This window comes from Streptomyces sp. NPDC037242 (genome assembly GCF_055604165.1).
This window is the reverse complement of sequence record NZ_JBVJUY010000029.1, coordinates 51,949-106,999: the sequence shown is the minus strand read 5'-3', so window position 1 is coordinate 106,999 and position 55,051 is coordinate 51,949. Positions and strand designations below refer to the sequence as shown.

51 protein-coding genes and 3 pseudogenes are annotated in these 55,051 nt (G+C 71.6%); 31 read left to right on the top strand and 23 right to left on the bottom strand.

From position 1 onward, the window contains the following. The 8 genes and pseudogenes from ACZ7GJ_RS29090 to ACZ7GJ_RS29055 form a co-directional block, all read left to right on the top strand. Positions 1–318: pseudogene (locus tag ACZ7GJ_RS29090) on the top strand (ABC transporter); the annotation flags it as partial. Then, positions 315–1,106: an ABC transporter permease gene (locus ACZ7GJ_RS29085; protein WP_470755876.1), complete on the top strand. Its 792-nt coding sequence runs from the start codon at positions 315–317 to the stop codon at positions 1,104–1,106. The pseudogene ACZ7GJ_RS29090 and the gene ACZ7GJ_RS29085, both read left to right, overlap by 4 nt. A gap of 63 nt (positions 1,107–1,169) precedes the next feature. Continuing rightward, entirely contained in the window at positions 1,170–1,850 is a 681-nt protein-coding gene (locus tag ACZ7GJ_RS29080; protein WP_470755875.1) for a helix-turn-helix transcriptional regulator, read from the top strand. Positions 1,851–1,882: 32 nt separating this feature from the next. After that, the gene (locus tag ACZ7GJ_RS29075; RefSeq protein WP_470755874.1) at positions 1,883–2,398 is read left to right on the top strand and encodes a DUF3291 domain-containing protein; all 516 of its coding nucleotides are present in this window, start codon (positions 1,883–1,885) and stop codon (positions 2,396–2,398) included. Between the two features lie 432 nt (positions 2,399–2,830). After that, positions 2,831–3,409 (top strand): RNA polymerase sigma factor, encoded by a 579-nt coding sequence (locus ACZ7GJ_RS29070; RefSeq protein ID WP_470755873.1) that lies wholly within the window; start codon positions 2,831–2,833, stop codon positions 3,407–3,409. 863 nt (positions 3,410–4,272) lie between these two features. Next, positions 4,273–5,040: pseudogene (locus ACZ7GJ_RS29065) on the top strand (IclR family transcriptional regulator domain-containing protein); the annotation flags it as partial. Between the two features lie 346 nt (positions 5,041–5,386). Continuing rightward, on the top strand, positions 5,387–6,679 hold the full coding sequence (locus tag ACZ7GJ_RS29060; RefSeq protein ID WP_470755872.1) for an NAD(P)/FAD-dependent oxidoreductase: 1,293 nt from the start codon (positions 5,387–5,389) through the stop codon (positions 6,677–6,679). Next, a complete protein-coding gene (locus ACZ7GJ_RS29055) occupies positions 6,669–7,151 on the top strand; it encodes a GNAT family N-acetyltransferase (protein WP_470755871.1) in 483 nt (160 codons plus the stop codon). Before ACZ7GJ_RS29060 ends, ACZ7GJ_RS29055 begins: the two co-directional genes overlap by 11 nt. A gap of 16 nt (positions 7,152–7,167) precedes the next feature. Here ACZ7GJ_RS29055 and ACZ7GJ_RS29050 read toward each other — a convergent pair whose 3' ends face one another. Then, positions 7,168–7,743: a hypothetical protein gene (locus ACZ7GJ_RS29050; RefSeq protein ID WP_470755870.1), complete on the bottom strand. Its 576-nt coding sequence runs from the start codon at positions 7,741–7,743 to the stop codon at positions 7,168–7,170. A 329-nt stretch (positions 7,744–8,072) separates the two neighbouring features. Between ACZ7GJ_RS29050 and ACZ7GJ_RS29045 the strand changes: the two genes are divergently transcribed. After that, positions 8,073–8,729, top strand: a complete 657-nt coding sequence (locus tag ACZ7GJ_RS29045; RefSeq protein WP_470755869.1) for a DUF4232 domain-containing protein — start codon at positions 8,073–8,075, stop codon at positions 8,727–8,729. 292 nt (positions 8,730–9,021) lie between these two features. On the opposite strand, the gene ACZ7GJ_RS29040 is transcribed toward ACZ7GJ_RS29045, so the two are convergent. Beyond that, positions 9,022–9,633, bottom strand: coding sequence for a GOLPH3/VPS74 family protein (locus tag ACZ7GJ_RS29040; RefSeq protein WP_470755868.1), 612 nt, complete (start codon positions 9,631–9,633; stop codon positions 9,022–9,024). A 230-nt stretch (positions 9,634–9,863) separates the two neighbouring features. Here ACZ7GJ_RS29040 and ACZ7GJ_RS29035 point away from each other — a divergent pair, with 230 nt between their 5' ends. Then, entirely contained in the window at positions 9,864–10,271 is a 408-nt protein-coding gene (locus ACZ7GJ_RS29035) for a YciI family protein (protein WP_470755867.1), read from the top strand. 8 nt (positions 10,272–10,279) lie between these two features. Next, a complete protein-coding gene (locus tag ACZ7GJ_RS29030) occupies positions 10,280–11,425 on the top strand; it encodes an RNA polymerase sigma factor (protein WP_470755878.1) in 1,146 nt (381 codons plus the stop codon). Positions 11,426–11,465: 40 nt separating this feature from the next. On the opposite strand, the gene ACZ7GJ_RS29025 is transcribed toward ACZ7GJ_RS29030, so the two are convergent. From ACZ7GJ_RS29025 to ACZ7GJ_RS29010, 4 genes are all read right to left on the bottom strand, one after another. Further along, positions 11,466–12,833, bottom strand: a complete 1,368-nt coding sequence (locus tag ACZ7GJ_RS29025; protein ID WP_470755866.1) for a pyridoxal phosphate-dependent decarboxylase family protein — start codon at positions 12,831–12,833, stop codon at positions 11,466–11,468. A 130-nt stretch (positions 12,834–12,963) separates the two neighbouring features. Next, the gene (locus ACZ7GJ_RS29020; protein ID WP_470755865.1) at positions 12,964–13,356 is read right to left on the bottom strand and encodes a hypothetical protein; all 393 of its coding nucleotides are present in this window, start codon (positions 13,354–13,356) and stop codon (positions 12,964–12,966) included. Positions 13,357–13,399: 43 nt separating this feature from the next. Beyond that, complete coding sequence (locus ACZ7GJ_RS29015; RefSeq protein ID WP_470755864.1) at positions 13,400–14,338, bottom strand: amidohydrolase family protein; 939 nt, start codon at positions 14,336–14,338, stop codon at positions 13,400–13,402. A gap of 179 nt (positions 14,339–14,517) precedes the next feature. Beyond that, on the bottom strand, positions 14,518–15,549 hold the full coding sequence (locus ACZ7GJ_RS29010) for a sulfotransferase (RefSeq protein ID WP_470755863.1): 1,032 nt from the start codon (positions 15,547–15,549) through the stop codon (positions 14,518–14,520). 253 nt (positions 15,550–15,802) lie between these two features. Between ACZ7GJ_RS29010 and ACZ7GJ_RS29005 the strand changes: the two genes are divergently transcribed. Together ACZ7GJ_RS29005 and ACZ7GJ_RS29000 are read left to right on the top strand one after the other, a co-directional pair. Next, positions 15,803–17,506 carry an amidohydrolase gene (locus ACZ7GJ_RS29005; RefSeq protein ID WP_470755862.1) on the top strand — a complete coding sequence of 568 codons (1,704 nt, stop codon included), beginning with the start codon at positions 15,803–15,805 and terminating at the stop codon, positions 17,504–17,506. Positions 17,507–17,537: 31 nt separating this feature from the next. Then, on the top strand, positions 17,538–18,290 hold the full coding sequence (locus ACZ7GJ_RS29000) for a helix-turn-helix transcriptional regulator (protein ID WP_470755861.1): 753 nt from the start codon (positions 17,538–17,540) through the stop codon (positions 18,288–18,290). A 54-nt stretch (positions 18,291–18,344) separates the two neighbouring features. On the opposite strand, the gene ACZ7GJ_RS28995 is transcribed toward ACZ7GJ_RS29000, so the two are convergent. Further along, positions 18,345–19,385 (bottom strand): vWA domain-containing protein, encoded by a 1,041-nt coding sequence (locus ACZ7GJ_RS28995; protein ID WP_470755877.1) that lies wholly within the window; start codon positions 19,383–19,385, stop codon positions 18,345–18,347. Positions 19,386–19,709: 324 nt separating this feature from the next. Here ACZ7GJ_RS28995 and ACZ7GJ_RS28990 point away from each other — a divergent pair, with 324 nt between their 5' ends. Then, positions 19,710–20,780, top strand: coding sequence for a sodium:calcium antiporter (locus ACZ7GJ_RS28990; RefSeq protein WP_470755860.1), 1,071 nt, complete (start codon positions 19,710–19,712; stop codon positions 20,778–20,780). Between the two features lie 885 nt (positions 20,781–21,665). Continuing rightward, complete coding sequence (locus ACZ7GJ_RS28985; protein ID WP_470755859.1) at positions 21,666–22,259, top strand: NAD(P)/FAD-dependent oxidoreductase; 594 nt, start codon at positions 21,666–21,668, stop codon at positions 22,257–22,259. A 92-nt stretch (positions 22,260–22,351) separates the two neighbouring features. Here the strand turns inward: ACZ7GJ_RS28985 and ACZ7GJ_RS28980 are convergent, their stop codons facing one another. Together ACZ7GJ_RS28980 and ACZ7GJ_RS28975 are read right to left on the bottom strand one after the other, a co-directional pair. Then, positions 22,352–23,893 (bottom strand): FG-GAP-like repeat-containing protein, encoded by a 1,542-nt coding sequence (locus ACZ7GJ_RS28980; protein ID WP_470755858.1) that lies wholly within the window; start codon positions 23,891–23,893, stop codon positions 22,352–22,354. A 331-nt stretch (positions 23,894–24,224) separates the two neighbouring features. Beyond that, positions 24,225–25,082: a GntR family transcriptional regulator gene (locus ACZ7GJ_RS28975; protein WP_470755857.1), complete on the bottom strand. Its 858-nt coding sequence runs from the start codon at positions 25,080–25,082 to the stop codon at positions 24,225–24,227. A gap of 236 nt (positions 25,083–25,318) precedes the next feature. On the opposite strand from ACZ7GJ_RS28975, the gene ACZ7GJ_RS28970 reads away from it, so the two are divergent. Both ACZ7GJ_RS28970 and ACZ7GJ_RS28965 read left to right on the top strand, forming a co-directional pair. Further along, positions 25,319–26,926, top strand: a complete 1,608-nt coding sequence (locus ACZ7GJ_RS28970; RefSeq protein WP_470755856.1) for a beta-N-acetylhexosaminidase — start codon at positions 25,319–25,321, stop codon at positions 26,924–26,926. Further along, on the top strand, positions 26,896–28,338 hold the full coding sequence (locus ACZ7GJ_RS28965; protein ID WP_470755855.1) for a cellulose binding domain-containing protein: 1,443 nt from the start codon (positions 26,896–26,898) through the stop codon (positions 28,336–28,338). The genes ACZ7GJ_RS28970 and ACZ7GJ_RS28965 overlap by 31 nt, the downstream gene beginning before the upstream one ends. A 61-nt stretch (positions 28,339–28,399) precedes the next feature. Here ACZ7GJ_RS28965 and ACZ7GJ_RS28960 read toward each other — a convergent pair whose 3' ends face one another. Then, positions 28,400–28,774 carry a hypothetical protein gene (locus ACZ7GJ_RS28960; protein ID WP_470755854.1) on the bottom strand — a complete coding sequence of 125 codons (375 nt, stop codon included), beginning with the start codon at positions 28,772–28,774 and terminating at the stop codon, positions 28,400–28,402. An 82-nt stretch (positions 28,775–28,856) separates the two neighbouring features. Then, the gene (locus tag ACZ7GJ_RS28955; protein ID WP_470755853.1) at positions 28,857–29,810 is read right to left on the bottom strand and encodes an AraC family transcriptional regulator; all 954 of its coding nucleotides are present in this window, start codon (positions 29,808–29,810) and stop codon (positions 28,857–28,859) included. Between the two features lie 105 nt (positions 29,811–29,915). Here ACZ7GJ_RS28955 and ACZ7GJ_RS28950 point away from each other — a divergent pair, with 105 nt between their 5' ends. Continuing rightward, positions 29,916–30,830, top strand: coding sequence for an MBL fold metallo-hydrolase (locus tag ACZ7GJ_RS28950; RefSeq protein WP_470755852.1), 915 nt, complete (start codon positions 29,916–29,918; stop codon positions 30,828–30,830). Positions 30,831–30,876: 46 nt separating this feature from the next. After that, complete coding sequence (locus ACZ7GJ_RS28945; RefSeq protein ID WP_470755851.1) at positions 30,877–31,689, top strand: DUF817 domain-containing protein; 813 nt, start codon at positions 30,877–30,879, stop codon at positions 31,687–31,689. Between the two features lie 21 nt (positions 31,690–31,710). On the opposite strand, the gene ACZ7GJ_RS28940 is transcribed toward ACZ7GJ_RS28945, so the two are convergent. Next, on the bottom strand, positions 31,711–32,343 hold the full coding sequence (locus ACZ7GJ_RS28940; protein WP_470755850.1) for a pyridoxamine 5'-phosphate oxidase family protein: 633 nt from the start codon (positions 32,341–32,343) through the stop codon (positions 31,711–31,713). Between the two features lie 324 nt (positions 32,344–32,667). Between ACZ7GJ_RS28940 and ligA the strand changes: the two genes are divergently transcribed. Together ligA and ACZ7GJ_RS28930 are read left to right on the top strand one after the other, a co-directional pair. After that, a complete protein-coding gene (ligA, locus tag ACZ7GJ_RS28935; RefSeq protein WP_470755849.1) occupies positions 32,668–34,728 on the top strand; it encodes an NAD-dependent DNA ligase LigA in 2,061 nt (686 codons plus the stop codon). A gap of 125 nt (positions 34,729–34,853) precedes the next feature. After that, complete coding sequence (locus tag ACZ7GJ_RS28930; RefSeq protein WP_470755848.1) at positions 34,854–36,224, top strand: serine hydrolase domain-containing protein; 1,371 nt, start codon at positions 34,854–34,856, stop codon at positions 36,222–36,224. On the opposite strand, the pseudogene ACZ7GJ_RS28925 reads toward ACZ7GJ_RS28930, so the two are convergent. Beyond that, positions 36,145–36,351, bottom strand: a pseudogene (locus ACZ7GJ_RS28925) (hypothetical protein); the annotation flags it as partial. The gene ACZ7GJ_RS28930 and the pseudogene ACZ7GJ_RS28925 sit on opposite strands and share 80 nt — an antisense overlap. Before the next feature lie 100 nt (positions 36,352–36,451). Beyond that, positions 36,452–37,633, bottom strand: coding sequence for a M48 family metallopeptidase (locus ACZ7GJ_RS28920; protein ID WP_470755847.1), 1,182 nt, complete (start codon positions 37,631–37,633; stop codon positions 36,452–36,454). Positions 37,634–38,060: 427 nt separating this feature from the next. On the opposite strand from ACZ7GJ_RS28920, the gene ACZ7GJ_RS28915 reads away from it, so the two are divergent. The 4 genes from ACZ7GJ_RS28915 (at position 38,061) to ACZ7GJ_RS28900 (ending at position 41,095) form a co-directional block, all read left to right on the top strand. Then, positions 38,061–38,954 (top strand): RNA polymerase sigma-70 factor, encoded by an 894-nt coding sequence (locus ACZ7GJ_RS28915; protein ID WP_470755846.1) that lies wholly within the window; start codon positions 38,061–38,063, stop codon positions 38,952–38,954. A gap of 48 nt (positions 38,955–39,002) precedes the next feature. Further along, complete coding sequence (locus ACZ7GJ_RS28910) at positions 39,003–39,806, top strand: SDR family oxidoreductase (protein ID WP_470755845.1); 804 nt, start codon at positions 39,003–39,005, stop codon at positions 39,804–39,806. A 108-nt stretch (positions 39,807–39,914) separates the two neighbouring features. Beyond that, complete coding sequence (locus ACZ7GJ_RS28905; protein WP_470755844.1) at positions 39,915–40,502, top strand: matrixin family metalloprotease; 588 nt, start codon at positions 39,915–39,917, stop codon at positions 40,500–40,502. Between the two features lie 2 nt (positions 40,503–40,504). Then, complete coding sequence (locus ACZ7GJ_RS28900; RefSeq protein WP_470755843.1) at positions 40,505–41,095, top strand: hypothetical protein; 591 nt, start codon at positions 40,505–40,507, stop codon at positions 41,093–41,095. Here the strand turns inward: ACZ7GJ_RS28900 and ACZ7GJ_RS28895 are convergent. The 5 genes from ACZ7GJ_RS28895 to ACZ7GJ_RS28875 form a co-directional block, all read right to left on the bottom strand. After that, complete coding sequence (locus tag ACZ7GJ_RS28895; RefSeq protein ID WP_470755842.1) at positions 41,075–41,776, bottom strand: DUF4232 domain-containing protein; 702 nt, start codon at positions 41,774–41,776, stop codon at positions 41,075–41,077. The genes ACZ7GJ_RS28900 and ACZ7GJ_RS28895 overlap by 21 nt on opposite strands. A gap of 123 nt (positions 41,777–41,899) precedes the next feature. After that, positions 41,900–42,298 carry a hypothetical protein gene (locus tag ACZ7GJ_RS28890; RefSeq protein WP_470755841.1) on the bottom strand — a complete coding sequence of 133 codons (399 nt, stop codon included), beginning with the start codon at positions 42,296–42,298 and terminating at the stop codon, positions 41,900–41,902. 284 nt (positions 42,299–42,582) lie between these two features. Then, the gene (locus ACZ7GJ_RS28885; RefSeq protein ID WP_470755840.1) at positions 42,583–42,975 is read right to left on the bottom strand and encodes a VOC family protein; all 393 of its coding nucleotides are present in this window, start codon (positions 42,973–42,975) and stop codon (positions 42,583–42,585) included. Continuing rightward, a complete protein-coding gene (locus ACZ7GJ_RS28880) occupies positions 42,972–43,319 on the bottom strand; it encodes an ArsR/SmtB family transcription factor (protein ID WP_470755839.1) in 348 nt (115 codons plus the stop codon). Before ACZ7GJ_RS28880 ends, ACZ7GJ_RS28885 begins: the two co-directional genes overlap by 4 nt. Positions 43,320–43,351: 32 nt before the next feature. Beyond that, positions 43,352–43,855: an Lrp/AsnC family transcriptional regulator gene (locus tag ACZ7GJ_RS28875; protein ID WP_470755838.1), complete on the bottom strand. Its 504-nt coding sequence runs from the start codon at positions 43,853–43,855 to the stop codon at positions 43,352–43,354. A gap of 156 nt (positions 43,856–44,011) precedes the next feature. On the opposite strand from ACZ7GJ_RS28875, the gene ACZ7GJ_RS28870 reads away from it, so the two are divergent. Further along, complete coding sequence (locus ACZ7GJ_RS28870; protein WP_470755837.1) at positions 44,012–44,989, top strand: DMT family transporter; 978 nt, start codon at positions 44,012–44,014, stop codon at positions 44,987–44,989. After that, positions 44,982–46,187, top strand: a complete 1,206-nt coding sequence (locus tag ACZ7GJ_RS28865; RefSeq protein WP_470755836.1) for an amino acid aminotransferase — start codon at positions 44,982–44,984, stop codon at positions 46,185–46,187. The genes ACZ7GJ_RS28870 and ACZ7GJ_RS28865 overlap by 8 nt, the downstream gene beginning before the upstream one ends. Here ACZ7GJ_RS28865 and ACZ7GJ_RS28860 read toward each other — a convergent pair. After that, positions 46,177–46,809: a hypothetical protein gene (locus ACZ7GJ_RS28860; protein WP_470755835.1), complete on the bottom strand. Its 633-nt coding sequence runs from the start codon at positions 46,807–46,809 to the stop codon at positions 46,177–46,179. The two genes, ACZ7GJ_RS28865 and ACZ7GJ_RS28860, sit on opposite strands and share 11 nt — an antisense overlap. A gap of 213 nt (positions 46,810–47,022) precedes the next feature. On the opposite strand from ACZ7GJ_RS28860, the gene ACZ7GJ_RS28855 reads away from it, so the two are divergent. Both ACZ7GJ_RS28855 and ACZ7GJ_RS28850 read left to right on the top strand, forming a co-directional pair. Then, a complete protein-coding gene (locus ACZ7GJ_RS28855) occupies positions 47,023–49,596 on the top strand; it encodes a molybdopterin-dependent oxidoreductase (protein ID WP_470755834.1) in 2,574 nt (857 codons plus the stop codon). Continuing rightward, positions 49,593–50,555 (top strand): FAD binding domain-containing protein, encoded by a 963-nt coding sequence (locus tag ACZ7GJ_RS28850; protein WP_470755833.1) that lies wholly within the window; start codon positions 49,593–49,595, stop codon positions 50,553–50,555. Before ACZ7GJ_RS28855 ends, ACZ7GJ_RS28850 begins: the two co-directional genes overlap by 4 nt. Before the next feature lie 39 nt (positions 50,556–50,594). On the opposite strand, the gene ACZ7GJ_RS28845 is transcribed toward ACZ7GJ_RS28850, so the two are convergent. Further along, positions 50,595–50,912 (bottom strand): hypothetical protein, encoded by a 318-nt coding sequence (locus ACZ7GJ_RS28845; RefSeq protein ID WP_470755832.1) that lies wholly within the window; start codon positions 50,910–50,912, stop codon positions 50,595–50,597. Positions 50,913–51,107: 195 nt separating this feature from the next. Between ACZ7GJ_RS28845 and ACZ7GJ_RS28840 the strand changes: the two genes are divergently transcribed. Then, positions 51,108–52,727, top strand: a complete 1,620-nt coding sequence (locus ACZ7GJ_RS28840) for an ATP-binding cassette domain-containing protein (protein WP_470755831.1) — start codon at positions 51,108–51,110, stop codon at positions 52,725–52,727. An 18-nt stretch (positions 52,728–52,745) separates the two neighbouring features. Here ACZ7GJ_RS28840 and ACZ7GJ_RS28835 read toward each other — a convergent pair whose 3' ends face one another. Together ACZ7GJ_RS28835 and ACZ7GJ_RS28830 are read right to left on the bottom strand one after the other, a co-directional pair. Beyond that, the gene (locus ACZ7GJ_RS28835; RefSeq protein ID WP_470755830.1) at positions 52,746–52,994 is read right to left on the bottom strand and encodes a DUF6213 family protein; all 249 of its coding nucleotides are present in this window, start codon (positions 52,992–52,994) and stop codon (positions 52,746–52,748) included. Then, positions 52,994–53,470, bottom strand: coding sequence for a universal stress protein (locus tag ACZ7GJ_RS28830; RefSeq protein WP_470755829.1), 477 nt, complete (start codon positions 53,468–53,470; stop codon positions 52,994–52,996). The genes ACZ7GJ_RS28835 and ACZ7GJ_RS28830 overlap by 1 nt, the downstream gene beginning before the upstream one ends. 96 nt (positions 53,471–53,566) lie before the next feature. Here ACZ7GJ_RS28830 and ACZ7GJ_RS28825 point away from each other — a divergent pair, with 96 nt between their 5' ends. Then, the gene (locus tag ACZ7GJ_RS28825; RefSeq protein WP_470755828.1) at positions 53,567–54,799 is read left to right on the top strand and encodes a hypothetical protein; all 1,233 of its coding nucleotides are present in this window, start codon (positions 53,567–53,569) and stop codon (positions 54,797–54,799) included. Positions 54,800–55,051 lie beyond the last annotated feature (252 nt).

Genomic DNA, 55,051 nt, shown 5'->3' with positions numbered 1-55,051 from the left:
GACGGCCGGATCGCCGCCGAAGGCACCGCCGAGCAGCTCAAGCGCCTGATCCCCGGCGGCCACGTCCGGCTCCGCTTCACCGACCCCTCCGCCTATCGGTCCGCCGCCCTCGCCCTGCGCGAGGCCACCCGGGACGACGAGGCCCAGTCGCTGCAGATCCCCAGTGACGGCACTCAGCGAGAGCTGCGCTCCATCCTCGACTGGTTGGACTCGACAGGCGTCGAGGCGGACGAGCTGACCGTGCACACCCCCGACCTCGACGACGTGTTCTTCGCCCTCACCGGCGCCACCGACCAGCGCAAGGAGGAGCTCCGATGACTTCCCTCTCCCTCGCCGTACGCGACACGAACACGATGCTGCGCCGCAACCTCCTGCACGCGCGCCGCTACCCGTCCCTCACGCTGAACCTGCTGCTGACCCCGGTCATGCTGTTGTTGCTCTTCGTCTACATCTTCGGCGACGTGATGAGCGCCGGCATCGGCGGCGACGGTGCGGACCGCTCCGCGTACATCGCCTACCTCGTACCGGGTCTCCTGCTGATGACCGTAGGCAGCACCACGATCGGCACGGCGGTGTCCGTCTCCACCGACATGTCCGAGGGCATCATCGCCCGCTTCCGGACGATGGCGATCCACCGCGGCTCGGTCCTCATCGGGCACGTCATCGGCAGCGTCCTGCAATCCATCGCCAGCGTGGCCCTCGTCGGCGCCGTCGCCGTGGCCATCGGTTTCCGCTCCACCCATGCCACCGCCCTGGAGTGGCTGGCGGCGTTCGGGCTGCTCGCACTCTTCGCCCTGGCGCTCACCTGGATCGCCGTAGGGATGGGCATGGTGAGCCCGAACGCGGAGGCCGCCAGCAACAACGCGCTTCCGCTGATCTTCCTCCCGCTCATCTCCAGCACCTTCGTGCCGATCGGCGCGATGCCGGGCTGGTTCCAGCCGATCGCCCAGTACCAGCCCTTCACCCCCGCCATCGAGACCCTGCGCGGCCTCCTCCTCGGCACCGAGATCGGCCACAACGGCTGGCTCGCGGTCGCCTGGTGCCTGGCTCTCTCCGCACTCGGCTACTACTGGTCGAAGGCGACCTTCAACCGCGATCCGAAGTAACCGGTGCAACCGCACGGCTGCGGCCCTTCTATCTCCAACGCGGGTTGTTCATAGAATGGCCGTGTGAAGGACATCGATGTGATCGCACTGCTGCAGGATCCGGTGCGCCGCCGCCTGTACGAGTACGTGGCCGCGCAGGGCCGTGAGGTCGGCCGCAACGAGGCGGCCGAGGCGGCCGGGGTGGCGCGCACCCTCGCCGCGCACCACCTGGACAGGCTGGCCGAAGCCGGCCTGCTGGAGAGCGGGAGCCGCCGCCTGACGGGCCGCTCGGGGCCGGGAGCGGGCCGTCCCGCCAAGGTGTACACGCGGGCGCGGGTCGAGCGGTCGGTGTCGCTGCCCGCCCGCGACTACGGAACCGCCGCCGAGCTGCTCGCCGAAGTCGCCGAGCAGGCCGGGCTGGACGCCGGGCTCTGCGCGGCAGCGCGCCGCCGGGGTGAGGCCCTGCGCGGCGCGGCGGAGCCCTGCGGCGGCCTCGAGGAGGCCATGGAGGTGCTGGCCGCCCGCGGCTACGAACCGCACCTGGAGGACATCGGGGGCGAGGGCGGGGAGGCCGCAGCCGTCGTCCGTATGCGCAACTGCCCCTTCCATGCCGTCGCCGAACGCTTCCCGCCGCTCGTGTGCGGAATGAACCTCGCGCTGCTGGAGGGGCTGCTGGGCGCGGACGGTCCCGTTCGCGCCCGCATGGATGCCCGGCCGGGGGAGTGCTGTGTAGTGGTCGAGAGCTCTAAAAGCAATGAAGATTGACATAGAAAACCGGGCCGTGCTGGGATGAGGCCATGACCGCATCCGCATCCGCATCCGCGCACGCCGCCGCCCACCTCGCCCAGCTCAACGTCGCCACGCTCCGCTACCCGCTCGACGACCCGCGCGTGGCGCCGTTCGTCGAGATGCTTGATCCGGTCAACACCGCCGCCGACGGCGCGCCGGGCTTCGTATGGCGGCTCGTGGAGGAGGGGGCGCCCGATGCCACCGGCCTGCGGCCGGCGGGCGAGCACGTCATCGTCAACCTGTCCGTGTGGGAGAACCAGGAGGCCCTGTGGGACTTCGCCTACCGCAGCGGGCACCTGGAAGTGATGCGGCGGCGCCGCGAATGGTTCGAAAAGCACGTCGAGGCGCACCTGGTGCTCTGGTGGGTCCCCGCTGGCCACCTCCCGACCGTCAGCGAGGCCCTGGAGCGGCTGGCGGACCTGCGTGAACACGGGCCGTCCCCGCGCGCGTTCGCCTTCTCCCCCTCCTACACCGCCGCCGAGGCTGCCCGGCACCTCCAGGCGGGGGACCCGGCAGCGCTCTGAACGCCTCTACGGCGGACGCCGGTCAGCGCATGACGGCAGGCGGGCGCGGCTGACGAACGGCCCGCGACGAGGCGCCGGCAGTCCGGGCACGGGGCGTATGAGGACCTTGCGCCGGGGCGTGCGCGGGTGTGTGGGGGCGCGAAGGGAAGCGGATGCGACCTTTGCGAAAGATTTTTGGGTACCGGCGTGCACGATCGGGCGTGTTTTTCGATGGGGTGGTGTGTGGGAGCACTTGGTGCTCCCACGGCTGCCGGAGCCGGGGCGAGGCCCCGTCCGGTCCGTCCACGTCACTGGAAGGTTTCGCGTCGGCATGAATGTTGTTGAGTTGGTCGCCTCCGTCCTGATAGTCGCCACTGCGCTCCGTGTTTCCGCTTGTGACCGTTTGGTACGAGCCGTCCCTGCGGGTGGCGAATTGCAGCCATGGGGGAGTGTGTGAGCGAAGGAGATTTCGACCCATCGGGGGACCAGGCGGTCTCCAGCGAGCTGGCTGGTGTCCTGCCGGTGGAATTCACAGCGTTCCACTCCCAACAGCACCGCGCCTACCTGCGCTACGCGCACCTTCAACTGGGCTCGCGCCAGGACGCGGAGGACATCGTCGACGACGTGTTCACGTTCCTGCTGAAGGTGTGGCGCCAGGCGTTGAAGGAGGCGAGCCTCCACGGCTTCGCATGGGCCGTGCTGCGTGAGCACGTCGAGCGGCGGCTGGCGGTCCTGGGCAGGCCGCGGGCCATGGTGGAGACGGCCTGGTTCGCCGCCTTGCGCCGCTCCTCCAGAGAGCGGATGGAGCTGCTGGAGTCCAAACTCGGCCTGTACGCGGCCATCGCGGGTCTGCCCGAGCGGCACTACGACGTGGTCCTGCTCGCGTTCCTGCTCGGCTACGACTACGACTCGGTCGCCCGGATGATGGGGATCTCCCCGGCCACGGTGCGTTCGCACATCCGGGGAGCACGTCGAACGTTGTCCCAGAAACTCGGGGTGGCCTGGGCGCCTGGAGAGGAGAAGAACCAGTGAGCGACAAGACTCGCGACCGCGACGCCGTGATGTGGGAGCAGTTGGACGCCGCACTGGAGGAGGCGCAGGTTCTGGTGGAGGAGTACGCCGGCTACGACGAGGGCGCGGCCCGGCGCCGGATCGCCCGCAGGATCGCCGCCGACCGCACCCGCTCGGCGATCGGAGTCGCCGGCCGGGGGCTCGCGCCGGTGGCGGGACCGGTGGCGTCGGACGACCTCGTACTGGATGCGGCCTGCCACGTACGGGCCGCACGGTGCCTGGACGACCTGGCCTGGTCCCTGGTGGAGAGCAGGGCCTTCGCCGAACTGGCCCTGGATGCGGGCTCATGGCCCCACGGAGTGGACTCGGCGCTGCTGTTCGGATGCCTCCTGCACCTGGCCGATCAGATGGAGGGCGCGCAGTTCTGGTTCCAGTACGCGGCCGGGGCGGGATCGCAGACCGCGGCCCAGTGCCTCTACCTCCACCACCTCACCCGCGCCGAAGTCTCCACGGCCCGCCACTGGGGGTGCCAGGTCAAGGCGCTGTCCCCGGACGAGCACCTGCCGCCGCTGCCGCCGATGCCGGCGGACCTGGAGGACGCACTGGGCGCCTCGGTCATCTGGACCTCCCCGCCCATCACGACCCAGGACCTCACCTCCCTCGCCACCGGACCCGGGCGCGCGAGCCGGCCCCCGTACCGGCTGCCCGCGCGACTGCACCGCGCCGTCACCGCGCGCCTCTGGTCGGAGGATCCGGACTTCGGAGAGGTCCCCCTCCCCGCCCCGCAGATCGCGGTGGCCATCGCCCAGCACGCACGTCTCAACCCGCTGCACCTGACGACCGAGGCGAGCGTGTGGACGCTCGACGCGCTGAAGCAGCCACAGCTGACACACGCCGCCCGCACCTCACCCGAAGGGCGCCCGGCACCGGCCGCGCTGGAATCCGTCCACCAGGCGCTACGGGTCCTGGAGGTCATCAACCGCTACTCGGGCGGCGTGAGCCTGATCCAGATCGCCCGCGAAACCCAGCTGCCCCAGCTGATCCTGGCCCGGACCATGGAACAGCTGATCCGGGCGAACCTGGCCACCCCGATCGGACCCGACGCCTACGTCGCCGGTACGGCCCTGCTCCTGACCGAAGCGGTCAACGAGAACGGGCGCGGGCGCCTGCGGGAAACCCTCGCCTGGGTCCGGGACGCGGTCGGGGCCGCCGTCTACGTCGCCCGCTACACCGACGGCGAGGTCTCCATCACCCAGTACGCCGACGGCCCCGCCGCACCGGTGGTGGAGGAGTGGGTGGACTTCCGGGTCGCCGCGCACGCCTCCGCGGTCGGCAAGGCCCTGCTGACCCAGCTCGGCTACGACGGTCGCAAGGACCACCTGTCCCGGCACAAACCCGTCCGGTTCACCTCCCGCACCATCACGAGCCAGCAGGCCCTCTTCTACCAGCTCGACACGCGACAGCCCAACGCCCCGCTGCTCGACATGCAGGAGTACGCGCTCGGCACGGTGTGTGCGGCGGTCCCGATCACCGCGGGCCCCAACCCCGAGTGCGTGGCCCTGTCCATTCCCGCCACGGACCCGCGCCGCCTGAGGCAGGCCGCCCGGATCCTGCAAAGCGAAGCGGCCGCGGTCCTGCTCGCCCTCATCGTCACCGGCAGCGCCCAACTCGCACCGCGCAGGGCAGAGGACGCCGAGGGCGGCGGGGTACACCAGCTCCGGACGCCGCAGGCCGGTGCCGGTGAACCGGGGAGCAGCATCCTGACCTCGACCGCCTAGGAACACCGCTCGGCAACGACAACTCCGCCCCAAGGGACGGGCCTACCGCGCACCACACGGTGGGCCCGTCCTTCGCGCAGGCGGGCACCAACTGATCACACACGGCCCGATCCGAAGCTCTGCTCCCTACAATTGGTCATGTGCCTGACAGAGTTGGCACTGCGCCACCACTGCACCACTCCCATGAACGGCACCACACCCCAAAGGGAGCGACCAGTACATGACCAAGTCTGAGAGCACGGGATACGACTACGACGTCGTCATCAGCGGAGCCAGCCTCGCCGGCAGCGCCGCGGCGATCCTGCTCGCTCGCCGCGGTGTCCGCGTCGCCCTGCTGGAGCGCCGCTCGGACTCCGAAGCGTACAAAGTGCTCTGCACCCACTCCATCACGGCCAACGCCTACCCGGTGCTGGACGAACTCGGCCTCGTCCCCGCCCTCGAAGACGCGGGAGCCGTCCGCAACGAGGCGCGCTGGTACACCCGCTGGGGATGGATCGAGCCGAAGGCCGCCCCGACGGGCCCCGAGCTGCCGTACGCGTACAACGTCCGGCGCAGCACCCTCGACCCGCTGATCAGATCCCGTGCGGCGCAGACCCCTGGCGTCGACCTGCTCCTCGGTCACCACGTGACCGGACTGGTCCGCGAAGCCGGGCGCACCCTGGGCGTGCGCGCCTCGACACCGCAGGGCGGGCGCGAGATACGGGCCCGCCTGGTGGTCGGCGCCGACGGCAAGGACTCGGACGTGGCCAAGCTCGCCGAGGTGCCCACCCGGCAGCACGAGAACACGCGGTTCGGCTATATCGCGCACTTCCGGAATCTCCCGTTGCCCGGCGGGATCGGCCAGACCTGGTTCCTCGAGCCCGACATGGCGTACGCGTTTCCGAACGACGACGGGGTGACGGTCCTCGCGGTACTCCCGGACAAGAAGCGGCTGCCGGAGTTCCGGGAGGACCTGGAGGGCAGCTTCCTCAAGTTCGTACGCGCCCTGCCCGAGGCGCCGCCCGTCGACTCCGCCGAGCGCATCACCAAGATCATCGGTACCGTCAACTACCCGCTGATCAGCCGTGAACCGACCGCGCCGGGCGTCGCGCTGATCGGCGACGCCGCCATGACCGGAGACCCCCTGTGGGGCGTGGGATGCGGGTGGGCCCTGGAGTCCGCGCAGTGGCTGGCGGAGGCGGTCGCCTCGGCCGCAGCCGGTCGGGGTGACCTCGACCGCTCGCTCGCGGCGTACTCGCGCACCCACCGGCGCCGGTTGCGCGGCCACCAGAACCTGGCCGTCGACTTCGCCAAGGCGCGGCCGTTCAATCCCGGCGAGCGGCTGATGTTCTCGGCGGCGGCGCGCGACGAGTCGATGGCGCGGCACATGTACTTCTTCGGATCCCGCCTGATGGGTCCGCTGCGCTTCTTGAGTCCCCTGGCGCTGGCCAAGGCCTCGGCCGTCAACATCAAGCACCGCAGGACCGCTGTGCCACCTGCGGACCGTGTGCCAGACTCGGCACATGGCGCATGATCACACTGCCGCAGCGCTGCGCATCGGCCACGGTGACCCCGAACTCAACGAGAGCTTGTCCAGAGGGCTGGACGAGCTGAACTTTCCTGCCACCGGCACCACAGCCGCCGACCAGGGCGAGCTGTCGGTGAAGGCCGTCGACGAAGCGGGCGAGCTCATCGGGGGGCTGACCGCCTGGACGTGGGGCGGGCTGCTCGGCATCGAGATGCTCTGGGTCCGTGAGGACAGCCGCAAGGACGGCTGGGGAAGCAGACTCCTCCTCGCCGCGGAGGAGGAGGCGCGGCGGCGCGGCTGCGACCGCGCGAGCGTCTCGTCCTTCACCTTCCAGGCCCCCGCCTTCTACCAGCGGCACGGGTACGTCGAGACGGGCAGAACGCTGGGGATCCCCGGCGGCGCCGAGGACGTCCACATGTACAAGACGCTGGCCCAGCGAGCCGTCCGATCCAGCGCCGTCCGATCCAGCGCCGTCTGATCCAGTGCCGTCCGATTCAGTGCTGGCTGTTCAGGAAGCCGATGGCGACGGCGCCCCACCAGGCGACCTGCGATACCGACGCCGTCACCGCGCAGCGGATCATCAGCGGGCGGGGGACGGGGCCGTCGACGGCGGCCAGCCGGCGGTGCAGTGCGGAGGCCTGGACACCGTTGAGGGAGAGCACCAGGACGAGGCCGAGTTTGACGCACGTCAGCGGTGAGCCGAGATCGGGGTGGAGGAAGGCCCCGCTGAAGAGCAGACCGCCCAGGCCGGCCCACACGGGCAGGTGCAGGGGGGCGGTGAAGTCGAGGACCTCGCGCAGGGTTTTGCGGCCGGTGAGCCACAGGGCGCCGTAGTAGTCGATGGCGAGTACCGCGCCGAACCCCACGACCAGGGAGGCGAGGTGCACGAACAGCGCCGCAGTGTGCAGCGTGGCATCGGCACGCAGGTGCACGGCGATCCACGTCGTGACTGCCCACCCGAGGCATACGGCGAGGGATGCCGCCGCGGTCCCGCACCACGAGGGGAGCTGGAGGAGCTCTGCTTGCCCACCTGGTCTTCGGCGGGTCGAGGTGGCGTCGGCGGTGGACATCGGGCTGCTCCAGGGATCTTTTCGCGGGGGTGCGCCCACACCAGCCGGGAGCGAGCAAGGTAAGGCTGGCCTAAGCTCCGCAGGCCGTCAAGGTGACCGTCCGCACAGTGGACACGCCACTGCGTTGCCACGGGACGCACGCCCCGGAGGCGGCTCCCCTCTCCCGAAGGAGCATCGACGGTCACCGCCCGGCGCCGGTGATCGTGAGTGCGTCCCGGACGCGTCACGGAACCGCCACAGCGCCGCGGCCCGCAGAACCGGGCGCGACACGCCGCTGTGTTCTGCGATGCGTGCCGGTGCGGGATCGGTCGTGGACCTCGGGAGAGCTCATGAAGCACAAAGCAGGCATCGGCCGGACCGCGGCAGCACTGCTCGCAGCGGTGGCGGTCACCGTCCTGGCCGGGGGCTGCACCCCGTCGGGGGACGACGGCGCGCAGGCCCCGCCGGCGGCACCGCCCGCGGGTACGGCGTCAGCGCCGCCGTCGCCGTCCACGACGCCGACCGCCGGATCCTCCTCCGCAGGCGGCTCGGGCGGCGGCGCGAAGCCCTGCAAGGCCGACCAGGTCAAGGTATCCGAGGCCCACCAGGCCGAAGTCCGGCCGAAGGGCACGGGGACGGGCGCCGCCATCGTCTCGGTCACCAACTCCTCGGCGCACGCCTGCACCCTCAGCGGATTCCCGACGGTCGCCGGAGCCGGCAACGGTTCCCCCGACCGGAACGTCCCGCTCGCCACCACCCACACCGGCTCGGCCTCCACGGTGTCCCTGGCCCCAGGCGGCCGTGCCTGGACGAAGCTGACCTTCGTCAACGTCCAGGGTGAGGCCGACGGTTACTGCGTATCCGGCGCCACGCCCGTCACCTTCCCCACGCTCGTCCTCGGCGTCCCCGGGGCCGGCGCGCACCAGATCGCCATGGACGACGGGGTCTTCGCCGAGTGCGACAACAAGGTGACCGTCACCGCCTTCACGTCGGCCAAACCCTCCTGAGGCCGTTACCAGGAGCTCGAAGGAGCTACCGGCGACCCGGACTCGCCGGCGAGGCAGGCGTGACACAGGCACCGGTCCGGGTGGGGACGGGACGGCGCGATCTCGGCGCGGTACTGGCGCGCGTACCGCTCCAGTACCGCGGAAGCCTCCGCCGCCCCGTCCGCGCCGAGCCCGTCCCGGTGCCACCGTGTCTCACGCAGCCGCTCCAGGACGCGCGGGGTCCGTCTCGCCCAACCGCCCTGCCCCCCTTGTCAATTCGCCGCGCAGCCCGGAACGGTCATGCCAGGAGGACCTACCCGGCGCCGCCCCGCCAGATGTTGTCGAAGGCCGCCTCCTCGACGGCCTTGCGCTGCCGTACGGAGGCCAGTTCCACCACCGCGGCATTGACGGCGGCCAGCACCGCCGCGACGGCGTCGTCCGTCACGTCCGGCGAGTCCGCGGTCCGCTCGCCACGGACCCCCACGGCCTCCACGAGGTTGACGAGGACGGGTTCATCGGACGCCAAGCGGTCAGCCGCCCGGCTGCGCACGGGCGAATCGACCAGCACCAGCTGACCGGCCCGGAGGGAGATCCCGCGCCGGGGTTGGCGGACGAGCTGCCCTTCCGCCTCCAGGGCGGCCTGGTAGGCCGCCGACAGACCGCGGCCCCTGCGCCACAGCCAGTCACTGACCGTCTCGTAGGGCGCCTCCCGGACGAGCGACGCGGCTGCCTCCCCCAGCAGGTGATCGGCCGGCTCCGGCTGGTGGCCCGGCACGAGACGGTCCCCGTCCAGCGTGACGGCCCGGGCGGAGAGGAGGTCGATCACTTCGGCCCCCGCGAGCGCGAGCGACAGGTCGCCCTGCTCGACAGGGGCACCGGACCCCGTCTCCATGGCAACGATCAACAAGTCCCGCGTGGTGGTCATCAAGGGCTCCTCACAACCGTGACGGAAGGGCATCGATCCCAGAGGCCGCAGCTTACGGGCCGGGAGATCGATCGGATCACCTGCGGGCGCGCCGGTCCCGTCCCGTCCAAGAGATCCGAAAAAGAATTTCGCCCGACGATGTCGAGAAGCCGTGGCTGGCTCCGTCCCCGTAGTGAAGGCGGCCAGAATGGGCCGCACTCGCACTCGCACTCGCACCGAGGAGAGACATCATGGCCAAGTACCTGCTGCTCAAGCACTACCGGGGCGCCCCGGCCGCGGTCAACGACGTCCCCATGGACCAGTGGACGCAAGAGGAGATCTCGGCCCACGTGCAGTACATGAACGACTTCGCGGCCCGACTGGAGGGGACGGGCGAGTTCGTCGACGGCCAGGCGCTCGCCCCCGAGGGCGCGTGGGTCCGGTACGACGGCGAGGGGCGCCCGCCCGTCACCGACGGCCCGTTCGCCGAGACCAAGGACCTCATCGCCGGCTGGATGGTGATCGATGTCGACAGCTACGACCGCGCGGTCGAGCTGGCCGGAGAGCTGTCGGCCGCCCCCGGGGCGGGCGGGAAGCCGATCCACGAGTGGCTGGAGGTACGCCCGTTCCTGGCCGCTCCGCCCACCATCACGGAGTGAGCCCCGAGGTGAACGAGAGCCTGCTCCGCAGCCTCACGCCGAGCGTGCTCGGGGTCCTCGTCCGCCGCGGAGCCGACTTCGCGGCGGCAGAGGACGCCGTTCAGGACGCGCTGGTCGAGGCGGTCCGCGTCTGGCCGGCAGACCCGCCGCGAGACCCCAAGGGCTGGCTGGTCACCGTGGCCTGGCGCCGGTTCCTCGACGCGACCCGGGCGGACACCGCCCGCCGCCGGCGCGAGGACCGCGTCGAAGAGGAGCCGGCGCCCGGGCCGGCGCCCGCGGTGGACGACACGCTCCAGCTGTACTTCCTGTGTGCCCACCCGTCGCTGACTGCTTCCTCGGCGGTCGCGCTCACGTTGCGCGCCGTCGGAGGGCTGACCACCCGCCAGATCGCCCAGGCCTACCTGGTGCCCGAGGCGACCATGGCGCAGCGCATCAGCCGGGCCAAGCGCACCGTCTCAGGCGTACGGCTCGACCAGCCCGGCGATGTCGCCACCGTGCTGCGCGTGCTCTACCTGGTCTTCAACGAGGGCTACTCCGGCGACGTCGACCTCGCCGCCGAGGCCATCCGGCTCACCCGGCAGCTCGCGGCCCAGTTCGACCATCCCGAGGTGGCGGGGCTGCTCGCCCTCATGCTGCTCCACCATGCCCGGCGCGCCGCTCGAACCACGGCCGACGGGCGCCTGGTGCCGCTCGCCGAGCAGGACCGCGGCCGGTGGGACACCGGGGCGATCGCCGAGGGCATCGGGATCCTGCAGGGGGCCCTCGCCCGCGACCGGCTGGGCGAGTTCCAGGCCCAGGCCGCCATCGCGGCACTCCACGCCGACGCGCCGACCGCCGAGGCGACCGACTGGGTGCAGATCGTGGAGTGGTACGACGAGCTCGCCGGCCTGACCGACAGCCCGGTGGTCCGGCTCAACCGCGCGGTCGCCGTCGGCGAGGCCGATGGTCCGCGCGCCGGTCTGGCGGCGCTCGCGGAGGTGGACGGCACAGTGCCGCGCCACGCCGCGGTGGGGGCGTACCTCCACGAGCGCGACGGCGACCTGGTGACGGCGGCGGGCCTGTACGCCGAGGCGGCCCGAAAGGCCCCGAACCTCGCCGAACGCGACCACCTGACGCGCCAGGCCGCACGGCTCAACTCCGCCCGCCGTGAGTGACCGACGGCCTGAACACCCCTGGCCGCCGAGAGCCGCCGTATCAGGCGCGAGCGGATGCGCGCCGGATCGCATCCAGCGTGCGCGCCACGTCGTCGTCGTTCGTCGACCAGTTGCTCACCGAGATCCGCATGACACGCCGGCCCCGCCAGGTGGAGCCGCTGATCCAGGCCGTGCCGTCTTCGAGCAGTCGGGTCAGTACCCGTTCCGTGCGTTCGTCGTCGCCGAACTCGGCGCAGACCTGGGTGAACACCACCTCGTTGAGGACGGTCGCGCCGTCGATCCCCGCGATGCCGGTGGCGAACGCGGAGGCGTGGCGGCACAGCCGCTCGACGAGGTCGGCCACGCCCGAGCGGCCGAGGGACCTGAGCGCGGCCCACACGGGGAAGGCCCTGCCCCGCCGGGAGAGTTCGGGGACCTTGTCGATGGGGTCGCCCTGCTCGTCCTGGATCAGGTAGTCGCCGCGCAGGCCCATCGCCGCGCGGACCGCGAGCGGGTCACGCACGATGGCGAGGCCGCAGTCGTAGGGGACGTTGAGGGTCTTGTGGGCATCCGTCGCCCAGGAGTCGGCGTCCGCACAGCCCGCCGCCAGGTGTGCGTAGGCCGGGGACGCCGCCGCCCACAGGCCGAAGGCGCCGTCGATGTGCACCCACGCGTCTGCTTCGCGGGCCGCGCGGATCGCCTCGACGAAGGGATCGAAGGCGCCGGAGTGGATGTCCCCGGCCTGGAGGATCACGAGCGTGGGGCCCTGCCCGCCGGCCGCCAGGGCGTGACGTAGGGCTTCGGGATCGATACGTCCTTGACCGTCCGCCTTCACCAGTTCGGGTTCGCCGAGCCCCAGGTAGCGCAGCGCCAGGTCAACGGCCATGTGGCGGTCCTCGCCGGCGACGACGCGGACGGCGGGCCCGCCGGTGAGCCCGTCGCGCGCGACGTTCCAGCCGGCGCGCCGTAGCACCGCGTCGCGCCCGGCGGCGAGGCAGGTGAAGTTCGCCATGGTGGCACCCGTGGTGAAGCCGACGGCGCTGTTGCCCGGCAGGCCGAGCAGGCTGAGCAACCACGCGCCGGCCACCTCTTCCACCGCCGCGTAGGCGGGCGAGGCGGCGCGCATCACGCAGTTCTGGTCCCAGGCGCTGACCAGCCAGTCCGTCGCCAGCGCGGCCGGCTCGGTGCCGCCGACCACGAAGCCGTAGAAGCGGCCACTGGGGAACGCGGTGAGCCCCGGCTCGCAGGCCGCCGCCAGCAGGTCGACGACGTCGGCGGGCGCGCTGGGGCCGTCGGGCAGTGTGACACCGAGCGCGCGCACGATCTCCTCGACCGAAGCGCGCGCGGGAACCCCCCGGTCGGACAGGCTCGCCAGCCAACGGACGGCATGCCCGTACGCCTGCCGGAGCGCCATTTCGCGCGCGTCCATACCTCGGACTATGGGACAGCCACCACGACCCCGCAAGCCACGGCCGAGTGTCAGTGGCCTTGGGGCTGTGCGACGAGGGATCGCCCGTGCAGTGGACGGTCGCCGCGCACCTGCTGCCCCGCCGGTGCCCCTACCTGTCCGACGCGAACACCACGCGTGCGTTGTCGATCAGCAGGTGCCGCTCACCGTCCACCGGACACCGCAGGTCGACCGAGAGGCTGTGGACCCGCCCATCGGGCGCGAACGTGTACGCGACGGCCACGTGGAACACATCGTGTGCCGCAGGACAACTGACCGTGTCCGCCGACGCGTGGGGCGGCACAAGCTCCCACTCGGGGGCGCCGGGGTACACGTCTCCGTCCTGGATGCCGAGCGGCAGGCAGCAGCCCTCGCAGAAGCATTCGCCCAGAGACACCTCGAACCGGTCCCAGTCGCAGTATCGGCACACGATGGGCACGCCCACCATCTGCCCCGCGACCGTCTCGACCACCGGCCCGGCCCACCCCGCGTCTTTGCTCTCCATGACTGGGATCCTCGCAGGTCCCGGGCATCGAAACGGGGGCGGGTCAGGCCCGTGCGAGACGAGGGAAGAGGACCTCGGCGTTGCCCCGGTCGATCGAGTGGAGCTGCCCGTCCTCCCAGTGCGGGTAGCCGTCCAGCCCGTCGTCGAAGCCGCTGCACCACTCCTCGGGCACCATGGGGAAGTCGCTGCCGTACAGGACGTGTCCGGGCTCGGCGAAGGCGAGGAGCGAGGGCAGCGAGGCGGGGCCCGCGCAGAACGCGGTGTCGAAGTAGAAGCGCCGCAGCTCGGCCAGGAGGTCCTCGGGGGCGGCGCCAGGACGCAGCCGGGCGGCGGCCGCGAAGCGGTGGGCGGCGTACGGCAGGAAGCCGCCCGCGTGCGGGAGGATCATCTTCAGCCCGGGGTACCTGCCCGGCACCCCGGCCAGGGCCAGGTGCAGGGCGGTGCGGGCGGTGTCGTACGGGAAGTCCACCAGCGGGCTGGGCAGGCCCGGGACCATCGCACCCGGTGGCGCGGTGGGGTGGACGAGGACCACCGCCGAGCGTGCGTCCAGTTCGGCCCAGAGCGGCTCGAAGTCCGGGTCTCCGAGGTAGCGGCCGTAGGCGTTGGACAGGACCATCACACCGTCGGCATCCAGCTCGTCCAAGGCGTGGGCGGCTTCGGCGAGCGCCCCGTCCACGTCCGGCAGGGGAAGGACGGCGAAGTTGCCGAACCGGTCGGGCCGGTCCTTCACCAGCTCCGCGGTGAACTCGTTCACGTCCCGGGCTGCGGCTCGGGCCCCCTCGACGTCGTCGGGAGGCCCGAGCGGAGCCGCGTAGGAGAGGATGCCGGTGGCGATCGAGCGGCGGTCCATCATCGCGATCGCGCTCTGCCAGTCCCAAGCGGGTGCCGGCCAGCCGACGGCAGCGGCCCGGTCGGCGATCGCCCGGCTGCGTTCGGGCGGGATCACGTGCTGATGGACGTCGATGCGAGCGTGTTCGTTCATTCGGTGCCTCGTCTCCTCGCGCCGACCGCAGCAGTCCATGAGACTCCACGGGTACGACGCCCGCCAGCACACGCGAACGCCGCCACACCCGGTCCACCCGTCCGGCCCACGCACCGCGCGCCCCCGCCGAAGGCGGGCCATGGAAGGGCGAGCCGGACGACGCGTCCGGTGGCGCGCGCCTACCCCCGGCTGTCGGCCAGGGCCGCGGCACCGGGGGCGCAAGCCTCTCGCAGCGCCGCGAGCTCTGCTGCGGGCAGTCGGCGGGATGCGCCCCGCCGACTGCCGTCCAGGCACGCGACCCCGGCGTCGAGCCATCGGGGGAGTGGCTCGACGCCGATGAAGCCGGCCAGCCGGGCCAGCTCCTTGCGGGGCTCGTCGAGCAGATCCTCGTAGGCGAGCGTGGTCCGTAGCGGTTCGGGCAACTCGCTGAGATGGGCGACGCCCTGGACGACGAGTTGCGACCACAGCGCCGCGAAGCCCGCCGACGGCAGGTCGCGGTCCAGCACCAGCGCGGAATCGAAGCGCGCGCCCAGCAGCTGGGACAGCTCGGGCGGCAGAGAGCGGACCTGGTCCTCGGTCAGGTCCTCGACGCGCTCGGCGCCGGTCCGGGCGAGGATCTCCCGCAGCAGGAAGATCAGCCGGTACCCCGTATGCCGGCTCATGGACAGCGCGCAGTCGGGCCCGTCCCTGAACAGGTGCACGAAGCGCGCCTGCGGGAAGGCCTTGCGCAGGAGCGGCACCCGCTCCAGTGAATAGCCGGACCGTTCCACCACCGCCGAACGCCCGAATCGCGTACACAGCAGGCCGAAGAGGGCTTCGTAGTGGCCTGCGGCGGTTCGGTCCGGCCAGCCGCGCACCTGCTTGTCCAGCTCGTCGAACAGGCCGTCCGGGTCATCGGTCAGGTGGGGGAGCACCATCAGGGACAGAGCGGGGATGCCCGTGGTGTCGGTCGCGAAGCGTCCGGGACGGCGCGTGTAGACGAACTCCGGCATCGGCACCCCGTTGCGGATCATCCCCTCGAACAGCGGATTGGGGTCGGCCAGCAGCCGCCAGAACTCCCCACCGTCCAGGAGGCCTTCCGGGAAGCCGCGGCTCTGCACCGACGACAAGAGCTCGTTGAGACTGAGCACGTCCGGGTGCGCGTTGACGATGCCAGAAAGCGCGGTCGAACCGCTGCGGCCCGTACCGACAACGAAGGTCAAAGTGCGCACGTCATCCATCTCCTCCGGCGACGACCGTGGCGTTCGCGTGCAGGCTTCCCGCAAGGGCGGAACTTGACGCCTCTCCCGCGCGAGTCGAGGCCCCTTCGGGCAGGCCGCCTAGGAGCCGCGGTCGCTTGCGGACGGCGGACCCCTGTGCGTATCGGTGGGATGACCGATGTGCGGGGGGTGGGGGCGCGGCCATAGTCCTCGGGAGATCGTTCGCGGGTGGCTGTGGTGCGCCCGGTTTCTGAGAGGACCCTCTATGGACACGTATGCGGATCTGGTGTTCGTCGGCGGGCGGGTGGTCACCGTCGATGCCGACTTCTCCATCGCCTCGGCCCTGGCGGTGACCGGTGGGGTCATCAGCGCCGTCGGCGGGCGGGACGACGTCACGCCGCTCATCGGGCCCGGCACCCGCATCGTCGATCTGGGGGGAGCGACGCTGCTTCCCGGTATCAACGATTCCCACCTGCACGGGTGCGCCTTCGGCATGGCGACGCCGCCGCTCTCCCTCGAACTCGGCCATCCCGCCGTGTCCTCCCTCGCGGACGTGGCCGGGACGGTACGGGAGGCCGTCGAGCGGGTTGCGGACGGGGAGTGGATCACGGGACACGGCTGGGACGCCGGATACCTCGACGAGTGCGTCTCCGACGCGTCGCGGCTGCCCTCGCGGCGCGACCTCGACGCCGTGAGCCCGGACCACCCCGTGGTCCTGTACTCCTTCTCGGGGCATGCCACGTGGGTGAACTCCAAGGCGCTGGAGCTGATCGGAATCGACCGGCACACCGTCGCGCCGCCCGGCGGGGCCATCGTCGTGGACGAAGCCGGGGAGCCCACGGGGCTGCTCCACGAGGGGGCCCAGGCCCTCGTGCAGAACGCGCTGCCGCCGCTCAGCCGGCGGGAGCGGACCGACGCGATCAGGTCGACCCTCGCGACGCTCGCCCGGCTCGGCATCACCAGCTACACCGAGCCCGGACTCGGCCCGGGCGGCGACGGCATCATGCGGGGCGCGCTCGGCACGCAGACCCTCGACGTCTACCGCGGGCTGCTGGCCGACGGCGAACTGACCGCCCGAGTCGGTGTCCTGCTCCTGCCCACCGGAATGGCAGGCACCGCCGAGGAGTTCGGCCGGGCCCTGACCGCCCTCGGGGAGTCCGGCGACGCCGATCCGCGCCGCCTCGCCATCCACGGCGTCAAGATCTTCGCCGACGGCATCGTCCCCAACAAGACGGCCTGGATGCACGAGCCGTACGTCGGCGGTGGCTGCGGCTCCCTGTGCGTCGGCGGCGAGAGCGACACCGAGCGGACCGCCGAGATCGACACCATGATCCGCCACGCACACGCGGCAGGGCACCAGTTGGGTGTCCACGTCACCGGCGACCGGGCCATCGACACCGTCGCGGACGCCTTCGCGGCAGCCATGGCCGAGCACCCGCGGCCCGATGCCCGCCACTACGTCATCCACGGCGACTTCCTCACCGCGCACAGCATGAAGGTGCTGGCCGCCCACGATTTCGGCGTCAACATGAACCCCACCATCAAGTGGACCGTCGCCGACATGGAGGAGGAGTTCGTCGGCGCGGAACGGGCCGCCTACGCATGGCCCTACCGCGATGCCATCGAAGCCGGCGTACGGGTCGCGAGCGGGTCCGACGCCCCGGTCACGTACCCGGACTGGCGCCAAGGCGTTGCCACCATGATGCTGCGGGAGTCGAAGGCGGCCGGCCGGGTCAGCGGCCCCGAGCAGTGCATCGGCCTGGCGGAGGCGATCCGTACCTACACGATCGCCGCGGCCTGGCAGGACTTCGCCGACGACTGGAAGGGCTCCTTGGAGCCGGGCAAGGTCGCCGACCTCTGCGTGCTGGACGGGGACCTGCTCATCGCCGATCCCCACGACATCCCGCAGATGCCCGTCGTCCTCACCGTCGTCGACGGGCAGGTGGTGCACGACACCCTGCGCGATTGACGTACTCCGGGTACATGATCATCCTGGTGGGATGGCAGAGGAGCGGAGCACAGCGGACATCCTGGACGCGGCCGTCCATGTCCGCGAGGCCGCGCGGAGCGCCACGAGCGGCGCGACCGGCGTGGAACCGGTCCTGGCGGCGCTGGCGGAGGTCATGGAGTACGACCACGCGTCCCTGACCCGGTGGGATCCGCTGCGCAGGCGGCACACCACGCTGGCCGGGAGCTACCCGGATGACGCCACGGCCTACATCGAGACCCGCCTCCACCACGACCCGGTGTTCCCCGTGCTCCGCAGCCCGGCGAGGGGAGGTCTCTGGCTCAGGGACGTCCCGGGGCAGCTCCTGGAGGCCTCCCCGGGCTTCCAGGAGGTGCTGCGTCCCCTCGGTATCGAAGACGGCGTGGCCCAGTGCCTGTTCACCGCCGACGGCCGGTACGTCGGCATGCTGAACGTCAGCACCCGTCGGCCGCGGCGCGCGCCCGATCCGGCGCGCGCCGTGGTGACGCTGCTGACCGAGGCCCTCGCCGCGGCCGTCGCCCCCCACCAGGGCCCGCCGGCCGAGGAGGCCGCGGATGTGCGGCGGCCCGGCGGACTCTCCCCGCGGGAGTTCCAGGTGCTGGGTGAACTGACCGCCGGCCGCACCAACCGGGAGATCGCCGAGCGGCTGTACATCACACCGCGCACGGTAGGGACCCACATCGAGCACATTCTCGCGAAACTCGGCCTCCCCAACCGTGCGGCAGCCGCAGCCCGGGCCGCCGCCTGGGGAATCGAAGCCTCCTGAGACGATGGAAGCCACGGAAGCCCCGCCGGGTGGACCGGCAGGGCTTCCAGGGCGTCAGGTCATGAGCAGCAGCCGCGTGTTCGCAACCAGCTTCCGGTTCACGCTGGTGCTCTGCACGAAGATCGTGAAGTCGTCGTTGTGGTCCGGCTTGACCCGGACCTCGGTGCTGGGCAGGCCGAGGAGGGCCCGGGCCTGCGGCCCCGTGTACACCTGGTCCGTCTTCATTTCCAGTACCGCGATCTGCTTCTGCGCCTGGATCTTCTCGGTCTTGCTGAGCTGGTAGAACGCACACCCGGTTCGGTAGGTGTGCCCCGACTCGACGACCCAGTCCCGGATCGCCGTTTCGCGGGCCACGGGAATCAATTCGTACTGCGACGGGCTGACCGGGGTGAGGCCGGCCGCCTCGATCGCGTCCTTGTTGACCGTCTCCCCGCCGGTGGAGAACACCGCCCGCGATCCCCGGATGCCCTTGCTGCGGCCCACCATGAAGTCCTCGGTGGCCTTCAGGATGACCTGCCCGGCTTCCTCGAGGCCCCGTGTGCTCGTGGCGTCCCAGATGGCGATGTTGTCCTTCGGGAAGCCGCACTGCATGGCCTCGCGCTTGCCCATCTGGTCCGGTACGAGAACGGCCAGCGTCCAGTTGTCCTCCTGCGTCTCGATCATCGTGGCCACGGCCTGCACCAGCGCACGAGGGTCCCGGGCCGGGGCGTCGGGGCAGCGATGGCTCGCGTTCTCCTGACCGTCGGTCAGTACGAACGTGAGGAAGCTGTGGTCGCCGTAGAGCTGGGCCGTCTGCGCCAGCTCCCGCTGCGACTTCAAGGTGGCCGCCAGCAGGGCGGTCATTCCACCCGCCCGGTACATCTGCTTCAGGGACGGCATGCGCAGCACGTCCTTGTCGTAGATGACGCACTCCACCTTGTCGGCGAAGACGTACACCGTGACGCGGGTCTCCTGGTCCAACTCCTGCGACCGGCGGGCCAGATAGGCGATTTGCTGGTCGGCGACTTCGACGACCTTGCCGCTCAGGTGCGACATGGACGAGCTGGCGTCCAACACGAGAGCGACGTGGTTGATGTAGTTCTGGTTTCCGGGCATGACGGCCATGACGGTTCCCCCGCTTTCCGAATCGATACTTCGATCCTGCCACCCGCCACTGACAATCGATCTTGGACTCCGGGGGAAGCCAGGTAGGGTGGTGACTGCGAAGGGGAGTAGCCCTGCGATACCGGTCGTCGACACACTGGAGCCCCCGGGTTCCCGGTGGCCGGGCCCGCGTTCTCGATGAGCGGGTGGGCGAGACCTTCGGCCCATTTGTCGACGACGCAAGTCAGCGTGTCGGCGGGGTCGAAGCCGTCTGCCGCGCCTCCCACGCCGGTCGTCCTCGAAGCCCCGCCGACGCGGGAAGGCTGGACGAGACCCGTGATCCATTTCGTATTGCTCATCGCGTGTGCGGTGGCGATCTACCTCTCCTGCGAGTGGTTCGTCAACGCGGTGGAGTGGCTGGGCGAACGCCTGAACGTGGGAAGGATGGCGGTCGGCACGATCCTCGCCGCCTTCGGCACCGCCCTGCCGGAGTCCGTGGTGACCCTGGTCGCGGTGACCACCGGCGCCACCGACGAGGCCAGGAACATCGGAGTCGGCGCCGCCATGGGCGGCCCGCTCGCCCTGGCCACCGTCGCGTACGGGGTCACCGGAGCGATGCTCGTACTCAAGCGCCGCAAGGACCGTACGGCCGTCCTCGCGGGCGGCGCCGGCCCGAGCGTGGGCCTGCCGCCGAGCGGTGAGGCGCTCGGTGACGCGAAGGACATGAAGCGCCTGGCCAGGGACCAGAAGTGGTTCCTGCCGATCTTCATGGTGAAGGTCGGGCTCGGTCTGGTCGCCTTCGCCTTCAAGCCCGCCCTGGGCGTCCTGTTCTTCGCCGCCTACGCGGTCTACTTCGTCCGCGAGATACGCAGCAGTCGCGCCGACGGTGCGGACGGCGCGGACGAGGAGGAGGAGGAGGAGCTGGAGCCGCTCAAGCTCCAGCCCGGGGCCGCCTCTCCGGCCACGTGGGCCGTGGTCGTCCAGACCCTGGCCGCACTCGTCGTGATCTTCTTCGCCGCGCACTTCTTCGTGAAGCAGCTGGATGTGATCGGTCCCATGCTGGGGCTGTCCGCGACGGTCACGGCCCTGCTGCTGTCCCCGATCGCCACCGAACTCCCCGAGATCATGAACGCGGTCATCTGGATCCGGCAGGGCAAGGTCAGGCTGGCACTCGCCAACATCTCCGGAGCCATGATGATCCAGGCCACGGTCCCCAGCGGGATCGGCCTGTTCTTCACGAGCTGGCACTTCGACGGCGCCCTGCTGTGGTCGGGGATCATCACCATGGCCGCGATCGCCTACCTCCTGCTCACCATGCGCGCCCACAAACTCACCCCTGCCCGCCTCGCGGTCGCCGGAGTGTTCTACGCCGTGTTCGCCGTCGGACTCGTCCCCCTCCTCGGCTGACACCCGCCGGACTCCAGGAAGCACGAGACGCCCGGCCGGAATCCGGCCGGGCGTCCGCTGTCGTGCGAGCTTGGGGACGGCGACCTCGTTGCCGCCCAGGTTGATGATCCGTGAGACCTCGACCGGGCGGTCCAGGCGCAGACTCGCTGCACCGCCGATTCGCGCCCTGGCGGGCGTGTCGGTGTGGTTCCTGGGGCGCCCGTCGGGGTGCTGGGAGACTCGATGCATGAGCCCAGCCGCAGAGCTGCAGTCCGCCGACGAAGCATGGTCGCGGCACGCGTGGGGGGACGTGTTCGCGATCCTGTCGGAGGCCGATCGGCACCAGCCGCTCGATCCCGACGGCCTGGAGCGGCTCGCACTCGCCGCGCACCTGATCGGCAAGGCTCCCGAGAGCGATGACCTGTGGACCAGGGCCCACCATGCGTGGCTGACCCGGGGCGATGTACCGCGGGCCGTCCGCTGCGTGTTCTGGCTGGGGCTCGACCTCGTACTCAGCGGCGAGTGGTCCCGTGGCGCCGGCTGGATGGCGCGGGCGCAGCGGCTCCTCGACGCCGGGCAGCCCGACTGCGTGGAAGAGGGGTACCTCCTGGCGCTGCAAGGGCTCCAGAGCTACCTCGCGGGGGACATGGCGAACGCCGAGTCGGTGTCCGAGCGGGCGTTGGCGTTCGCGACGCGGTTCGGGGAACCGGAGCTGATGAACTTCGCGATGGTGTCCATCGGAGAATGCCGGATCCGGCTCGGACGGGCCGAGGAAGGTGTACGGCTCCTCGACGAGGCCATGGTCGCGGTGACGGCGGGCGAGGTGTCCCCGGTCGTGTCCGGGCTCGCCTACTGCGCGGTGATCGCCGCCTGCCACGAGGTCTTCGATCTGCGCCGCGCCCGGGAGTGGACGGCCGAACTGCCTTTGCCGCCTGGCCCACGAACGACGGCCGGACCGTCGTCATCTGCGGGCTGCCGATGCGCGACTTCCAGGCGAACCGGCAGGACATCGAAGGCGGCTACCTCGCCACCATGGCGATGGTCCCCTCCTTCGCCGAACGGGCCGCGTCGGCCACGCGGGTGGAACACCTCGTGGGGACGGCAGTCCCGAACTTCTTCCGCAGACCGTACGGCCCCGGTTGGGCGCTGGTCGGAGACGCCGGGTACCTCAAGGACTTCATCACCGCACAGGGCATCCAGGACGCCTTCCGGGACGCGGAACTGTGCGCGCGGGCCCTCGACCAGACCTTCACCGGCAGGCGGACCTTCGACACGGCCATGAAGGAGTACCAGGAGCGCAGGGACAGTCAGGTCATGCCGATGTACGAGTTCACCGCCCAGCTCGCCGCACTGGACCCACCGCCACCCGAGATGCAGCAACTGCTCGCCGCCGTATCGCGCAGCCGTCCGGCCATGGACGGGTTCGCCAGGGTGGCGGCGGGGGTCACCTCGCCCGCGGAGTTCTTCTCGGAGGCGAGCCTGGAGCGGCTCCTGGTGTAAGGGCCCAGCCCCGCGACGCCGAAGCCCCGGACCGTGGGCGGTCCGGGGCCGGTCACAACCGTGCCTCGCCCGAAGGGCGGTGGCCGGTGTGGTTACACGCCGCTGGCGATCTGGCCGATGCCACTCCAGGCGTTCGGCGTGCCGTTGCCGAGCCAGGCGCTGAAAGCGGTGCTCGTGCCGGTGCCGCGGAGCAGGTAGTCGGTGTGGGTGTCGCCGTTGAAGTCGACGAAGTGGACGCGGAGGTGCTCGGTGGTCACGCCCGAGGCGACCGAGCCGACGTTCTGCCAGCCGCCGTGGCCGTCACCGCCGTTGTTGATGTGGACGTTGACGGAGCCGTTGGCGCTGATGGCCCAGTAGTCGGCCTTGCCGTCGCCGTTCCAGTCCGTCAGGCGCACCCGGGAGCGGTCGGTGGTCGTACCGGAGGCGATCTTGCCGACGGTCTCCCAGGCGTTGGGGCCGCGGTTCAGCCAGACGCTGACGGCGCCGCTGTCGGCGATGGTGATGAAGTCCGAACGGCCGTCACCGTCCCAGTCGGCGAAGCGGACCTGGTTGTGGTTGGTGGTGACGCCCGACGCGATGATGCCCAGGTTCTTCCAGCCGCCGTGGCCGTCGCCACCCTGGTTGAGGTGGACGTTGACGGAGCCGTTGGCGTTGATGGCCCAGTAGTCGGCCTTGCCGTCGCCGTCGAAGTCGGCGAGACGCACCCGCGAGCGGTCGGTGGTCGTACCGGAGGCGATCTTGCCGACGGTCTCCCAGGCGTTGGGGCCGCGGTTCAGCCAGACGCTGACGCCGCCGTCGCCGGCGATGCTGATGTAGTCGGGCTTGCCGTCGCCGTCCCAGTCGGCGAAGCGGACCTGGTCACTGCCGCCGATCTCGTTCACGGCGGCGGAACGCCGCGGTTCGGTGGTCTTCGCGATCCACTGGGCGAGGTCGTCGGTGCGGGCGGCGCTGGCGCCCGTACGGGTCTCGGCCGGGTCGGTGCCGAGGCAGCCGCCCTGCCAGGACCGGCTGTTGACGCCGACGAGCTGGCCGGCCGCGTTCAGGAGCGGGCCGCCGGTGTCGCCCTTGCAGATCGCGTCGGTGCCCTTGCCCGTGATGGTCAGGGTCGTGGCGTCGGTGGCGTTCATGGTGAAGGTGCCGGTGTGGAGCTTGCCGGTCACCCACTCGGTCTTCGTCCGGCCGAAGCCGGCGGAGCCGAGGTCCGTGCCGACTGCGGGGGCCGTGGCGGAGACCGAGGTCGTGGTCGCGCCCCTGGCCGGCAGTACGAGACGGGCCAGGACCAGGTCGCGCTCGGCGCGGGGGGCGAGTTCGGTGACTGCGCGGGTCTCGCCGTTGGCGAGGGTGACGGTTGCCGGCAGAGCGGGCTTCCCGGCGGGAACCTGCTCGCCCGGGGTGGCGGCGAAGCAGCTGGCGGCGGTGGCGATCCACCACTCGTCCACGAGCGTGCCGGTGCAGGCACGGCCGTTCGCCTCGGCGCCGACGTTCAGTTTGACGACGGAGGCGTACTGGCCGGCCGGGGCCTCCGGGCCCGTGAGGGCGTAGGCCGGGGCGACGGCGACGAGGCCGGCGGTGACTGCGGTCGCAGTCCCCACGAGGCCGGCCACCCGCGCCGGACGGGGGCGGAGAACAGACATGCGGAGCATCCTTACTGAATGGATCGGGTGCGCGAGTGCGCGAGGGCCGGGGCGGACCTGGCCTGGGTCGGGCTCGCGGCGACTGCGTGCCGACTACGACAGGCACGGTCGTCCGGACCGAGCGCGGCCCCCTTCTCGTGGCGTGGTCAAGGCCAATGGCCGGCTTGCCTCAAGAGGTTCGCTCGACCGCACCATCGAAGCCTTCTTGTTGATCTTTGTCTACTGCGTGAACCATCCAATAGCGGGCATATATATGGGTTGCCCCTGTGATGCTCGACACGCTCGGCGAAGGCCGTGCGTCCACGGCGCCAAACGCGCACGGCACGGCACCTCACGTGCTCGTATGGACGTCCCCGATGGTCGTGGAGGTGATGACCGCTCGGCGGCCCAGGTCGCCCGGCGGGATCCCCGGATGGTGGCCGCCCGGCCGACCGCCTCCCGGCAACGCGTCCGCGTTCGCCCCGAGGGCGAGGCGCGAGACGATGCGGTAGCGGTCGCCCCGGTAGACGGAGTGCACGTACTCCACCGGGCGGCCGGTGGAGTCGGTGGTGAGCCGCTCGATGAGCAGGGCGGGGGAGAGCAGCGGCACGTCCAGCAGGCCCGCCTCCGCCTCGTTCACCACCGTCGGCTCGATGGACTGCTGCGCCTCGTGCACGTACACGCCGTGATGGTCGCGCAGGTGCTCGTAGAGGTCTCCGGCCTCCAGTTCCTGCGGGGTCAGGCCCGGTACCAGATCGGCCGGGATGTGCAGGTGCTCGATCGCCATCGGGGCCCCGTCCACCAGGCGCAGCCGGGCGACGTAGAGGAGCTGGGCGCCGGGGGAGATCCGCAGCCGGCGGCCGATACGGGCGCCCGCCGCGGCGGTGGAGTGCTCCAGGACCCGGCTGGACCAGTGCCCGGCGGCCTGTCGCATCGCGAACGCGGCCTCGGCGGCGGCCAGCTCCTGGGTGATCTTGGCCGGGGCGACGAACATCCCGCGGCCGTGCTCGCGTACGAGCAGGCCGGTGGCCACGAGCTCGTCCACGGCGGCGCGCAGGGTGGGCCGGGAGACCTCCAGGGTGGCGCACAGGGTGCGTTCGGAGGGGATGGCGTCGCCGGGCCGCCGGACGTCGATGAGGCCCAGCAGGTATTCGCGGACCCGCTCCCGCTTGAGTACCGAACCCGACGCGTCGGACGCGTCCTTCGCCATGGCCCGCCCCTACTTCGTTCTGGATGTCCGCCAGCTGGCCAACTGGTCATGTGTATCTAACCACTTAGGCGGGGTGGATGCGAGGCGTCTGCTGGATTTCCCTGGGGTGTGCGGGGTTGACGGCGAACGCGGGTCGTGTCACCTTCGAGCCACTCGGCTGACCAATTGGTTAGTTGGTCAACTCTGCTGTGTGTGAGTCGAGTTGTCCCCGCGACCAGGTGAGGAACCCCGCCGCCGTGATCGACGCCGCAGCCCGCCCAGTCCCAGCGCCAGCCCCCGACCCCGATCTCGCGCTCGTCCCTCGCCCCGACTCGCTCGTCGTCCTGCCCGGCCGGTTCACCCTGGACCACCGCACCGGACTGCGCACCGGCCCCGGCGCCGAGGCAGCAGCCGCACTCCTGCGCGAACTGCTCACCCCTGCCACCGGATTGGCCCTGCCACCTCGCCCCGACGGGCAGGTCGCCCTCCTCCTTGCCCCGGGGGAGGGCGACCTCGGCGCCGAAGGGTACGCCCTCACCGTCCGCGCCGACGCGGTCCTGCTGCGCGCCGCCCGGCCCGAAGGGCTGCTCCGCGGGATCCAGACCCTGCGCCAGCTGTTGCCGCCCGAGGCGCTGGCCGCCGAGGGCGCGCGGAACCGTAGGCCCGCCGCGGGCTGGTCGCTGCCGTGCGTACGGATCACCGACCGGCCGCGGTTCGCCTGGCGCGGGGCCATGCTGGACGTGGCCCGGCACTTCCAACCCGTGGCCTACGTACGCCGCTTCGTGGACCTGCTCGCCCTGCACAAGCTCAACGTCCTGCACCTGCACCTCACGGACGACCAGGGCTGGCGGATGCCGGTCGCGGCCTACCCCCGCCTCACCGAGATCGGCGGCCGGCGCGCCGAGAGCGCCGGCGACGGCATCCCGCACGAGGGCGCCTACACCCGGGCGGAGCTGGCCGGACTCGTCGCGTACGCGGCCCGGCGCGGGGTGAGCGTGGTGCCCGAGATCGAGATGCCCGGCCACGCGCGCGCCGCCCTCGCCGCCTACCCCGAACTGGGCAACCGGCCCGGCGTCCGGCTGGAGCCGTGGACCCGCTGGGGGGTCTGCGAGAACGTCTTCGGCGTCCACGACTCCGTGCTCGACTTCTGCCGGGGCGTGCTGGACGAGGTCGCGGACGTGTTCCCCGGGCCCTACGTCCACCTCGGCGGCGACGAATGCCCCGACGCCGAATGGGAGCGCTCACCTGCCGCCCGCGCGCGGATCGCCACCGCGGGGCTGGCCGGGCCGGGCGCGCTCCACGGCTGGTTCCTGGCCACTGTGGCGGCGCACCTGGCCGGTCTCGGCCGCCGTCCGCTCGGCTGGACCCGGACCGGCGCCGAACTGCCCGCCCCCTTCACGGCCATGGCCTGGCTCGATGCGGAACACGGGCGGGCCGCCGCGCTGCGCGGACACGACGTGATCATGGCCCCGTACCGCGCCACCTACCTCGACTACCCGCAGTCCGCGGACCCCCGCGAGCCGCGCGGCCAGGACGGCGTGCTCGACCTGCGCGGGGTCTACGACAACGAGCCCGCCCCCGTGCAGTGGGAACCCGAGGCCGCCCGCCGCGTACTGGGCACCCAGGCGCAGCTGTGGACCGAGTACGCGCGCACCCCGGCAGAGCTCGACTACCTGGCCTTCCCGAGGCTGTGTGCCCTGGCCGACACCGCCTGGTCGGCGTACCGCGACTGGCCGGACTTCCACCGCAGGCTCGGCCACCACCAGACCCGGCTCGCCGCCCTCGGCGTGCGCGGCCGATCCCTCTACTCCCCCCACCCTGAGAGGAACGCATCATGCGAACCCACAACCGCCGTACGGCCGTAGCCGTGGCCGTGGCCCTGACCGCCGGCCTCGGCTCGGCCGCCCTGACCGCCCTGCCGGCCACCGCGGCGGCCGACTCCGTCACAGTCCAGTACCGCACCAGCGCCACCGGGGCCACCGCGGACCAGGCGGAGCCCTGGTTCAAGGTGGTCAACAACGGCTCGGCCGCCGTCTCCCTGAACCAGGTCAAGTTCCGCTACTACTTCAAGGCCGACGGCCCGGACACCCAGTACCGGTACGCCTGTTCGTGGGCGGTGCGGGGCTGCGCGAACATCACCGGTACCTTCGGCACCCTGGCCAGCCCGACGGCCACCGCCGACCGGTACCTGGAGATCGCCTTCACGGCCGGCGCCGGCACCCTCGCTCCCGGCGCCGACACCGGCGACATGCAACTGCGCTTCCACCGCGCCGACTGGCAGACGCTGCGGCAGTCCGACGACTACTCCTTCGACGGATCGCGCACGGCGTACGGGGACTGGGACAAGGTGACCGCCCAGCTGGGCTCCACCACCGTCTGGGGTACCGCGCCAGGCGGCAACGTCCCCGACCCGACGCCGACCCCGACTCCGACCGACCCCACGCCGACCCCGACCGACCCGGGGCCGGCCGGTGCCACCCTCTTCGACGACTTCACGTACACCTCCTCCACGGACCCGGCGATAGCGGCCCACGGCTGGAGCGTCCGCTCGAACCCCGGCGGACCCGGCGTCCCGGGCGCGGCCTGGTCCCCCGAGAACGTCACCTTCGCGGCCGAGGGCGGCAACTCCATCATGAACATGGAGACCTCCACGGCCGGATCGGGCGAGAGCACCAAGCAGACCGAAGTCCTGACCAAGGCGACGAAGTTCAAGAACGGCACGTACGCGGCGCGGGTGAAGTTCTCGGACGCCCCCAAGTACGGTCCGGACGGCGACCACCTCGTGCAGACGTTCTTCACCATCAACGACCTCAAGGCCCCGATGGCCGACGACTACGCCGAGTACGACTTCGAGTACCTGCCCAACGGCGGCTGGGGCGAGCCCTCGAACATCCTCTACACCACGTCCTGGGAGACGTACCGCCCCGACCCGTGGGAGGCCGTCAACCAGCACACCGAATCGCGGATCAGCTACGCGGGCTGGCACGACCTGGTGCTCACCATCGACAACAACGCCGTCACCTACTACGTCGACGGCCAGGTCTTCGGCACCCACGACGCGAGGTACCTGCCCGAGCGGCCCATGTCGATCAACTTCAACCAGTGGCTGATCGACCTGAACGGCCAGCCGGGCTCGTCGCCCCGCGCCTACGACCAGAAGGTCGACTACGTCCTGCACGTCAAGGACCAGGTCCTCAGCCCGGCCCAGGTGGCCGCCAGGGTCGGCGCCTACCGCACCGCGGGCACGGCCTTCGTGGACGAGGTCCCGAACGGCTGACTCCGACCGCGACCCGGGCCCCGACCGCGACCCGGGCCCGCGGACATCCGCCGGACACCCCCTAGGGCTGTGACCTGCGCCGCAGGGCGCGGCGGATGCCGTACACGACCACGAGCAGCACGATGACGACGACCGCGATGATGAGGAGCTTCTTGAAGAGCCCGCCGCTCTTCTTTTTCTTCTTCTTGCTCTTGTTGGACTTCTTGTCCCCGGCGACGGCCTGCTCCGGGTACGACACCGGAGCCTTGACACCGGTCACCGAACCGGCGCCCGTCGCCGGGAGGGCGCCGGGCGCGAACGCCGTCGCCGCGCCGGCCGCCTGCCGGGCGACCGGCGCGGCTGCCGCGGTGGTCGCCGCGGGACCGAGCAACAGCCCGGCAACGACGAGGAGCGGCACGAGAGCCGAGGCCGACGCCGATCTCGTTACCCGGAACATCCTCGGAATGCGGTGTGTCTTCACTCTTTCCCCTGTTCAGCGTCGTCCTGACCGGGCCCGGCGGATCCGGACGGCCGGGGCCTCAGAGCATCGTCGGGGACTTCGGCCGCCCCGGCAAGGACTTCGAGCGCGCCGCCGATGCCCGGTACTGGCCCGGGGTGGTGCCGAATTCCCGGCTGAAGGCATGCGAGAGGGCGTACGGGGTGCTGTAGCCGACGCGGCGGGCCACGGTGGCCAGGGGGTGCGGGGTGTCGCGGAGCAGGGTGGCGGCGAAGGTCAGGCGCCACCAGGTGAGGTACGCCATCGGTGGACGGCCGACCAGGGTGGTGAAGCGGCGGGCCAGGGTGGCCCGGGACACGCCTGCCTCGGCGGCCAGCCGGTCGTTGGTCCACGGCGCGGCCAGGTCCGAGTGCAGCGCCCGCAGGGCCGCGGCCGTCACAGGGTCGCCCAGTACGGTCGGCCAAGTGCCGCTCCCTTGGGCCGCCCAGGAGCGGATCATGTAGACGAGGAGGAGGTCCAGCAGGCTCGGCACCGCGACGCAGGCGCCGGGCCTCTGTGTGCCCACCTCGTGGCCCAGCAGGTCGACGGCGGCGCGCAGTTCGACATGGGTGCCCGCGCGGTTCGGCAGATGGACGACCTCCGGCAGTTCCGCCATGAGCGGGTGCATCCGACTGCGGTCGAGCCGGTACTTGCCGCACAGCATCTCCACGTGGCCCGAGGCGGCTCGGGCCGGGTCCGGCCCGTTCCCGCCGAGCCACCGCTCGAACGGGACCGCCCGGCTCACGGCCCCGGCATCGGCCGGGGCGTCGGCGATCACGTGCCCGGTGCCGTGCGGCAGCAGCACCACGTCGCCCGCGCCGAGCGGGACCGGGGAGCCGCCGTCGGGCAGCAGCCAGCAGCTGCCCTCCAACACCACGTGAAAGCCCGCGCCGTCGTAGGGGGCGAGTCGTGTGCACCAACTGCCGCCCACCCGCACCCGGTTCGAGGAGGGCTGCCCGATGCGCATCGCCGACACCGCGTCGCTCACCACGTCCATCGGGCCAGGATATCCGTCCGCAGCATCCGCGATGAGACGGTCGCGTATCCGAATGAGGCCAACAGGCATTGAGCAGCTCAATCCGCCCGTCCTAGGGTCGAGGACATGAAGAGCGAGAGCAGGCAGAGCATCATGCTGGGTGACGTCGAGGTCATCCGAGTCATCGAGTGGCAAGGGGCGTTCGTACCAGCGCGCGGCCTGGTTCCGGAGTCCGGCGGCGAGGTGTGGAAGGACAACGAGGACTGGCTGGCGCCCGACCACTGGGACGCGGACAACGACAGGGCGGTGGTGGCCCTCCAGACCTGGGTCCTGCGCAGCGGCGGACGGACCGTCCTGGTCGACACCGGCGTCGGCAACGGCCGCGAGCGGCCCGGCTCGCCGCAGTTCCACCACTGGCAGGGCGACTTCCTGGGCGGGCTCGCGCGGGCCGGTGTCCGGCCGCAGGACATCGACGTCGTGATCAACACCCATGTCCACGGCGACCACGTCGGCTGGAACACCACCGGTGTGGACGGAGGGTGGGAGCCGACGTTCCCGAACGCCCAGTACCTCATCCCGGCAGCGGACGACTTCCACTTCGGCCCGGACAACGCGTACGGGAACGGCCTGCGGGAGGACGACCGGCTGATCTACGAGGACAGCATCGCGCCCGTCCACCGGGCCGGGCAGGCCGTCCTGTGGGACGGCGCCCACCGCATCGACGAACACCTCACGCTGGAGTCCGCGCCCGGCCACACGCCCGGCTCGTCCGTACTGCGGCTCACGTCCGGGGGAGACCGGGCGGTCTTCGTCGGCGATCTCCTGCACAGCCCGGTCCAGATCCTCACGCCCGCCTGCAACAGCTGCTTCTGCATGGACGCGGAGCGAGCGGTGGCCAGCCGACGCCGGATCCTGGAACGGGCCGCCGCCGAAAGGGAACTGGTCATACCCGCACACTTCGGCGGGGCGGGCGCCGTGGAAGTCCGGCAGGAGGGTGCCGGGTTCACCCTCGGGCGGTGGGCTGCCTACGGTACGCAGTAGGCCGCGCCGGTCGTCGCGGCGCCCGCCTCATCCGCAAGGAGGCAGCATGCCCACCGCGAAAGCCGCAGCCATCGCCGCGCGGCTGGCGCACGCCATCCGCCAGCTGGTCCGCTTCGGCCTGCGCCAGGCGGCCAGTTGTGCCTTCGCCGCGGCCCTGCTCGCCGGGGTGGGCCTGTCCGGAGTGCTTCCCGAACTGCCGGTGGCACGGTACGACCTGTTGTTCGGATACGGGGTCCTGCTCAGCCTGTGCTTCTACCTGATCGGCTGGGAGCGCGGCCGGGACCTCGCGGTGATCGCCGGCTGCCACCTGCTGGGCCTGGTCTTCGAGTACGTGAAGGTGGCCCTCGGCTCCTGGTCGTACCCCGAGCCGGCGCTGCTGAAGTTCGGTGGCGTTCCCCTCTACGGGGGGTTCCTCTACGCGGCGGTCGGCAGCTACATATGCGCCGTGTGGCGACTGCTCAGGATCGACCTGAGCGGATACCGCCCGGCGGCGACCGCGGCGGTGGCCGGCGCACTGTACGTGAACTTCATCAGCCACCACTGGCTGCCGGATCTGCGCTGGCCGCTCGCCGTCCTGCTGGTCGTGGCCACCGCGTCCGCCCGGGTGCACTACACCGTGGGCAAGCACGCCTACTGGATGCCGATGCCGGTGAGCTTCGTCCTGATCGGCTTCTTCCTCTGGGTCGCGGAGAACATCGCCACCTACGCCGGCGCCTGGCGCTACCCGTACCAGCTCGACGGCTGGCAGCCGGTGTCGATGCAGAAGTTCGGCGCCTGGGCGCTGCTGGTCAGCGTCCTGTGCGTACTGGGAGCCGCCGCGCAGCACCGCACCGGTCCCCGGGCCGACAGGGCTTCTTGAGCCCGGCCGGCCCGGCGACGGTCAGATGTACATGTTCTTCTTCTCGTACGAGGGTCCGTAGTAGCGCTCCAGCTCTTCCAAGGACTCGTGCGTGCGCTCCAGGCTCTTCGAGATCCTCGCCCTGGAGGGGGCCGCCTCGGGGTTCCAGGTCGCCGGCTTCCACAGGGCGGATCGTACGAAGGCCCGGGAGCAGTGGAAGTAGACCTGCTCGACCTCCACGAGGAGGGCGAGCGTGGGGCGGTGGCCCTTGACCGTCAGGTCGTCGAAGAAGGGCGCCTCGCGGAGCAGCCGCGCCCGGCCGTTGACGCGGAGGGTGTCGCCGCGGCCCGGGATCAGGAAGAGCAGGCCGACGTGGGGGTTGGTGAGGACGTTGCGGTAGCTGTCCGCACGGCGGTTGCCGGGGCGATCGGGGATCACGAGGGTGGTGTCGTCGAGGACCTTGGCGAAGCCGGGCGGGTCGCCCTTGGGCGAGACGTCGCAGGTGCCGTCGGCGGCGGAGGTGGAGATCAGGCAGAGCGGGGACGCCGCGAGCCACTGCTTGTGGTGGTCGTGGAGGGTCTGCCGTTCTTTGCCGACGGCCGCGGGGGTGGGTTCGCCGAGAAGCGCGCGCAGCTCCTCCTCGGTGGTGATCTCCTCGAACGCCTCTGTGCCCATTGCCTGCCCCCGTCTGCTCGCGCACGGCCGGCCGGCCGCCTCGCCGCGACTATGCCACGGCAGTCGGGGCAGCAGTCGCTGCGTGGAGAGTGATGTCGATCATGAGGATCGGCCGATACGCGTCCCTACGCCCGGGGTGACGGCGCGGGTTCCCGGCGGTGCTCCAGCCAGGTGCGGCTCAGGTCGTCCCAGATCGCCAGATACCGGCCGAAGACCGCGTCAAGCCGATCGAACGTGAGCCCATCGGGCGTGCGGGTGGAGGGCGCCCGGCAGGCACCGCCCTGGGGCCCCTCGTTGTCAGACCCTTGGGCGAGGATCATTCCCATGGAGAACTTCCCCGCCGATGAGGCGCTGTTTGTCATGTCCGGCCGCGAGGACTACGAGGCTGCCCTAGGCCGCCTGCGCGAGGGTTCGGCCGCGTACTACGGCGACGGTGACAGCCCGATGGACGACGCCGCCTACGACCGGCTGCGGCTCGCCGTGCTGGCCTGGGAGCGGATACACCCGGCCGAGGTCGCACCGGATTCCCCGACGATGCTCGTCGGGGACGGTGCCGCGCCGGCGGGCGACATCGCGCACACCACGCGGCTGCTCAGCCTGGACAACGTCTTCGACCCGGCGGGCCTCCTCGCCTGGGGGGCCTCGCTCCAGCGCCGCCTGGGCCGTGAACCCACCGGCGGGTTCACCGTCGAGCCGAAGATGGACGGCGCCGCCGTCGCCGCCCGCTACCGCGCGGGGCGGCTGGAGCAGGTCATCACCCGCGGCGACGGCACCCACGGCGAGGACGTCAGCCACGTCATCGGCACCCTTGAAGGGCTGCCCGGGCAACTCCCCGTACCGGCCACGTTCGAGGTGCGTGGTGAAGTCCTGTTCACCCAGCAGCAGTTCGAGACCGCGAACGAGGTCCGCACCGCGCACGGCGCGCAGGTGTTCGCCAACCCGCGCAACGCGGCGGCCGGCACCCTGCGCGCGAAGGACCGTCCATACCGGCTCGCGATGACGTTCTGGGCCTACGGCGCGGTCGAGCTCGACGGAGTCGCCTTCCTGCCCTCCACAGCCGCGCACGCCGAGGTCCTGGCCGCCGTCGCCCAGGCCGGTGTGCAGACCACGGCCGGCACACCGGCCGGCCTGCACGTGGTCGCCACCCTTGCCGAGGCACAGCACAAGGTCGACGCGATCGCCGCGATGCGCCCCGCCCTGCCGTTCGGCATCGACGGGGTCGTCATCAAGACGAACGACGCGGCCGAGCGGGCCGCGGCCGGATTCGGCACCAGGTTCCCGCACTGGGCGATCGCCTACAAACTCCCCGCCGTCGAGCGGCAGACCGTACTCAAGGACGTGGTCTGGGACGTGGGCAGAACGGGAGTGCTCGCCCCGACGGCCCTCCTCGAACCGGTCGACATCGACGGGTCCACGGTCACCCGGGCGACCCTCCACAACCCGGCCGACATCCGCCGCCGCGACCTCCACCTCGGGGACACCGTGACCGTCTACAAGGCGGGCGACATCATCCCCCGAGTCCAGGCCGCCGTCATCGGCCTGCGCCCGGCCGGTGCGCAGGAGGTGCCGCTGCCCACGGCATGCCCCAACTGCGGTGGAGAGATCAACAAGGACCAGGAGCGGTGGCGCTGCGCGAAGGGAACGGCCTGCGCGCTGCCCGCACTGATCGACTACGCCGCCGGACGCGACATGCTCGACATCGACGGCCTGGGCAGGACGTACGTCAACGCCCTGATCGCCTCCGGTGACGTCACGGACGTCGCGGACCTGTTCACCCTCACCGGGGACCAGCTCACCGCCGCGTCCGGCAGCGCGAAGCGCGGAGCGAAGCTGGCCGAACAGATCACGGCAGCCAGATCCCGCCCGCTCAGCCGCGTCTTCTGCGCTCTCGGCGTGCTCGGTACCGGGCGCAGCATGTCCCGCCGTATCGCCGCCCACTTCGGCACGATGGACGCCATCCGACGGGCCGACGCCACGGCGATGCAGGAAGTCGACGGCATCGGCGGGGAGAAGGCCCCGGTCATCGTCGAACAGGTCGCCGCACTGGCCCAGGTGATCGACAAACTGGCGGCTGCCGGGGTCAACATGACCGAACCACAGGAGCCGAAGGCGGCCGGCGACGGCCCGCTGGCGAACGCCACCGTCGTCGTCACCGGGAAGATGAGCGGCGCGCTGGAGAACCTGGGCCGCTCGGAGATGAACAACCTGATCGAGAAGGCCGGCGGCAAGGCGGGCAGCAGCGTCAACTCCAAGACCACGTACCTGGTCTGCGCGCCCTCGCCGAGCGGCAAGCCGAGTTCCAAGGCCCTCAAGGCCGCGGAGCTGGGCGTCACCGTCCTCACGCCGGAGGCCTTTGCCGACTATGTCGGCGACTACCTGGGCTGACCCGGGGTCTGGTGGAACGCCGGTCCGTTACCCGGCTCTTCCCTTGTCGGCCCGGCGTGCGTAGTTTCGCCGCTGCCGGGCGGGGCCGCCCGGATGTGTCGACACGGGGGAGTGCCATGAGAGGCATGAGCAGAATACGCAGCACACGGGGTCGCCTCGCGGCGGTCGCCGCGGCCTTTCTGGTCGCGGTCATGGGTGTGCCGGTCACACCGGCCGCCGCGCACGACAGTCACGAACCCCTCCTCGCAGCCATGCGGGCCGAGGCGGGGACCGCCGTCGGCGGCGACGGTATCCCCGGAGTGATTGCACGCACCTACAAGGACGGCGTGTCCTGGACCGGTACCGGAGCCACGGACGCGGGAACGCCCGTACGCAATCCGGACAACCCCTTCCGGGCCGCCTCGATCACCAAGATCTTCACCGCGACGACCGTGCTCCAGCTCGTCGCCGAGGGCCGGGTCCGCCTCGACGACGACGTGTTCGGCCTGCTGGGCCCCGTCCTGAAGACCAACCCCGTCGCGGGCTGCAACCCGGGCACCGGGCAGTGCTTCAACCCGCCGCCCGGCAGCCCGCCCATCACCGTACGGAACCTGCTCCAGCACTCCAGCGGCGTCTTCAACTACCTTGGTGACCTGGGGGTGCTGGCCAGCGCCGCCAGCAGCTTCCCCAACCTGCCCGACTATCCCGCCCAGCAACTCGTCGACGAAGGCGCCTCCCACGGACCGCAGTTCGCGCCGGGTGCCGGGATGCACTACAGCAACACCAACTACATCCTGCTCGGCATGGTCATCGAGCGGGTGACCGGAAATCCGTGGGCCGACGAGGTGACCCGCCGTGTCATCCATCCCCTCGGCCTCACCCGCACTGTGCTCCCCGGATCCAAGCCCACCCTGCCGACGCCCCACGACCAGTTCTTCACCAACTACCTGCGACCACGCGGGGTGTTCGGGCACCTGTCCCGACCCGCCGCCGACTGGAACCCCTCCATCGGTGGTGCGGCCGGAGCCATCGTGTCCACCAGCGGCGACCTGATGACCTTCATCCGCGCCCTGCTCGGCGGCCGGCTCCTGCCCCCGGCGCAGCTCGCGCAGATGATGACCGACCTCAACCCCGCCGTGACCGGCGCGCCCGGGCCCCAAATCCCCGGCGTTCCCTGCGACCCCGCCCGGTCCTGGCCCGAGTGCATCGTCAACCCGGCCATCAGCACGGTGAGTTCGGGCGACAAGGCCACATCCGGCTACTGGTACGCGAGCCGCCCCTGGAAGGCCGTCCAGTCCGACTACGGACTCGGCCTCACCCGTCGCACGATCACCTGCGCGGACGGGTCCACCGTCGTGCTGTACGGGCACAACGGCGGCGGGTTCGGCTCGCTCAGCTACCTCTACTCCACGGCGGACGGCAGCCACGCCATCGTGCTCAACATGAACGGCGACTGGCCGCTCTGGGAGCTGTACAGCCTGAGCGGCCTACTGGCGGCCGAATTCTGCTCCGCCTGACGCGGCAACTCATTGCGGCGTGGAGGTGGAGGCCGGCGAGGTAGCTGTCCGGGGTTTTGCCGTAGCGGGTGGCGATGCCTCGCCAGGCTTTGAGTTTGTTGATCAGTCGTTCGACGGTGTTCCGTTGAGCATGGGTGAGTTGCCTGCGCGTCACGACCACAGTCCTGCCGGATTCCACCCCGCGAACAGAACGGAACTTCGGAATGGATCACGACATCACACAGGCCCTAGTCGGCGTTGTAGCGGATCACTGTACGGGCCAGCCAGGCGCGGGCGGGTGCCAGTTCAGCCGCGATCGACTGCGCCCGGGAGGGGCCGCAGAGCACCCGGGCCGGCTGTGGGTCGGCCGAGGCCAGACAGCGGCGGCGCAGGTGGGTCGGTGGGTGGGTGTCGTCGATGCTGTGCCCGCGCCGGGCCGAAACACGGCGCAGTCGCTCGTACTCGCTCTCGGGTATGGAGTCGATCCGTGCGGCCAGGCGCTCCCATAGTGCCTGCTCGGCGGCTTCACGCGATGCGCGGTCGTGGGCCTGGGGCGCCGATATCGACTCGCGTTGCAGGTGGGCCTCTACCGCGTCGCCGATCAACAGCCGGTCTAGCAGCCTGATGGCCGCCTCGGTCGAGCCGACTCGGGCCGCGCCCGCGTCGGCCCGGTACTCGGCCCGCTGCGAAGCCCGCATCGTCAGGCCGTCGAGCAGGACGATCAGCCCGTAGACCAACCAGCGCGGCAGGAACGCCAGGGCGTTCAGGCACAGGTGCACAAGGCTCACCATGGGCTGCGGGCGCAGGATGGCGTACCAGTGGGCCAGCGACCGCAGCGCTCCGTGCGTCACGAAGGAGGAGCGGACGTCGCCATTGGCGAAATGCCCGAGCTCGTGGCCCAGCAGGGCCACGCGTTCCTGGGGCGAGAGGACCTCCCACAGCCCGGCGCCCAGGCACATCACCCGCCGGTTGCGGATCCCGTAGGTGCGTACCCAGGCGTTGTGCGCGGTGTCGAGCACCACCGCGTGCACCCCGGTCGTACCCACGGCCGCCCCTACTTCGTCGATCAGCTCGAAGAGCCGCGGCGCGTCGGCCCGGTAGAGCACCGGCGCGTGCCGGGGCAACTGGCGCGGCCGGGGCACAAGCGCCGCCATGATCGCCAGGAGGACGACGCCGAAGAGGGGCAAGATGCGGGTGTGCCACCCGCCGATGATCAGCGCCCCCGCAGCCAGCAGCAGGCCCCCGGTGACCGAGTGCACCAGCAGGGAGACGCCGAAAGCCAGGACGGTCGACCTGTCCGGCCCGACCTGGTCGGCCGCATGCCCATTCCGCCCGATCTCCTCCGCGAGCTGCTGCCCGTAGCGCATGGCCAGGCGCCGGCGGAACACCGCAAGGCGGCCCCGGTCCGGTTCCGGTGGGGCCGGATCCACGTTCCAATCGCAGGCCGCGCACCAACTCACGAACCGTGCTTGCACGGAGACGGTGGCCCCGCACTCCGGACACTGCCGCACCTGCGATGCGGCCACCTTGTCGACCGTTTGCATGCCTGTTGATCCCCTCCCCGCCGTGGACCAGTCTTGATCCCCGGTCCGCGCAGGATAGGGGCGGTCAGCCCGGGATCCGCGGCCGCCCCGGACTGGACCTATTTGTCCAGAAACATGCGCGTTGTCATCCCGCGGGGTGAATGAGCACGACTTCTAGGGCCTGTGTGATGTCGTGATCAATTCCGAAGTTACGACAAAACCCCGGACAGCTACCTCGCCGGCCTCCACCTCCGCGCCGCAAATGATCTGGATCGACGACCTCCTCAAACCCGCCGACTGATCACAACCTCACACAGGCCCTAGCGTAGGACCCATGTACAAGGCACAGGAGTTTGAGGCGCACCGGCCCCGGTTGTTCTCGTTGGCGTACCGGATGCTGGGGTCGGCGACGGAGGCGGAGGACGCCGTACAGGACGCCTACCTGCGGTGGCACGGGGCCGAGGCGGGCCAGGTCGTAGCGCCGGGGCCGTGGCTGGCGAAGGTGCTCACCAACCTGTGTCTGAACCGGCTGACCTCGGCGCGGGCCCAGCGCGAGGAGTACATCGGCCCGTGGCTGCCGGAGCCCGTACGGACCGACGGCGGCGCACTCGGGCCCATGGAGACGGCGGAGCAGCGGGAGGCGGTGTCGCTGGCGGTACTGGTGATGATGGAGCGGTTGACGCCGCCGGAGCGGGCCGCGGTGGTGCTTCGCGACGCCTTCGACTACAGCCATCGGGAGATCGCGGGCGTGCTCGACTGCTCGGAGGCGAACGCGCGGCAGCTCTACCGCAGGGCCAAGCAGCACCTGGCGGACGGCCGGCCGAGGTTCGCCTCCTCGCAGCAGCTGAGCGGGGAACTGCTGTCCCGGTTCCTGGAGGCGGCGGCGCAGGGGGCGATGGAGCAGTTGGAGGCGCTGCTCGCCGACCAGGTGGTCGCGTGGTCGGACGGCGGGGGCAAGGTGAGCGCGGCGCGCCGGCCGGTCGTCGGCCGGGAGATGGTGGCCCGGTTCCTGGCGGGTCTGTTCGCCCGGTGGGTGAACGGGGTGCGCCTCGAGATCGTGGAGGTGAACGGCGCTCCGGTGGTGCTCGGCTGGGAGGGCGGCGAGCTGACCTCGTTCGGTGCGCTGGAGGCCGGCGAGGGAGGGGTCACCGGTGTCCGGATCATTCGGAACCCGGACAAACTGGCCTTCCTTGAAAAACAGCTCCCGGGGTTGTCACAGCACGCATGAGTCGTCGGTTCTTCATGGGTGACGGCAACACGAGAAGGGCTGTGACTGATGAAGAACGACGCGATCATGGTGACCGGTGCGACAGGTGTGCTCGGCCGCCAGGTGCTGGAGCGGGCGCGCCGCACCGGGCTGCCGGTGCGGGCCCTCACCCGCAAGGCCACGCTGCCGGACGACCCGGGAGTGGACTGGTTCACCGGTGACCTGGCAGCCGGAACCGGGCTGGACGAGGCGTTCACCGGCGTCGGCACGGTCATCCACTGCGCGACCGACATCCGGCACTTCAAGAACGACATCCCGGCCTTCAAGCACTTGCTGGAGGCCGCGAGGCGCGCCGGGGTCGGGCACATCGTCAACGTCTCTATCGTCGGCATCGACCGCATCCCGTACCCCTACTACCAGATCAAGCTGGAGGGCGAGCGCCTGTTGGAGGCCTCGGGCATCGGCTGGACCAACCTGCGGGCCACCCAGTTTCCCGAGCTGCTGAACATGGCTTTCGGGGTCCTGTCGAAGCTGCCGGTGGTCATCGTGCCGACCGGCACCGTCTGCCAGCCCGTGAACCAGGGCGACGTAGCGGACCGGCTGATCGAGTTGGCCCTGGGGGAGCCGGGCGAGGGGGCGCCCCCGGCCGGAGGCTGGGGCAGGGTGCCGGACCTCGCAGGGCCCACGGTGTACTCGGCCGACCAGTTGGCGAAGGACTGGCTGCGAGCAGCGGGCAAGCGCCGTCGCGTCCTGCCGGTCTTCATTCCGGGGAAGATCGGTGCGGGCTTCCGTTCTGGCGCCCTGACCGCGCCCGACCGGGCGGTGGGCAAGCGGACCTGGGAGGAGTACCTGGCCGAGAACGTCGCCCACTGATCGGTCGGTCTGATCGGTCGGTCTGATCGGTCCGTCTGATCGGTCCGTCTGGTCGGGGTCCGTGCTGAAACGATCGTCCTCGGCCGGGGCTGCTCTACCGTTGATGGGATGCGGAACCTCGTCACCGGCCTCGCCGCGTTCACCGCCGCGCTGCTCGTCGCTCCGGCCCCAGTCCCAGCCGCCGCCCCCGCCCCGTCGCGCGCCGCCGCTGCGGCGCCCTGCACCGCGCGGTCCGGGAGCGACGCCACCGAGACGCGTGAGGACAGTTCGGTCGACGAGGGCGAGATCCGGTGGACCGCGAGCACCAAGTACAAGGCCGAGTACCAGCACGCGAACCGGGTGTGGTCGTACTCCGGCGCGAAGATCAAGATCGCGCCGGATTCCGCCACGACCGTCAACGACCTGAACTACGAGGACTTCTCCGACCCGAAGAACACGGCTGCCGGGGTCTGGTCGCGCCATCCCGGCGTCGCGGCCACGGACCTGATCCGTTTCAACAAGGCGCGGATGGACACCTACGACCCGGCCACCCGGCGAATGGTCGCGGCCCACGAACTCGGGCACGCGCTCGGGCTGTGCCACAAGTCCGGCAGCGGCAAGAGCGCCGTGGAATCCGTGATGTGGCCCGAGGTCGTCCAGTACCCCGACGTGCCGACCGACGTCGACAGGGCCAACTACCGTAAGCTGTGGGGCTGATCGTGAGAGTGAAGGTATGGATCGGCGGGTGCCTCGCCGCCGGCGCCCTCGCCGCAGGCGCGGCGTGGTTCACCGTTGCCGCCCAGGGGCCCCGGACACACGCCGTGTGCGGCCCGGACCTCGGCCGGGACGAAGTCGTCGCGGCGAAGTCCAAGGGCGTGGCCGTCGTAGAGGCCGTCGCGAACACCCGCTATCGGGAGGAGGGCGGGAGCGCCTACCTCACGACCCGGGTGAGGACCCTCGACGCCCTGAAGGGCGAGTTCGCAGACGCCCTGTACGTCACGCAGGGCGTGAAGAACGGTGGCGCCCCCGGCCGGTACGCCACGGAGGACCCGGACCGCTACGCCGTCCTGGAACCCGGCCGCCAGTACGTCATCGCGGTCCAGTCCGGATCTACGACGGGCACCGCGGGCACCGAGGCGTGGGCCTGGTACGCCGAGCCGGCCCAGCGTGGCCCCGCCGGCGAGCGGGAGCACTGGAAGCAGGCATTGGCCACGGGGCCCGAGGACCCCGTGACCGGCGGCTGTGAGGACGTGAGCGCGGGCTCGGCGGGCTCAGTGGGCTCAGCGGGCTCAGTGGGCGAACAGCGGTGACACGGCAGCCTCCGAGCTGCTGTTCCAGTACGTCACGCGGGCCTTGTCGTCCACGTACACACCGCCCTGCGGCATCTGCAGCAGCACGCCCTCGCCCGTGTTGTTGTCGGGGCGCTGGCCGTGCGGCGCGAGCGCCATGTTCTTCACGAAGGTGCTGACCTCCTTGTTGCTCTGGCGCAGGAGCAGACCCGCGTACGCCTCCTTGCCCGGGGCGAGGGTGACCTCCTGCTGCGGCTTGGAGCTCGCGAACACCCCCACGAGCCGGCCGTTGCCGTCCTTGAGCCGGAGCACCGGGTGGCTCTTCAACGTGCAGGGCTGGTCGCCGACGTTCTTGACGGTCAGCAGGAGCTTCGAGTCGTCCTTGGCGGGCGGCACGGCCCACTCCACCGTGACACGGGTGTTCTCGTCGGGGCAGTTGCCGTCGATGCCCGTGGGGTCGCCCTCGGCCTCGCCCGGACGGCCCGGCTGGGAGGACGACGCGGAGGGCTTGGGGGAGGACGGCGCGGACGCGGAGGGCGAGGCGGCAGGCGGTGCGGACGGGGAGGCGGAGGACTTCGGCGGCGGGGTCGCGCCGGCCTTGTCGTCGCTCGGCCCGCAGGCCGCGGTGGCCAGGAGCGCGGCTGCGGCGAGGCCGAGGGCGCCGAGCGTCCGGGCGTGGGTGGTCTGGCGGAAGGTGCGCATCGTGAGCCCCCGTGGCTGCTGACGTACTGGGATCGGTCTCGTCAGAATGCCCGCTCCGGCCGCTGATTCACGTACGCGCGAAGACCGTTACAGCTCGCTCATGCGGTGGTCACGGTTCCGTCGTCACCGGTCACCGGTCACCGGCCGGCCGCGTCCCGGGAGTGCCCCGGGAGTGCCCCGGGAGTGCCCCGAGGGCCGGACGTCCTCATGGCCCTCGGCGTCGACCTCCTCGGCGGGGCACGCCGCCGTCGAGTGCGGCAGCCTGCCCTCCAGGAGGAAGCGCTCAATGTACTGGTTCGCGCAGTCGGAGCGGGCGAACCCGATCCTGGAGACGCCGAGGAACTCGGGCCGCAGGGCGTCGAGCTGCTGCTGGAACGCCTTCGGGTCGCCGCCGAAGCCCCGGTCGGGGTAGTCGGCGCAGCTCACGGCAGCCCAGGCCGCGGCCTCGTTGTCGGCCTCGGGCTCGGCGGATTCGAGCAGCCCCGAGGGGTTCCCGGTCGCGTACCAGAGCCCCGAGCCCACGGGCCAAGTCGGGCCACTGCACGGGTGCGTACAGGTTGTTCACGAGCGCGAGCGCCAGGTCCCGTCCGCCGAACTTCGCACCGCCCTTCGCGTCGAGCGGCTTCTCGTCGAGCTCCGCGATGAGCGCCTCGGTCCGCTCGTTCGCCTCAGCCTCTCCTGCGGGGTCGGAGGCATCGGCGCCAGGATCCACCGATGGCCGCCGCAGGGCCCGGCGCCATGCCGGACGGGTTCGGACGGTGCCCGGATGGGGGAGGCGGCAGGCGGGGTGGGGCCGGTCCGGTCGCCTACTGCGGCTTCGTGGCGATCTGGATCAGGTTGCCGCAGGTGTCGTCGAAGACGGCGGTGGTGACGGGGCCCATGGCGAGCGGATCCTGGGTGAAGCGCACGCCGAGGCCGCGCAGGCGCTCGTACTCCTCGTTCACGTCGTCGACGGCGAACTGGGCGAGCGGAATGCCGTCCTCGACGAGCGTGTCGCGGTAGGTCTTGGCGGCCGGGTGGCCGAGGGGCTCCAGGAGGAGCTCGGTGCCGCCGGGCTCGTCGGGCGAGACGACGGTCAGCCACCGGTCCGTCTCTCCCACCGGGACGTCGTGCTTCTTCACGAAGCCGAGGATCTCGGTGTAGAAGTGCAGGGCCTTGGCCTGGTCGTCGACGAAGACGCTGGTCAGGTGGATCCTCATGGGGCGCTCTCTTCCGGTTCGGACGGGGCGGACGGGTCGGACGGGTCGGACAGGGCGGATGGGGCGGACGGCTCTGGGACGGGCCACCGCTCGGCTATCTGCCGCAGCGGGGCCGTGTTCAGGTCGTGGAACTTGCAGCGGCCCTCCCGCCTGGTCTCGACGAGTCCGGCGGCCTCCAGCACGGCGAGGTGCTGGGAGATCCCCTGGCGCGAGAGGCCGAGCTGATGCTTCATGCTCAGCCGCGCGCAGATCTCGAACAGCGTCTGCCCGGACTTCTCCGCGAGCTCGTCGAGGATGGTGCGGCGAGTCGGGTCGGCCAGGGCTTTGAAGAGGTCGTCGGCCACGCCCACAGGATAGGCAAGTGCCCACTTGCCTATCAAGTCGCAGGGTTGGCCGGACCCCCCGGGCGCCCGGTCCCGCCCCGGGCGGGGCGCGGGTACGTACGGGACTGCTTGACGCTGCCGTACGCGAAGCTCGACTCGATCGAGGCGATGCCGGGGATGGCGTGGATCCGGTGGCGGACCAGGGCCTCGTACGCCGCCAGGTCCTCGATCACCACGCGCAGCAGGTAGTCGCTGCTCCCGGCCATCAGGTAGCAGTCCTGGATGTGCTCGATGACCGCGACGTGCTCCTCGAAGAGCGCGACCGCCTCCGGCGTGTGGCGCTCCAGGCGGATGCGGACGAAGACCGTGACCGGGAGCCCGAAGGCGACCTGGTCGACCATGGCCGTGTAGCCGCGGATGAGACCCGCCTCCTCCAGGCGCCGGACCCGGCGCAGGCAGGGCGAAGGGGAGAGCCGGACCCGGTCGGCCAGGTCCTGGTTGCTCAGGCGCCCATCGGCCTGCAATTCCCTGATGATCTGCAGATCGACTGCGTCCACGGCCACTCCTCGGTGGATCCCGGGGGATCCTTGGCAGATTCTGCCCCAAACGTATGTCCGAGAGGCAGAACTGGCAATCGGCTGCCCCGGCCGAAGCCCTAGCGTTGCCAGGGACGGACCAGACCGGTCCGGACCCATACGGCTGGAGCAATATCCGTGGTCGCGACGAACACCACCGGGGCGACCGCGCCTCCCCATGCGGCGGCCCCGCCGGCCGGAAACCCCGGCCGGTTCGGCCTCTCGCCGCAGACCGAGGGCGTACTGGCACTGCTCGTGACCGTGTCGATCTGGGCCGCCTTCGCGCTCAGCGCCCGGGCCCTCAGCGCCTCCACCCTGCTGCCCGCCGACGCCGCCCTGCTGCGCTTCGGCGTCCCGCTCGTCGTCCTGCTCCCCGCGCTGTGGCGCAGGCGCCACCGCATCGCGGCCGTCCGGCCGGGCCCCGCCGTAAAGATCATCTGTGGTGCCGGGGTGCCGTTCTTCCTGGCGGCCATGCACGGCGGCTCCCTGACCTCGGCGGCCTTCGTCGGCTCGATCGTGCCCGGGATGGTCCCGCTGTTCGTCTCCGCGCTGATGGCCGCCCGCGGGCACAGCGCACCGCGCGGCACCCAGGCCGCCGGGCTCGCCCTGATCGCGGTCGGCGTGGCCGCCCTCGTCTGGCGCTACGTCGTCCCGGTCGACGCGGACGTCCTGGAGGGGGCCGGCACGCTCCTGGTGGCCAGCGGACTGTGGGCCCTGTACACGGTGGGCCTGCGGGACGTGGACCTCGACCCCGTCGGATCGATCGGCCTGTTGTGCCTGCCCTCCTTCGCGGTCATCGGGCTCCTGGTCCTGACCGGGGTGCTCCCGACGGGCATCGCGCACGCCGCGGGCAGCGACATCGCCCTGTTCCTCGTCGTGCAGGGTCTCGGAGTCGGGCTGTGCGCCGGTCTGCTGTACGCCGTCGCCATCCGCAGGCTCGGCGCCGAGCGCAGCTCCGTCGGCGGCAGCCTCAGCCCCGTGGCCGTCGTCCTGCTGGCCATCCCCCTGCTCGGCGAGACGCCCACCTTCGCCGTGCTGATCGGCGTTCCCCTCATCACCGTCGGCGTCGTCCTCGCCAACCGCCGCCCCCGACCCAAGGTTCCCGCACATGCTTGAGCTCCTCCCGCCGCCGCCCACCGACCCGCTGTGGGACCTGACCGCGGAGTTCGCCGCCGACGAGCGGCCCGAGCGCCTCGGCCTCGTACTCGGCGTCTACCGCGACCACACCGGCCGTACGCCCGTCATGGCCGCCGTACGCGAGGCCGAGACGCGCCTGGCGGACCGCGCCGAGTCCAAGGAGTACCGGGGACTCTCCGGCAACACCGGCTTCAACCGCGCGATGCAGACGATGGTCCTGGGGCCCGAGGCGCCGGCCGACCGGGCCGTGACCGTACAGACCGTCGCGGGCTCCGGCGCGCTGCGGCTGCTGGCCGACCTGATCTTCCGGACGCGCCCCGGCACCACGGTGTGGATCAGCGACCCGGCGTACGTCAACCACCGGCCCATCCTGGAGGCCGCCGGGCTGAAGGTGCGCACCTACGGCTGGCGCGACGCCGAGGGCGACTTCGACGCCGAGGGAGTGCTGCGGGAGCTGGCCGCGGTCCGGCGCAACGACGTCGTCCTGCTCCAGGGATGCTGCCACAACCCGACGGGAGCCGACCCGACGATGGACGCGTGGGAGGCGATGGCCGAACTGGCCGCCCGCGACGGCTGGGTCCCGTTCGTCGACCTCGCCTACCACGGGCTCGGCGACGGGCTGGAGGCCGACCTGCTGGCCACCCGCATCCTGGCCGCGCGCGTGCCCGAGATGCTGATAGCCGTCAGCTGCTCCAAGAACTTCGGCCTCTATGCCGACCGCACCGGCTGCGCCATCGTCCTCGGCACGTCCGGCCGGGCGCTGAGGAACGCGGAGACCGCCCTGCAGAACGCCGCCCGTACGCTCTACTCGATGCCGCCGGAGCACGGCGCCGCCGTCGTGACGACGATCCTGGAGGACCACGGGCTCCGGGCTGCATGGCGGGCCGAGCTGGAGGTCATGCGGGGCCGGATCGTCGCCAACCGGACCGACCTGACGAGCCACCTGGGCGCCCTGGGGCACGAACCGCAAGCCCAGGCGCTCGCACGGCAGAAGGGCATGTTCTCGATGCTGCCGCTCACGGCGCAGGGCATGCTCCAGCTGCGCCAGCGGTTCGCCGTCTACGGCACCACCGCGGGCCGGATCAACATCGCGGGGATCCCCGGGCACCGGATCCCGCAGCTCGCGCAGGCCGTCGCCGCGGTCCTGGACACGGCGCGGGTGGGAGTCAGCAGGTGACCGTCAGGGTGAAGGAAGCGTCCACGGGCGTGCCCTGGAGGTCGTAGGTCTGGACCCCCATGTCGCCGACCACACCGTTGCTGACGGTGTAGAGGCGGGGCGTCTGGAAGAAGGTGGCGTTGCGCGAACAGAAGTGGATGCCGTGGTTGAACGTGATCCCGTACAGACCCACGCCGTAGCGCCAGACCCGGACCACGTCAGGCGGGGGCGGGACCATGGTGGTGCCGTCCGCGTTCACGTAGATGTTCTCCGACGCGGTACCCGTCGGCCCCTGGGGTCCGGTGGCTCCGGGCGGGCCTACGGCTCCCTCGGGTCCCTCGGGTCCTCGCGCGCCGGCCGGGCCCTGGGATCCCGGGGGACCTTGGGGGCCTTCCTTGTTCCAGTCGAGCGGAGTCTCGAAGAGGTGGCACTTGTTGTCGAGTTCGGTGAGGACCCGCACGGTCCCCGTGTACTTGTTGGCGCAGGCGTGGATGACGGTGCCGTCGTCCGCCATCGCCATGGGGGTCGCGGCGTGGGCGGAACTCGTGGAGCCGATCAGGCCGATCATGGCGCCGGCGAAGTAGGCGGCGGACCGTGACCGGGAGGACCTCGGGGGGCTGGGGTGACGCGAGATTGCGCGCATGTGTTCCCATCTAGCTTTTCAGTTCGACTTGGGGGCAAGTCAGTGTCATCGGCGAGGTGACGGCATCTCGGCAATTGCTCCACCCGTGGGCGTCGACGCGGCATCAGCAGTGCGCGCGCCGAACTGCGCCGATCCCAGGATCGGGATATCAAGGAGCGTGAAGGCGAGCGCGAGGCCCTGCGGTCGCCGCCCCACGGCTGAGGAGTACGTCTCGTGGAGTTCGAGGTCAATGGCGCCCGGCGCGCGGTGGACGTGGAGGACGACCCGGCCGCCGTGGAGGTGGTGCGCGACCGGCTGGGCCTGACCGGCACCAAGCTGGTCTGCTCGGGCGGGGTGTGCGGGGCCTGCACGATCCAGGTCGACGGCGAGCCCAGGGTGTCCTGCCTGACGCCGGCGGTCCTGCTCGCCGGCCGACGGGTGACGACGGTCGAGGGCCTGTCCGGCCACCCCGTGACGCGTGCCTTCGCCGGCGAGGACGCCCTCCAGTGCGGCTACTGCACCCCCGGATTCGTGGTCGAGGCGGCGGCGTTCCACGAGCGGTGGAGGGCCGCCCACGGCCGGACCAGGCCGGGACGGGAGCAGATCGCGGACGCGCTGGCCGGCCACCTGTGCCGCTGCGGGGCGTACGAGGGGATCTACAACGCGGTGGCCGCCGCCTGCGCGGGCGACTACGACACGGCGCCGACCGGCGCCGAGGTACCGCCGGTACCGCGCGCCGAAGCCCCGGCGAAGATCGACGGATCGGCCCGATACACCACGGACCTGCGCCCCGAGGGGCTGCTGGAGGGGGTGATCATCCGCTCCCCGCACGCGCACGCCCACGTCCGCTCACTGGAGGCCGGAGACCTCCCCCTCGTCCCGCTGCTGCCTCCCGACGGCGTGGTGCGGTACGTCGGACAGCCCGTGGCAGCGGTCGCCGCGCCGGACCGGGCCTCCGCGCGGGCGGCCGCGGCACGGGTCAAGGTGGACTACGAAGTGCTGCCCGCAGCCCTCGACGTGAGCCGGTCCCGGGCGGGCGAGGGCCCGCTCGTCTACGAGGACAAGGCGGCGCGCAAACGGGCGCCGGGATCCGGCGAGGCCCCCCAACTGGTGCCCGCCCGCTGGCGCGGCAACCGGCGCGGCCCGTCCGCCATGAGCAAGCGCCCCGCCACCGCCGTACGCCGTATCACCGAGGCCCGCGGCCGCAGCCCCGAACGGGTGGTGGAGGGCGTGTACACCACCGCCGCGCAGACCCACACCCCCCTCGAACCGCACGCCTGCCTGGCCCAGTGGATCGACGGCGCCCTCCACCTGGAGGTGTCCACCCAGTCCGTGAAGCAGACGGCCGAACTCGCCGCCCAGCGCTTCGGCGTGCCCGTCGAACAGGTGGTGGCGCGAGCCGTCCACGTGGGCGGCGGCTTCGGCTGCAAGATGGGACTGACCTCAGACGTCGTCGCCGCGGTCGAGCTGGCCCGGCTGCACGGCGCCCCGGTGCGCGTGGTGCTGGACCGGGACGAGGAGCTCACCGACGGCGGATACCGGCCCGGGACCCGGATCCAACTGGCCATGGTCGCGGACGAGGCCGGCGACCTGAGCGCGCTGGCCATGGACGCGGACAGCGACGGCGGGGTCTCGATCGGCGGCACCGTGGCGGCACTGGCCCGCTTCATGTACGGCAAGGCCCCGCGTCGGCTCCGCGACTTCGACACCGTCACCCACCGGCCCGCGGGCGCCCCGTTCCGCGGCCCGGGCGGACCCACGATGTGCTGGGCCCTGGAGCAGGCCGTCGACGAGATGGCCCACAAGCTCGGCCAGGACCCGATCGCCCTGCGCCGCCGCTGGGACGGCAACACCAAACGCCACGCCCTGTACGACCGGGCCGCCACCCTGCCCCTCTGGTCCGGCACCCGCGGCGGCACCGGGCGGTTCCGCCGCGGCGTCGGCGTCGCGGCGGCCAACTGGCTGTACTTCGTCGACCCCGTCACCGAGGTCGAGCTCACCGTCGAGGACGGCGTCGTCGTCGCCCGCTGCGCCGTGCAGGACATGGGTACGGGCTCGCGCACCGTGCTGCGCCGGGCCGTCGCCCAGGGGCTCGGCGTACCGGAGGGCAGGGTCCGCGCCGAAGTCGGCCACAGCGACGCCGTCCACGGCCCCACCTCCGGCGGCAGCCGCACCACCCCCTCCCTCGTGCCCGCCGCCGCGGACGCCGTCGCCCGGCTCCGCGACGCCCTCGGCGGCGGCAGCGACATCGCCGCCCGGCTGGACACGGCGCACGGCGTACGGGTGACCGGCCGGCGGCCCCGCGACCACCGCGGCTACGTGACCCCCTTGAACTTGACCCTGGGCGGTGTCGCCATCGGCCGCGGCTTCACCGGATCGGTACAGGTCGCCGAGGTCGAGGTGGACACGCGGCTCGGCCGGATCCGCCCGCTGCGCGTGTGGAGCGGCATCGCCGCCGGCCGCATCCACGAGGAGCGGCTCGCCCGCAGCCAGTGCGAGGGCGCCGTCATCCAGGGCATCGGCTACGCGCTGTTCGAGGAGCGGCGCGTCGACCCGGCCACCGGCCGGGTGCTGACCGACAACCTTGAGGACTACCGCATCCCGGGCATCGGCGACACCCCCGAGATCACCGTCCACTTCCATCAGGAGGGCTTCGAACACGTCCCCGGCGGCGGCGTCGGCCTCGGCGAGATCGCCACCCTGCCCACCGCGGCGTGCCTGGCCAACGCGGTCCACGATGCGACCGGCTGGCGCCCGTACGACATGCCCATCCGCCCCGACCGGCTCCTGGAAGGACTGGGTACGTGAGCACCGAGCCCGCCCTCACCGACCTCTCGGCCGCCGTCCTGGCCCGCGGCGGGGAACTGCGCGCCGGCGGCACGGACACCACCGCCCGCCAGCGCAGCGGCGTATCCCCGGGGCCGTTCACCGACCTCGACGGCGCCGACAGCCTGCGCGGCTGTACACCGCTGCCCGGCGGCGGTCTGCGCGTCGGCGCCCTGACCACGCTCGCCACGCTGGCCGCCGATCCGCGGGTGCGTGCCGGCTGGCCGGCCCTGGCGGCGGCGGCCGGTAGCGCGGCGACCCCGCAGATCCGCGCCGCGGGCACGCTCGGCGGCAACCTGCTGCAACGCAACCGCTGCTGGTACTACCGCAATCCGCATGTCAGCTGCTTCCAGAAGGGCGGCTCCGGCTGCCCCGCGCGCGAGGGCGACCACCACTTCGGCGTGGTCAGCGGCGACGGCCCGTGCGTCACCCCGCACCCGTCCACCCTCGCGATGGCCCTGCTCACCTACGACGCCGAGGCCGAGGTCCACGGCGAATCCCCGCGCACCGTCGCCGACTTGTACGGGGACGGCGACCGGCTCCACCGCGCCGACCACCTGCTGGCGCCGGACCGCATCCTCACCGCGGTCCGGCTGCCCGCGCCGCTGCCCGGCGAACGCGCCGCCTGCCACCGGGCCATCAGCCGGGCCCACGCCGAATGGCCCCTGGTCGAGGCCGCCGCCCGGCTCGCGCTGGACGGCGCCACCGTCACGCACGCCGCCGTCGCGGCGGGCGGGGTGGCTCGGGTCCCGCTACGGCTGCCCGAGGTCGAGGCCGCCCTGATCGGCCGCGAAGCCACCCCCGCGACCCTCGCGGCCGCGGCCGCGACGGTACTCGCCCGCTGCCGCCCCCTGCCGCAGACGGCCTACAAGGCCACCCTGTTCCGCGACACGGTCCTGGAAGCCCTGGAACAAGCCGCCGCCCCGCCCGCGGCGGGCTGATTCCCGTCTCGATCGGTCCGGCCTGACGCGCTTGCCGTATCAGCTGGACCGGTCGGGGGAGGGGTGGCCGACGCTGTCCGTATAGAAGCGACCCTGCTCGCACAGGGCGTCGATCTCGAGGTTGTCCTCCTCGCTCAGCTGCTCATCCAGCGCGACGCTGATGACGTGCCGGGCGCGGGCCAACCGCCGACAGACATCCCAGTCGGCGATGAACGTGCCGACGGTGGACTCGTCGGCGGTTCCGGACGCCTGACGGGATCCGAGTCGGTCGAGGGAGACCACGAACTCGTTCAGATCCTGCAGCACTGCGACGACCTCGTCCAGGGGCATGCGGATCTCTCGGGTGGCCATGTCCATCGGTCTGTTCAACTCCAGAACTGGTGTCAACGCGAGTCGGGATCCTATGCGATCCCGCTCAGGTCGATGCGATGTCCGCGTTCGCACGTCCTCCACGAAACGCGTGCTCGGCGCGACGGGCGGCCCGGCCAGGGACCTGCTCAGCGGCACTAATTGCGTTGCCGGTCATGCGGGCACGAAGAAGAATGCCGCCCCATGGGACATATGGAAGCCGCACATCTGGAGTACTGCCTGCCGGACGGGCGGGTGTTGCTCGGGGACGTGTCGTTCCGCGTGGGCGAAGGCGCGGTCGTAGCGCTCGTCGGGGCGAACGGCGCGGGCAAGACGACGCTGTTGCGGCTGATCTCCGGGGAGCTGAAGCCCCACGGGGGTACGGTCACCACCGGAGGCGGCCTCGGCGTGATGCCGCAATTCGTCGGTTCCGTACGGGACGAACGGACCGTACGGGACCTGCTGGTCTCCGTGGCGCAGCCCAGGATCCGGGCCGCCGCCGAGGCCGTCGACGCCGCCGAGCACCTGATCATGACGGTCGACGACGAAGCCGCCCAGATGAAGTACGCCCAGGCGCTCAGCGACTGGGCGGAGGCACGCGGCTACGAGGCCGAAACCGTCTGGGACATGTGCACCAGCGCCGCGCTCGGCATGCCGTACGAGAAGTGCCAGTGGCGGGAGGTGCGCACCCTGTCCGGCGGCGAACAGAAGCGGCTGGTGCTCGAAGCACTGCTGCGGGGGCCGGACGAAGTGCTGTTGCTCGACGAGCCCGACAACTACCTCGACGTGCCCGGGAAGCGATGGCTGGAGGAGCAGCTGGCCGAGACCCGCAAGACCGTGCTGTTCGTCTCGCACGACCGCGAACTGCTCTCCCGTGCCGCCCAGAAGATCGTGGCCGTAGAGCCGGGCCCGGCCGGGTCCGACGTGTGGGTGCACGGCGGCGGCTTCGCCACCTTCCACGAGGCCCGGCGCGAGCGGTTCGCCCGCTTCGAGGAGCTGAAGCGGCGTTGGGACGAGAAGCACGCCCAACTGAAGCGGCTCGTCCTGGACATGCAGCAGTACGCCGCCCGCAGCGACGTCATGGCCTCGCGCTACCAGGCGGCGCAGACCCGGCTCAGGAAGTTCGAGGAGGCGGGCCCGCCCCCCGAGCCGCCGAGGGAGCAGGAGATCCGGATGCGGCTGCGCGGCGGCCGCACGGGCGTCCGGGCGGCGACCTGCCAGGACCTGGAGCTGACGGGTCTGATGAAGCCGTTCGACCTGGAGGTCTTCTTCGGCGAGCGGGTCGCGGTCCTGGGCTCCAACGGCTCCGGCAAATCCCACTTCCTGCGCCTGCTCGCGGGGGAGGACGTCCGCCACACCGGCCGGTGGAAGCTCGGCGCACGCGTCGTGCCGGGCCACTTCGCCCAGACCCACGCCCACCCCGAGCTCCTGGGGCGCACCCTGGTCGACATCCTGTGGACCGAGCACGCCAAGGACCGCGGCGGGGCCATGTCCGTACTGCGGCGCTACGAACTGGAGCGCCAGGGCGACCAGCCCTTCGAGAAGCTCTCCGGCGGCCAGCAGGCCCGCTTCCAGATCCTGCTCCTGGAACTGGCCGGCACGACCATGCTGCTGCTCGACGAGCCGACCGACAACCTCGACCTGGAGTCGGCGGAGGCACTTCAGGAGGGCCTGGAGGCGTACGAGGGCACCGTCCTCGCCGTCACCCACGACCGGTGGTTCGCCAGGTCCTTCGACCGGTTCCTCGTATTCGGGTCCGACGGCGTCGTACGGGAGGCCCCGGAGCCCGTGTGGGACGAAGCCCGGGTGGACCGGGTCCGCTGACAGGGACTGGCGCCCCCGTCAGGGAGGCGGGGGCCCGCCTGCTGCGTCGTCGCGCAGCGGAACGAAGGCGATGCATTCGACGTCGATCTGATCGGCGACCTCGGCCAGCGCTCCGGCCAGGACCTCCACCGTCCCGGGGTCGAGATCCGTCTCTCCGGCATCCGTCGTCCGCAACCACCTCGCCGCGATGTGCCGCAGCAGATCCGAGACCTCGTCGGCGGGGATCAGCAGATGACCGTCGAGGACCAGGGGTATCGACACGCGCATCAGGACGTCTCCGCCGCCGGCGTGGCGTTCTCGTCGACCGTCCCCTGCCTCACGATGACCACAGGGCACGGCGCGTACAGGGCGCACTGCTGGCTGACCGAGCCCAGCAGGAGACTGGCGAAGCCTCCCCGGCCCCTGCTCCCCACCACCAGCACCTCGGCGCCGACCGAGGCCTTCGTCAGCACGTCGGCCGCGTTCCCCCGCACCACGTGCTGGACCAGCGGCACCTCACCGACCTGGAGGAACACGGTGGTGATCTCGTCGGTCAGGTCCTGCCTGGCCTGCTTCTCGTCGAAACCGGTATCGATGGTCGGCGCGGACCAGCCGTCCGCCGCAGGCACGTCGTAGGCCGCGACGGCGTCCACCGTCCCTCCGATGAACCGTGCGTGGCGCACCGCCCACCGCAGCGCTTCGTGTGAAGCCGGTGAGCCGTCGACGCCCACGACCACGCGTGGAATCACCTCGCTGCCGTTCATGACCGGGTCCTTCCTGCTACTGGTCGCATACCCGGGCAAAAGGTCACTACGCGCCGAGGTCGCAGGCATCTGCCGAGGGGTGAAATGCTGAAGCCCATGCTCATGCCCATGGACGACGCGGAGAATCGAATGCTGGGCCGGGAGCTGCTCGCGGCGGCGGCGGCCGAAGTGGCCGGGTGGCCGTCCACGAGCAAGTCCCGGGCCCGTCAGGTGACCTGGGTGGCGGGGGAGTACGGCCGGGCCCTGGAGCGGCCGGAGCACCCGCTGGGCGAGGACGCGACGGCGGCGGACCTCTTCGCCCGCGAGCACGTCGAGGCGTACCTGGAACTCGCCGGGGCGGGGGCGCTGCGCCTGCGAGCCGCCCGCGATCCGAAGAAGGACTCGGGCCACAGCGCGAAGATCCGGCTGGAGGTCCTGCACCTGCTGGTGAAGGCGCTCGGGATCATGGACGCGGCCGACCTGCCGCCGCAGCCCGATCCGCAGGACAAGGAACCCGTCGCCGAGCGGCCGCGCGCACTGCTGCGGGAACAGCTCCGCCTGCTCGCCGACGCCCCGGGCGCCGGCGCGGGCCGGATCCGCATGCTCGCGATCGGCGCGACCGTCTGCGACACCGGAGTCCGGGCCGGAGAGCAGTGCGCCTGCACGGTGGGGGACCTCTCGCCCACGATCGAGGAGCTGCGGGTCGTACGCCGTCCCCAGGGTGCCGGCGAGCCGGAGGCCCGTACGGAACTGCTGGCCCTGTCGGACCTGTCCCGGGACGCGGTACGCCGCTGGCTGCCCGAGCGGCGGGCACTCATGGCACGCGTCGGCGGCACCGCCACCGCGCTGTGGGTGTCCCTGCACGGCAACCACCGCGACGGGCAGCGGGTACCCGCCGGTACGCCGCTTCAGCCGAGGGGCCTCGCGCGTGCCTGGACCCGGGCGGTGGCCGAGACCAACGAGGCGATGGCCGGGGAGCCGGGTTGGGAGCCTCTGCCGGCGCGCATGGAACGACTTCGGCGCGGGGTGGTCCCTGAGGCGACCGGGGCCCCGATGCAACCGGACGCCGATAAGGCCGCAGCGCTCTTGGACCTCGTCGCCACCCGGGCGGCGGCGCTGTCGACGCTACGGATCACCCAGGCGGGCACCGCGGCGGAACGGGCCGCGCGCGTCGGGCTCCGCCGGGCGGTGCGCGACGCGTGGGCGGAGGGTGTCGAGCACGGGGTGCAGCTGGCCGTCCTGGCCGAGGCGGGCCTTAGCGACAACGCCTCGCTCGCGGCCGCCGGATGGGAACCGGCGCTGCTGGCGGCCGTCGACCGGCAGCAGGGCTGGGGCCGCGCGCCGAAGTGAGCGTCGTGCCCCTAACAGGCCCTCGCGCGTTCGCACCCTCAGCTCCTCCGTCGCGCCCCGCGCTCCTGCGGCGGGCCGGCACGTCCGGCCGGCTCAAGGCCCGGGGGGTGAGCGTTCAACCGTTTCCCGCGCAGCGGGTGACCGGCCCGCTCCGCGGCCCGCGACGGTGGGGGGGGGGGGGCCGTTGGTCGGGGCCGGGAGGGAGGGGGGGGGGGAGAGAGGGGATGGAACAAAGGGGTAGGGTTATGGGTT

Excerpts from the sequence above, each read along its gene's own strand:
- ACZ7GJ_RS29085 (WP_470755876.1), top strand. The coding sequence starts at position 315 with ATGACTTCCCTCTCCCTCGCCGTACGCGACACGAACACGATGCTGCGC.
- ACZ7GJ_RS29075 (WP_470755874.1), top strand. The coding sequence starts at position 1,883 with ATGACCGCATCCGCATCCGCATCCGCGCACGCCGCCGCCCACCTCGCC.
- ACZ7GJ_RS29060 (WP_470755872.1), top strand. The coding sequence starts at position 5,387 with ATGACCAAGTCTGAGAGCACGGGATACGACTACGACGTCGTCATCAGC.
- ACZ7GJ_RS29055 (WP_470755871.1), top strand. The coding sequence starts at position 6,669 with ATGGCGCATGATCACACTGCCGCAGCGCTGCGCATCGGCCACGGTGAC.
- ACZ7GJ_RS29050 (WP_470755870.1), bottom strand. The coding sequence starts at position 7,743 with ATGTCCACCGCCGACGCCACCTCGACCCGCCGAAGACCAGGTGGGCAA.
- ACZ7GJ_RS29045 (WP_470755869.1), top strand. The coding sequence starts at position 8,073 with ATGAAGCACAAAGCAGGCATCGGCCGGACCGCGGCAGCACTGCTCGCA.
- ACZ7GJ_RS29040 (WP_470755868.1), bottom strand. The coding sequence starts at position 9,633 with ATGACCACCACGCGGGACTTGTTGATCGTTGCCATGGAGACGGGGTCC.
- ACZ7GJ_RS29035 (WP_470755867.1), top strand. The coding sequence starts at position 9,864 with ATGGCCAAGTACCTGCTGCTCAAGCACTACCGGGGCGCCCCGGCCGCG.
- ACZ7GJ_RS29025 (WP_470755866.1), bottom strand. The coding sequence starts at position 12,833 with ATGGACGCGCGCGAAATGGCGCTCCGGCAGGCGTACGGGCATGCCGTC.
- ACZ7GJ_RS29020 (WP_470755865.1), bottom strand. The coding sequence starts at position 13,356 with ATGGAGAGCAAAGACGCGGGGTGGGCCGGGCCGGTGGTCGAGACGGTC.
- ACZ7GJ_RS29015 (WP_470755864.1), bottom strand. The coding sequence starts at position 14,338 with ATGAACGAACACGCTCGCATCGACGTCCATCAGCACGTGATCCCGCCC.
- ACZ7GJ_RS29005 (WP_470755862.1), top strand. The coding sequence starts at position 15,803 with ATGGACACGTATGCGGATCTGGTGTTCGTCGGCGGGCGGGTGGTCACC.
- ACZ7GJ_RS29000 (WP_470755861.1), top strand. The coding sequence starts at position 17,538 with ATGGCAGAGGAGCGGAGCACAGCGGACATCCTGGACGCGGCCGTCCAT.
- ACZ7GJ_RS28995 (WP_470755877.1), bottom strand. The coding sequence starts at position 19,385 with ATGCCCGGAAACCAGAACTACATCAACCACGTCGCTCTCGTGTTGGAC.
- ACZ7GJ_RS28980 (WP_470755858.1), bottom strand. The coding sequence starts at position 23,893 with ATGTCTGTTCTCCGCCCCCGTCCGGCGCGGGTGGCCGGCCTCGTGGGG.
- ACZ7GJ_RS28975 (WP_470755857.1), bottom strand. The coding sequence starts at position 25,082 with ATGGCGAAGGACGCGTCCGACGCGTCGGGTTCGGTACTCAAGCGGGAG.
- ACZ7GJ_RS28965 (WP_470755855.1), top strand. The coding sequence starts at position 26,896 with ATGCGAACCCACAACCGCCGTACGGCCGTAGCCGTGGCCGTGGCCCTG.
- ACZ7GJ_RS28960 (WP_470755854.1), bottom strand. The coding sequence starts at position 28,774 with ATGTTCCGGGTAACGAGATCGGCGTCGGCCTCGGCTCTCGTGCCGCTC.
- ACZ7GJ_RS28955 (WP_470755853.1), bottom strand. The coding sequence starts at position 29,810 with ATGGACGTGGTGAGCGACGCGGTGTCGGCGATGCGCATCGGGCAGCCC.
- ACZ7GJ_RS28950 (WP_470755852.1), top strand. The coding sequence starts at position 29,916 with ATGAAGAGCGAGAGCAGGCAGAGCATCATGCTGGGTGACGTCGAGGTC.
- ACZ7GJ_RS28945 (WP_470755851.1), top strand. The coding sequence starts at position 30,877 with ATGCCCACCGCGAAAGCCGCAGCCATCGCCGCGCGGCTGGCGCACGCC.
- ACZ7GJ_RS28940 (WP_470755850.1), bottom strand. The coding sequence starts at position 32,343 with ATGGGCACAGAGGCGTTCGAGGAGATCACCACCGAGGAGGAGCTGCGC.
- ligA (WP_470755849.1), top strand. The coding sequence starts at position 32,668 with ATGGAGAACTTCCCCGCCGATGAGGCGCTGTTTGTCATGTCCGGCCGC.
- ACZ7GJ_RS28930 (WP_470755848.1), top strand. The coding sequence starts at position 34,854 with ATGAGCAGAATACGCAGCACACGGGGTCGCCTCGCGGCGGTCGCCGCG.
- ACZ7GJ_RS28915 (WP_470755846.1), top strand. The coding sequence starts at position 38,061 with ATGTACAAGGCACAGGAGTTTGAGGCGCACCGGCCCCGGTTGTTCTCG.
- ACZ7GJ_RS28910 (WP_470755845.1), top strand. The coding sequence starts at position 39,003 with ATGAAGAACGACGCGATCATGGTGACCGGTGCGACAGGTGTGCTCGGC.
- ACZ7GJ_RS28905 (WP_470755844.1), top strand. The coding sequence starts at position 39,915 with ATGCGGAACCTCGTCACCGGCCTCGCCGCGTTCACCGCCGCGCTGCTC.
- ACZ7GJ_RS28895 (WP_470755842.1), bottom strand. The coding sequence starts at position 41,776 with ATGCGCACCTTCCGCCAGACCACCCACGCCCGGACGCTCGGCGCCCTC.
- ACZ7GJ_RS28885 (WP_470755840.1), bottom strand. The coding sequence starts at position 42,975 with ATGAGGATCCACCTGACCAGCGTCTTCGTCGACGACCAGGCCAAGGCC.
- ACZ7GJ_RS28865 (WP_470755836.1), top strand. The coding sequence starts at position 44,982 with ATGCTTGAGCTCCTCCCGCCGCCGCCCACCGACCCGCTGTGGGACCTG.
- ACZ7GJ_RS28860 (WP_470755835.1), bottom strand. The coding sequence starts at position 46,809 with ATGCGCGCAATCTCGCGTCACCCCAGCCCCCCGAGGTCCTCCCGGTCA.
- ACZ7GJ_RS28845 (WP_470755832.1), bottom strand. The coding sequence starts at position 50,912 with ATGGACATGGCCACCCGAGAGATCCGCATGCCCCTGGACGAGGTCGTC.
- ACZ7GJ_RS28840 (WP_470755831.1), top strand. The coding sequence starts at position 51,108 with ATGGGACATATGGAAGCCGCACATCTGGAGTACTGCCTGCCGGACGGG.
- ACZ7GJ_RS28835 (WP_470755830.1), bottom strand. The coding sequence starts at position 52,994 with ATGCGCGTGTCGATACCCCTGGTCCTCGACGGTCATCTGCTGATCCCC.
- ACZ7GJ_RS28830 (WP_470755829.1), bottom strand. The coding sequence starts at position 53,470 with ATGAACGGCAGCGAGGTGATTCCACGCGTGGTCGTGGGCGTCGACGGC.
- ACZ7GJ_RS28825 (WP_470755828.1), top strand. The coding sequence starts at position 53,567 with ATGCTCATGCCCATGGACGACGCGGAGAATCGAATGCTGGGCCGGGAG.